This window comes from Amycolatopsis sp. cmx-11-51, assembly GCF_047608665.1.
Lineage (GTDB): Bacteria > Actinomycetota > Actinomycetes > Mycobacteriales > Pseudonocardiaceae > Amycolatopsis.
Window position 1 is genome coordinate 115,343 of record NZ_JADNQO010000012.1, and the last position, 55,156, is coordinate 170,498.

Here is a 55,156-nt window from a genome sequence, read left to right on the forward strand (position 1 = left end):
CAGGGCGACCCCGGACGAGTCCACGGCGCGCCTGAGTTCCGGCGTCGAGGTGACGGGAGACCGGACGACGAGCGCCGCCGCGCCGCTCGCACCCACGTCGTGCAAGAGGCGGACGATCTCGTCGGGCTCCCGTACCCCGACGCCGAGCACGACGGCGGAGGCGGGAAATTCCGACTCGTCGTGCCGATCGTGGATGACCACCCCGCCGAGCTGCTTGCGGGTGGTCCGGCCGACCGCGACCGGCTCCAGGAGCACGCCCCCGAGGTCCTCGAGGACGCGCCCCAAACTCATCTGTGGCTTGCTGGGCACCGGTGTCAGCACCCCCCGAAGTTAAACCCGGCCTCACCGAACCGAATGGTCCGATCCGACCAAATCTAACCCCGGAATTCGTAGCGCGCTACGAAGCGATCCACGCTTTCGCCGTAGTGACCTCGTCCAGCAGATGCGGGATCGGCGTGACGCCCAGACCGGGCCCGGTCGGCACCGGGAGATGTCCGGACTCCAGCACGAACGGTTCGGTGATGTCCGTGCGGTAGAACCGGCCGGACGCCGACGTGTCACCCGGGAGCGTGAACCCGGGCAGCGACGCGAGCGCGACGTTCGCCGCCCGGCCGAGACCGGTCTCGATCATCCCGCCGCACCACACCGCGACCCCGTGCGCCGCGCAGACGTCGTGCACGCGGCGGGCTTCGAGGTAGCCGCCCACCCTGCCCGGTTTGATGTTGACGATCTGGCAGGCACCGAGCTTGATCGCGTCGGCGGCGGCCCTGGCGGACACGATCGACTCGTCGAGGCAGATCGGCGTCCGGATCCGCTTGGCCAGTTCGGCGTGGCCGAGGACGTCCTCCTCTTCGAGCGGCTGCTCGATCAGCAGGAGTTCGAACGGGTCGAGCCTGGCCAGCAGCGGCGCGTCACCGAGGGTGTACGCGGTGTTCGCGTCGACCTGCAGCAGCACGTCGCCACCGAAGCGTTCCCGCACCCGACGCACGGGTTCGACGTCCCAGCCTGGTTCGATCTTCAGCTTGATGCGGACGTAGCCCTCGTCGAGGTAGCCACCGACGACGTCGAGCAACTGCGGGATCGAGTCCATGATCCCGACCGAGACCCCGCAGGCGACGGAGTCACGAGTGGACCCGAGTTCCGCCGCGAAGGACCGTTCGTGCGCGCGGAGTTCGGCGTCGAGGACCGCCATCTCCAGCGCGGCCTTCGCCATCCGGTGGCCCTTGAACTTCGCCAGCAGCGGCGTCACCTTGTACGCGGTCACGTCGCCGGCGGCCAGCAGCGCCGGGATCAGATGGTTCCGCAATACGTGCTCGGCTGCGTCGTTGTACTCCGACGAGTAGAGCGGCGCCTCCATCGCGACGCATTCGCCCCAGCCCTCGCCCGCCGGGGTCACCGCGCGGACGAGCAGCAGCTCCCGTTCCGCCTGCGTCCCGAACGACGTCCGGAACGGGGCCACGAGCGGCATCCGGACCCGGCGCAGTTCCACACCGCTGAGTTTCACGACTGCTCCTTCGAGATCACGTACCAGCCGGCACGATCGAAACCGGCGACCTTGGCGTTGTCCGCCATCAGTCCGCCGAGGACTTCGCGCAGGGCGACACGCCACGCGTTGCCGCGACCGGGATCGGTGCGGCGTAACCGTTCGACGTCCGGAGGGACGGCGACGAGCACGGTAGGTGTGTCGGCGGACCCGATGACCGGACCGCCGTCGGAGTCGACCGAAAGTGCCTTCGCCGCGTTCAGCGCTCCCGCGTCGATCAGGACCGGTTCACCAGCGGCGGCGGCGCGGACGTCCGGGCTCGTCAGGTCCCAGCCGATCATCAGCCGGTCGGTGTCGCCAGAGCCGTTGATGCCGTCCTCCATCGGACCGTAGAAGTCGGGCAGGTAACCGATGGGCCGCGCGCCGAGCTTCCCCAGGTTGAAGTAGGCGTTGCGCCGCACCAGCGGGTCGAAGGTCCAGGTGATCAGCGAGACGTCCTGGAGCAGCGCCCAGCCGCGCTGGTGCAGTTTGAGCGCGGCACCGATCCCCCGGCCCGCGCCGGCGTCGGCGACCCCGGCGATGTGGCTGTGCAGGCTCGCCTTTCCCGGGTTGCCGAAGAAACCGAAGCAGGCACCCAGGAGTTCGCCGTGATCGAACGCCCCCGCGACGTAGTTCCCGGCCGTGGACATCGCCCGGAGCAGTTCCGTGCTCACCGGCCGGGCGCCGGGCGCGAACTTCCAGATCGACTCGAACAGGCCGACCACCGCTGCCAGATCGGCGATTTCGGTGAGTTCGCGGATTTCGACGCCCGAAGCCACGGCCGCGGCCCGCGCGGCGGCGACGGCTTCGTCACGCACCTCCTGGGAAGCCAGGCTCTCCGTGTTCGTCGCGAGATTCGTCACGGGACAATCCTTTCCCGGCTCGGCGGCCGAGTCACTGTCGTGCCGTACCAGATTCGCCGGCGGGATTCGTCGCGCCGGACGGACCCCGCTTCGCGAGGACGTTTTCCACGAGCGCGGCCAGCAACGCGGTGCGACGCGGCAATTCCGCGACGACGACGTGTTCGTGATCCGCGTGTGCCCCGCCGCCGACGGCACCGAGGCCGTCGAGGGTGGGAATACCCATTCCCGCGGTGTAGTTGCCGTCCGAGGCACCGCCGACCGACGCGGAGATCAGTTCACCGAGGCCGAGTTCGCCCGCCAATTCCCGAGCCAGCGCGAACAAGTCCGCCGAGGAGCCTTCTTCCAGTGGCGGCCGGTTGATCCCACCGGTGACGCGGACCTCCGCACCGTCCAGTACCGGCCGGAGATCCCGCATGGCCCGGTCGACCCGCAGTTGCTCGGCCTCGTTCCACACGCGGACGTCGACAGCCACGCTCGCGGCCGCCGGGACGGTGTTCACCGTCGTTCCCGCCGAGACGACCGTCGGTGTCACGCTCGTACCGGCTTCCGGATCGGCGATCGCGGCGGCCGCGATGACCTGGTGCGCGATCTCGATCCCCGCGTTGATCCCCTTCTCCGGTTCGAGCCCGGCGTGCGAGGCGCGGCCGATGACCTCGATCCGATACTGGGAGACACCTTTGCGGCGGCATTTCAGCGCGCCGCCGTCTGCCGAGGCCTCCAGCACGAACGCCGCGTCGCAGCCCGCCGCCGTCTCTTCGATCAGGGCGCGGGAAGACGGCGAGCCGATCTCTTCGTCGCCAGTGACCAAAATGGACAGTCCGGCACGGTCGGGAACCGTTGCGGCGGCGTGAAGCGCCATCACGACCCCTGCCTTCATGTCGAAGCAGCCAGGGCCGCGCAACACACCTTCCCGCACGGTGAACGGGTGAGTCTCCAGTGAACCGTGGGGCCACACCGTGTCGTGGTGACCCAGGAGCAGCACACGAGAGGGTCCGTCGCCGAACCGCCAGCGCAGATGGGTGACGCCGGCTACGACGATCCGCTCCGGTTCCACGCCGAGCAGTCTCCGGCCGACGCTCGCGACCACCTCGGCGCTGCGAGCGACGGCGTCGTGATCCGAAGACGGGGACTCACACCGGATCAGGGTCTCGATGTCTTCGAGCAGTTCGCTCATCGCGGCTCACCCCGCAGCGGCTCGCCGGGGAAGGCGTCGGTGCGCAGGTTTCCGTCGGTGACCACCGCAACGCCCGAAACGAACAGGTGCCGGACGCCGACGGATGGCCTGATCGGGTCGAAGTAGGTCGCCGCGTCGGTGATGACGTTGGGGTCGATCACGACGATGTCGGCGTCGGCTCCGACCTCGAGCCTGCCCTTGGCCCGCGCGGCAGGGGCGACCTCGTCGAGGACGCGCGCGGGCAAGTAGGAGCAGCGCCGGAACGCCTCCAGCCAGGTCCACGCCTTGCTTTCCCGCACCATGAGGCGCAATGTCTTGGCGTACGTCCCGGCCGTACGCGGATGCGTCGCACCACCGGGCGGCAGCGGCCATTCGGTGCTCTCGCTGGTGCCGCCCTTCCAGTACACGGGCAGGGCGTCGCTGGCGACGATGGCGTCGGGGAACACGAGCGCCTGACGCAGCAGTTCGAGATCGCGGGGGTTGCCCTCGTCGAGGAACTCCAGAATGCACGGCGCACCCGGTTCCTCGGCACGCACCTGTAGCAGGCGTCCCTCGTCGGCGATCCGCTCACCCGACTCCAGCATGATCACGCTGGACGGCGAGAGTCCCTTCATCTTCAGTCGCTCGGGCGACAGGAAGGCAGCGCCGATTCCCGTGCTGCCCGCGCCGTACGGATAGGCCTCCACGGTCACCCTCGACCCGGCCGAACGGCTCGTCTCCAGCGCGGCGAGCACCCGATCGATCTGGTGCCCGGACGTGCTGTTCACATGGCAGTGGTGCATCGCGGCGCCGGTCTCGGCCGCGACGATCGCGATCTCCTCAGAGCCGTCGACGGGCGTCGCGGGGTCCACTTCGACCAGTTCCCGGACGTGCGTGTAGGTCGGTGCCCCGGCTTCCTTGGCGAGCCGGGCGAGAGCCACGAACTCACCGGGGTCCGTCAGAGGCGCGTAACCGAGCAGCACACCGACGCCGAGCGCGCCCGCGGCCAGCTCACCCTCCACAAGGGACAGCCACGCCTTCAGTTCGACGGGCGACGAAGACCTTTGCCAGGCAGGGTTCCCGAGCACCGCGAGACCGCTGTCGATGTTGGCGTCGGGCTCGATCCCGGCGAGCACCTGTGCCCTGGCGGAACCCCACGATGCGGAAAATCCGTAGTGCAGCGGACGTCCGGCCGCGGCGGCCTCGGCGTACGCACGCTCGATCGGCATCAGCCCGGCTTCGAGATCGAGCGCGGTGGTGACGCCGTCCATCGCCTGCAGCCGCTGGCCCGCGATGGTGTGCACGTGACTGTGCAGATCGATGAAACCCGGTCCGACGACGAGCCCGGAGACGTCGATCTCCGTGTCGCCGGGCCGCGCGGGCAGCCCCTCCCCCACCGCGGTCACCTTCCCACCGGATACCAGCACGTCGGCCGTGCCGTCGAACCCTGTCGCCGGATCGATGACACGGCCGCCACGCAAGAGTGTCCGCATGCTTCGCCTCCTAGATCGCCTCGTTCATGGCGACCCTAGGAGGTTTCACGGGACGTCCGTTCGTAGCGGGCGACGAATCCGCGCCGTCGGATCCATCCGCCCGCACGAACGGCTTTGGGGCGGTCAGGACCAAGAGTGCCTGCTGTGTCGCGAAAGCCACTTTCGGGACATCAGACGTCGCGAAAGTGGCTTTCGCGACACCTGGCCCGCCCCGACGTATCTGAGCGTGGCTCGAAGCCGGCGGGCAGGCAGACGCCCGTCCTTACCACTCACGAGCCCCTGCGGCCGTGGTGCTCCGCGATGATCTCGGCGTACCGGTGGCCACTCGCCTTGACCGTGCGGAGCTAGGTGTCGTAGTCGACCCGGACGAGCCCGAACCGCTTGCTCAGCCCGCTGTCCCACTCGAAGTTGTCGAGCAGCGACCAGGCGAAGTATCCCTTCACCGGAGCGCCGGCTTCGGCGGCCCCGGCCACCGCGCTCAGGTGTTCTTCCAGGTAGGCGATGCGGTCGGTGTCATCGATCGAGCCGTCCTGCGCGACCTTGTCGTCGAAGGCGGCGCCGCTTTCGGTGACGTAGATGGCCCGGGCGCCGTACTCGTTGGCGAGCCGGTGGATCAGGTCCGCCAGCCCCTCCCCGTGGATCTCCAGCCCATCGCGGTGGTGGCGGCCCCCTCGACCGGCACCTGCCGGGCGCGCGGCACGGGACCGTTCGGGGCGTCCTCGACGACGGGCGGAAGTAGTAGTTCAGCCCGTGGTAGCCGACCGGAGCCGAGATCACCCCGAGGTCGTCCCCGACCACGGGCGGCTCGACGCCGTAGACCCCCGATCATGTCCGCCGGATAGCCGCGGCCGTTCGACGGGTCGAGCCACCAGCAGTTGACGTGCCCGTCCATCCGGGCCGCCGCCTCGACGTCCTCGATGGAGTCCGACGCGGGCTCGATGCCGCTGAGGTTGACCACCAGGCCGATGTCGGCGGGCTCGGCGGCGTTCGCGCTGATCGCCTGCACGCCGAGGCCGTGTGCCAGCAGGAGGTGGTGGGAGGCGTGGACTCTTATTTCAGAGCTTGAGTTAAGCCTTGGTCCACCTTGCCGTCAAGCCCCGAGCGGCCAAATCGTGCCGAGTGATCTCACGTGAGCGAGTACCGGGTCAGCCCGCTTCTCGCGGGCGATCATCGCAGACGCGGGCCACCCCGCGCCATGACTTCATTTCCCGGTGAGCACGTCCAGTGCCTGCCCGCGATGCGCGGCGAACAGTTCCAGGGCCTTTTCCCCGTCTCGGGCACGAAGAGCCGACGCCAGCCGCCGGTGCTCCGCCGGGACGCTCGCGAGGTAGCCCTCGGAGTTCACGCCGATCCGGGTCAACAGGAACAAGTGCACCTGCGACCGGATGGCCTGCCAAGCCTCGACGAGCCGCCGGTGCCCGGAAGCCGCGTAGACCGCGTCGTGGAAGTCGATGTCACAGCGCACCATCTCGTGCTCGTCGCGCGCCCGGTCCATCCTCTCGACGACCGCGTCGATCGAGGCCAGGTCCGCGTCCGAAGCGGAAGCGACCACCAAGCGGACGGCGAGTTGTTCCAGCGCCGAACGGAGACTGTCCAGCTCGGCGACGTCCACATCGGACAGCGTCGTGACGATCGCGCCGCGGTGCCATTCGCTGCGGACCAGGCCCTCGCGCTCCAGCTTGAGCAACGCTTCGCGCACCGGGCCGCGGCTGACGCCCAGCGCCTCCGAAAGCTCCACCTCACGCAGCTGGGCGCCCGGCCGGTACGCGCCACCGAAAATGGCGTCCCTGACCCGGTCGGCGACCTCGTCGGCCAGTCCTCGACGACGGGCGGGCACCACCCGGCCGGGTTCGCTCATCGTCATCCTCCCTCGGAAAGGCTCGATCGTAGCGACCCACCACTTTGTCTTAATTTTAACATTCGGACATGACTGTCCTCGACTCCCCCATCCCGCGTTTCCACCTGGCCATGCCCGTCGACGATCTGGCCGCCGCGCGCACCTTCTACGGCGAAGTCCTCGGCCTCGAACAGGGCCGCAGCTCCAGCTCCTGGATCGACTGGAACCTCCACGGCCACCAGTTCGTCACGCATCTCGCCCCGGAACGGCCGCAGCGGAGCCACAACCCCGTCGACGGCCATGACGTGCCCGTCCCCCACTTCGGCCTGATCCTCACCGTGCCGGAGTTCCGGAAGCTGGCGGACCAGCTGCGCGCCGCGGGCACCCAGTTCGTCATCGAACCCTATGTCCGGTTCGAGGGCCGGACCGGCGAACAGTGGACGATGTTCCTGCTGGATCCGGCGGGCAACGCGCTGGAGTTCAAGGCCTTCGCCGACGACTCACAGGTCTTCGCCGCTTAGGTGTGCCGCACCGGCCCCGCGAACAACTCCGCCAGATCGTCGAACCGCACGACCGCCACCGCGCCCACCGCACCCACGGCGGCGGCGAGGCCAACGGCCGCCGGATCCGCGCCGTCCGCCCCGGACACCGCGACGGCACCGGCCAGCGCGACCAGCAGCAGGAGCGCGTTGCGCACCACGTGCCGGTGTGCGAGCACCGTGCGCGCCGGACCGAAACAGCGGCACACCGCACCGGTCCGGCGCGCCACCGCCCGCCACACCGCCACGGTCAGCACCCCGAACAGCCCGGCCGCGAGCACCAGCCCCGCCAGTGCGAGCCAGCGGCCCGCGCCGGTCGCCGGCAGAGCGGCGGCAGGCAGCAGCGAAGCCGCGATCACGAACTCCGCCGCCAGGGTCATCCCGGCGAACGGCCGCGTCCAGCGCGCCGGGATCCCGAACGCGGGCACCGACGCCACGAACTCCGCGTAGGCGGCTCTACCCCGCACCTTGCTGACCGCGGACACCAGCAGAACGAGTCCACAAAGGACCATCGCGGACACGGCGACGTACGTCATGACTCACCTCTGACCGATCGGGCGGAGCACGACGCCGATCAGCGCGTCCTCCGGGATGTAGCCGAGCCGCCGGGAATCGTTGCTGCGCGCGGGGTTGTCCCCGAGCACCAGCAGACTTCCCGCCGGGACGACCGTGCCGGGAACCGGGATCCGCGACGGCACCGGGTCGCCCGGCACCGCGACCGCGCGTTTCACCAGTCGTCCGGCGGTGGGATCACCGGGTTTGCCGGGCCCGCCCTGCACGACGACGACCTGCCCGGTCCGCACCCGCTCCAGCCGGGACCGCCGCACCAGCAGCCGGTCACCGGAAAAATAGGTGGGCTCCATGCTCACCCCGCGTACGGTCACCACGATCAGCCGTCGGCGCAGCGTCACCAGCCATCCGACGACGGCGACGACCACCACAGCCGCCGCGAGCACCACATACGTCACTGGGACACCACCTCGTCGTAGCCCGAAGCCTGCAGGCGGAACAACCGCGCGTATTCCCCGCCCGAAGCGATCAGTTCGTCGTGCGAGCCGAGTTCCGCGACCCGGCCCTCGGCGAGGACCGCGATCACGGCCGCGTCCCGGACCGCGCCGAGGCGGTGCGAGATCAGCACACTGGTCGCGCCTTCGCGATGCCGCCGAAGACTGCTGTGCACTTCGTGCTCGGCCTCCGCGTCGAGACCCGAACTCGGTTCGTCCAGGATCATGAGATCCCGCCGGTCCCGCAGGAACGCCCGCGCCAGCGCGAGCCGCTGCCACTGTCCGCCCGAGAGCAGGACTCCGGTCTCCGGGTCCTCGCGATCCGCTTCGTCGAAGAACATCCTGGACAGCAAGGTGTCGTAACCGCGCGGCAACCCGGCGACGATGTCGTGGGCTCCCGCGCGTTCCGCCGCCGCGGCGACGCGCTCGCGATCCTCCAGATAGGACACGTCACCGAGACCGATGTTCTCCGCGGCGGTGAGGTCGTAACACATGTAGTCCTGGAAGACCGCGCCGATCCGCGCGCGCAGGTCCTCGACCGGGACGTCCCGCAGATCCACGCCGTCCCAGAGGATCGCGCCGCGCTCCGGGTCGTAGAACCGGCACAGCAGCTTGACCATCGTCGACTTCCCGGCGCCGTTCAGCCCGACCAGCGCCAGCGACCGCCCGTGCGGGATGGTCAGGTTCACCCCGCGCAGCACCCACGGCTGGTCTTCGGCGTAGCGGAACCAGACGTCGCGCAACTCGATACCCGCACGCAGCCCCGGTAGCCGCCGGGGTTCGGCCGGGACCGCGAGGTCCGGGCCCTGCGACTCGATCTCCTCGTAGTGGTCGAACAGCAGTGTCGAGTGATGCGCCGAAGCCAGCCGGGAAACCAGGCTCTGCAACGCGGACTGCACCCCGCCGACCGACGCCACGAAGATGGCGATGTCACCGAGCGAGAGCTTGCCGGTGGCGGCCAGCCACACCGCCCAGATCAGGCCACCGGCCGAGACCGCCGCGGTCAGCCCGGCCAGCAGGCCCTGCATCCGCGCGTCGCGGCGGTCCTGCCCTTCGACGACGGCGTGCGCGGCGGTGAGCTCGACGAGCATCCGCCGCCGGAAGAGGTCGCCGAGTCCCAGCAGTCGCAGTTCCTTCGCGGCGTCCAGGCTCGCCAGCAGGTCGGCGTAGAACACTTCACGTCGTTCGGTGGGCGCGATCGACCACATCACCCGCGCCCGCGCCCGGCTCAGCCGCAGATGCGCGAGCAGCGCGGGCACGGCCGCGGCCAGTACGATCACCGCCATCCCCGGATTGATCACGAGCAGGGTCCCGAGGAATCCGGCCAGCGTGATCACCGACTGGAGCGAGCCGAGACCGTCGTCGACGAGCTGACCGGGCCCGCTGCGGCCGGTCTGCTGGGCTAGACGGAGTTTGTCGCGGAAGCGCGGGTCCTCCATCCTCGCGATCCCGGCGAGCCTCCCCATGGCGCGGTAGAGCCGGTCCATCGTCACGACGGCGACCAAGCGGTCCAGCCGCTGCTTCAGGTACTCGGTCGCGACCGGGAGGAGTCCCGCCAGCAACCCGGCGACCGCCAGCGCGACCGCCCACGGGAGCAGCGCCTGCCAGACCTCGCCCGCCGCCAGCCCGTCGAGCAGGACCTTGGTGCTCCACGCGGTCGCGATCGGCACGACACCGCCGAGCAGCGACAGCCCCACATACAGCGGTGTGCCCACCGGGGCGGCCCGCCGGGTGAGACGGATCGCCGCCGTCAGCAGGCTCAGGACCCGGCGGGCGCCGAGGGAGGTGTTCACCGTTCGGCCGGCACCGGCAGTGCCGACATCTCCCACCCGCTGGCCAATACGGTCCGGTCGCCGTCGACCAGGCACAGCGCGGGATACCCGGAGGCACCGAAGGCCTGGTGCACGACACCGCCGTCGGCCTCGCGGATCACCTCGGCGACCTCGCCGAGACGGACGACCATGTCCGCCGTCTCCGCTTCGCTCCCGGAGGCGATCGCCAGCACCTTGCCTTCGAAACGGGTGGCGTACTCGATGAACTGGGGCATCCGCTCCTTGCAGGGCTCACACGCCGGTGCGAAGAAGCCGACGAGGGCGCGGGTGCCGTCGATGTCCGCATTGGACAGATCGGCCCCGCTCACCGTGGCGGCGGTGAAGGTGCCGATGGTGGCACCCGCGGGCAGCGCGATTTCCGGGTCGAGGGGGGCCCGCTGCTGTTGCACGTTCTTCAAGGTCTCGTTCTGCTCGCGCAGCCTCCTGATGATGCCGAAGCTGAGTAGCAGGTCCAGCACACAAAGGAGTCCGACGAGCACGACGGCGGCGGTCAGGATGGCCATGGTGTTCTCCAGTGGAGGAAGAGGGACGGACAGGGCGCCGTGGACGGCGGCCGGCGTTCGCACGCCCGCCGCCGCCACGGGTGTCGATCAGCCTCCGCAGATCCGGAAGGCGTAACAGGGCCCGCAGTATTCCTTGCAGGCACCGTTCGTCGAGCAATTGCGACGGAAGTCGCTGCGCTCGCGGCAGTAGCAGTGCTTGTAGTACGGGTCCGGCGGGCAGCCCGCGCCCACGTCGGCCTTGGCCACGAACACGCTCAGCAGCTTGTCGCTGAAGGTTCCCAATGTTTTGCGCATGTTCCGCGCTCCTCACTTCCTCCGAGCCGGACGGCGTCGGCAGCGCCCAACGTAGGAAAGGCCGGTACACGAACGTGGATAGCGCCGATACACGCCCGCGTGTATCGGTTGTGCACCCGACGCGAAGTGAACGTCCGGCAAAGTCGAGGGTGATAGAACTGCCTTGAGGGGTCTCACGTTTCTGTCTCCAACTCTCGGGAGAGGTGTGAGTGTCATCGATCGAGTTCAGGGTTCTGGGGAGGCTCGAGGTACACACCGAAGGCGGGACGATCGCGCTGGGTTCGGCCAAACAGCGCAATCTTCTGGCCGTATTGCTGCTGCATCCGGGCCGAACAGTCCCGATTCGCAGGCTGATCCGGACGTTGTGGGGAGACGAGCCGCCGCTTTCGGCGGTCGCCAACCTGCGCACCTACGCGAACCGGCTCCGAGGGGTCTTACCGGGGGAACGCATCTCCGGTCGCGCGTCGGGTTACGAAATCCTGTTGCGCCAAGGAGAATTGGATCTTCACGTGTTCGCCGAACGGGCCGGGGCCGGCCGGGCGGCGCTCGCGCGTGGTGACCACGCCGCCGCCGTCCGTCATCTCGGTGAAGCACTTTCCGCCTGCCGTGGCGCGGTGTTGGAAGATCTCTCGGACAACGACGCGCTCGCCGGTTCGATCGCACCGGTTGAGGAACTGCGGCTATCGGTCGCGGAGGACCATCTCGACGCCCGGCTGCGTCTCGGCGAACACCGGGAGGTGATCGCGCCGCTGCGCGAGTTCGTCGCCGAACATCCATTGCGAGAGCGGCCTTGGGCGCATCTGATGACCGCCCTGTATCGATCCGGTGATCCCGCCGGGGCGCTCGCCGTCTACACGGACTGCCGTCGCGTGCTCGCCGACCGGCTCGGCCTGGAGCCATCACCGGAGCTGGCGAAACTGCACCGGGCGATGCTGGACCGGGATCCGGGGCTGGCCACGGTCTCCCCCGCACCGGTCACCGCTGTCGGCGATCCGGCACCGAAATTTCTTGTGCCACAGGAGCTTCCGGTGCGATGTCAAACTTTCGGCGGCCGGGCGGGCGACGCCGCAAACCTGGCCTCATTGCTCATCGGGCCGGAGCGGTCCTGGCCGAAGGTCGCCGTGGTCCACGGTCCCTGCGGGATCGGCAAGAGCGCGCTGGTGCTGGAGGTGGCACACCGGGTCGGTGCCCGGTTCCCGGGTGGACAGTTGTACGTCGACCTCAGCGTCGACGGTCCGGCTTCCCGGGTACCTCCCCGGTTGCTGCGGCATCTCGGCGTCCCGGCGTCCGACATCCCGTGGACACCGGACGAGGCCGCCGCCGTGCTGCGTTCGCGTCTCTCCCATCGGGCGGTGCTCCTGGTGCTCGACGGTGCGACCGAGTCCGCGGCGCTGCGCGCGCTCATCCCGGCGACGGGGTCGTGCGCGGTACTGATCACCAGCCGCTCACCGCTGATGCTGGACGGCGCGGAGCACGTCGCACTCGGCCGTCTGTCCGATGAGGATGGCCTCGACATCCTCGCCAGGGTCGCGGGCAGGTCCAGAGTGGACGCGGACCCCCGCGCGGCAGCCGAGATCGTCCGGCACTGCCACGGGATCCCGGCCGCGTTGAGGATCGCGGGCACGATACTGGCCAACCGGCCGACACGGCCGTTGTCCTGGTTGGGGCACCGGCTCGCACCGGAGGAGAGCCGGCTGGACAAACTGGGGTTCGGCGGGGAATCGTTGCGTGCGCTGTACCTGTCGGCGTTCCAGCCGATCGCGGCGGGCAAGGATCCGCTGGCGGCGTCCGCGTTCCGGCTGCTGGGCAGGCCGGGTTTCGAAGTGTGCCGCACGGACCGGGCCGCCGCAGCCCTCGGCGTCTGCCCCTTGAAAGCCGAAGCCGCGCTGGATCGCCTGGTCGACCTGGGCCTCGCCGAATGGGGCGAAGAGGACACCTACCGGTTGCCACCGTTGATGCGGTTGTTCTCGGCCGACCTGGCGGCGGCCGTCCCGGCACACCAGTCGGCGCTGGCCTGGTGAGTTCCGCACCGATCGATAATCCACAGGTTATCGATCGGTGCGGTTTCCCGTGTTGATCAAGGCGGGTTCCCCGGGAGAAGCTGGGTCCTGTCAGCGAGCCCGCTGAACACGGAAAACCAAGGAGACGCCACCATGTTCGACCCCATCCTCCTCCGGGCCGCCGACGCCGAGATCGTCAGCGACGCGCCGGGCAGCGACATCACCCTGCTGGCCGACTCGGACACCACCGACGGGGGCTTCACCGCGAACCGCGCGACCCTGAAGGACGGTGTCTTCGGTACCCCGGCCCACTTCCACACCCGCGCGACCGAGTTCTTCTTCGTGCTCGAGGGGAAGCTCCAGGTGCTCGTCGACGAAACCCTGCACACGCTGGAGAAGGGCGACTTCCTCGCCGTGCCGCCCCAGGTGCCGCACGCCTTCGGGCCCGCCGCCGGCTCGGACGCCGACGTCCTGGTGACCTTCACGCCCGGCATGGCCCGCTTCGACTACTACCGGCTCCTCGACCGGGTCGCCCGCGGCGAAGCCGACCCCTCGGAGATCGCCGCGTCCTCGAAGCAGTACGACAACCACTACGTCGACAGCCCCCTCTGGCGCGCCGCCCGCGGTCAGTGAGCTTCAGTCGATGACCGCGGGCGCTTCGACCTCGACCAGGTGCTCGGGCACGTCGAGCGCCGCGACGCCGATCAGCGTGCCCGGCGGGACCGGGGTGCCGCCCAGCCTGGTGGCGGCCCGGTCCACGCCTTCGAGGAACGGCGCTAGTTTGTCCGGGGTCCAGTCGACGACGTAGACGGTCAGCTTCGCGACGTCGTCGAAAGTGGCACCGGCCTCGGCGAGCGCGGTGCCGCTGTTCAGGTAGCACTGTTCGACCTGAACAGCGAGGTCGCCTTCGCCGACAGTGGCACCTGTGGCGCCCCAGGCGACCTGTCCCGCGATGAAGACCAGCTTCGACCCGGTCGCGATCGAAACCTGCCGGTAGGCGGGGATCTCCGGCAGCCCCGCGGGATTCACCAGGGTGATGGCCATGCTGTCGTACTCCTTGCATCGGTCACTTGTGGTTACCCAGAAACTGTCGGAGAGTGTGCGGCGACCTGGAAGAACGCACTTTCTCGTGACTGGGGAACCTGATGGTGACCAAGCAGCTCGACGGTACGGCGGACGACGCGGATCTGACGCGGGCGGACTCGCTGGCGCGGGAGATCTTCTCCGACGTCGCCAACAAGTGGGCGCTCCTGATCATCGAGATGATCGGCGATCGCACACGGCGGTTCACCGAACTGCGGAACGACATCGAGGGCATCAGCCACAAGATGCTCACCCAGAACCTGCGCATGCTGGAGCGCAACGGCCTGCTCGAACGGACCGTGCATCCGACCGTGCCGCCGCGTGTGGACTACACCCTCACCGAGGCGGGGCACGGCTTGCGGGCGACGGTCGACGGGATGTGCGACTGGACCCACCGTTTCCTCGGCCACATCGAAAGCTCACGTCGCCGGTTCGACGCGCCTGTCAACGGTTAACGACCTGGCCAGGCGGTTGTTCGTCGCTGCGTGAGGCTGACGATGGTGGAATGGGGACGTTGAGTGTCCCCACTCCTCCATCATCGTGGGGTCACACCGGCTCAACGTCCCGAATCCTCCCTACTCGACCCTGGCAGGCACCAGAAACGTCAAGCCCGGACTACCATCAGCCGCGCCGACCAGCAGCCCTGCGACTTTGCCGAACCCTGCGCCCAGGCACAGGAAGGGCCTTTGCGTACTGGGCGCTGTGGACCACTTCCTCAAGGTAACCGGACAACGCGCAGGAACGCGGGCAGCACCCAAGGCCTGCGCCCACTCACCACGATCTTGCGTGTCAGCGCGGAACGCGCCCTGCCGACCCGGTGGAAGAGCATCAGGTTCAGCGACGGCGGATCGAACGAGATCCGCGCGTCGACCGGGCCGCCGGGCTCCTCGACCGTGACCCGTCCCCGGTGCAGCACCAGCACGACCGGAGTCGTGTACGCCGACCGGAAGGCCACGGCGATACGCCTTTCCCTCGGCGGTTCGTCGGTGTCGAGCAGGTGTCCGATGTCGTGGGTCAGCACGCCCACCAGGAAGAGATCGAAGAACAGCGCCGCGTCACCCGGCGGGATCGTCCACGGCAGTTTCACCGCCTTGGCGATGTCCCAGCCGTGAATCTGCAGTTCGTTGACCAGGTGCGCGAGGACGCCGGCCAGCGGCACCTTCGAGTCGCCGAGCCAGTCCAGCGGGGTCGCCGGATCCGCGTCCTCGGTCACTCGCAGTACCTCGTCGATGGCAGCGAGCAATTCCGCCGTCAGCACGCCGAGGTCGCGTTCGGGAAAGTCCTTCAACACCAAGGTGTTCAGCACGGAAACCGTATCCACAGTGGTCTTTTGGACCTGACCCTGCGCGCGGGCGTCCAACAGCGGGGCCGCGTCCGGCCGCACCATCGAGCTGTACATCTTCGCGATCAAGACGACGTGCGCGACGGTGTCGGCCACCGTCCAGTCCGCGGTGACCATCGCGTCCGCATCCGGAACGCGGGACACCATTTCGGCGAATCGCGCACCCGTCACTCGAAAGGCTCGCCTCGCCGATCGCCATTGATCCGCCGTGATCTCTCTGGCCACAGCGCGATTTTACCGTGCTACGGCCGAAAATCCGTTCGCTTCCGTGCTGTTCCGATATCCGCTCACAGCGAAGTGACCGTACTCACTACGGAAATCGACGTGACACGCACCGACCGACCCAGGCAGACTGAACGACAGATCAGCTCGCCTTCGCTGTCACCGTTGCCGGCGCCGGAGGCGGCCCACGCGGACAGCGCCCTTCCAGGAGCCCCACACAGATGACCGAGACCATGCCCGAAACCACCCATGACCAGGAAAGAGCACCGGCGCGCGCCGGGCTCCTGATCGGGGTCCTGGTTCTTTCCGCGTTCGTGATGATCCTCAACGAGACGATCCTGAGCGTCGCGCTGCGTGACCTGACCGTCGACCTCCAGGTCCCGACCACCACCGTGCAGTGGCTGACCAGTGGCTTCCTGCTCACCATGGCGGTCGTCATCCCGATCACCGGGTTCCTGCTCGAACGGTTCACCCCGCGTCAGGTCTTCATCGCTTCGCTGACCTTGTTCAGCCTCGGCACCCTGGTGAGCGCGGTCGCGCCCGGCTTCGCCCTCCTGCTGACCGGCCGGGTCATCCAGGCGTGCGGTACCGCGGTCATGCTGCCGCTGCTGATGACGACGGTGATGCGCCTCGTCCCGGTGGAGAAGCGCGGCGCCACGATGGGCACGATCACCATCGTCATCGCGGTCGCCCCCGCCATCGGCCCGACCATCGGCGGCGCGGTGCTCGCCTCGCTGGGCTGGCGCTGGATGTTCTGGATCGTGCTGCCGCTCTCGCTCGCCGCGCTGGTGGTCGGCATGCTGCGGCTGCGGCTGGACAGCGAAACCCGCAAGGTGCCGCTGGACGTGCCGTCGGTGATCCTGTCCGCCGTCGGTTTCGGCGGCGTGCTGTACGGCCTGTCGACGTCCGGTGAATCGGCGGGCGGACACCAGCCGGTGCCGCCGTGGGTGCCGATCGTCGTCGGGGTCGTGGCGCTCGTGGTGTTCACCTGGCGCCAATTGCGCCTGCAGAAGGAAGACCGCGCGCTGCTGGACCTGCGCCCGTTCACCCACCGCAGTTTCGTCGTCTCGCTGGTGCTGACGGCGCTGCTGTTCATGTGCCTGCTCGGCGCCGCGGCGATCCTGCTTCCGCTGTACCTGCAGACCGTCCTGCACACCAGCACGTTCGTCAGCGGGCTCGCGGTGCTTCCCGGCGGCCTGGTCCTCGGACTGCTCGGCCGCCCGGTCGGCGCGCTTTACGACCGCTTCGGCCCCCGGCCCCTCGTCATCCCCGGCGCGGCCGCGATGGCGGTCTCGCTGTGGCTGTTCGCCCTGCTCGGTGCGGAATCACCACTGGTCGCGGTCATCGCCATCCACGTCCTCCTGATGGGTGGCCTCGGCCTGATGATGACACCGCTGATGACCGAGTCCCTCGGTTCACTGCCCGAAAATCTCTATTCCCACGGCAGCGCGATCCTCGCCACCCTGCAGCAGCTCGCCGGTGCGCTCGGCACCGCCTTGTTCATCGCGGTGGCGACGGCGAGCACGGTGACGGCCGGGGCCGCCAGCCCCGACTCGACGGGTATCCGCACCACCTTCATGGTCGCCGGCTGTGTCGGACTGGCCGCGTTCGTCGGTTCCCTGTTCGTCAAGAAGAGCAGCGGTGCCGGAGCGGTGACCGCGCACCACTGACAACGGACACGCTCACCGCGCGCCCGCCGTGGCCTCCGCCGGAGGCTCGGCGGGCGCGCGGCGTTCGATGACCTTCCGGCCGTAGGCGATGGCGGGCTGCTCGACCCACCGGCGCAGCGCGCAGGCGAACAGCAGGGCGACACCCGTGGTCGCGGCGGCCTTGGCGAGCCCGCTGGGCAGCAGCCAGCCCGTCACCCCGGCCGCGCCGGTCTGGGCGAGGTAGAGCGCGTAGGACCGATCGCCGACGAAGGCCATCGGCCTGCTCGAGAGCAGTTTCCGGACCGGCCCCGGCGAAACGACCGCCACGAGCAGCAACGCCGAGCCTGCCGCGTACACCGGGACCACGAACTGCCAGTGCCCGCCGAGCGCCTTCGCCAGCGGTCCGACGGAGAACTGCAACACGACGAACCCGCAGCCGATCACCGTGGCGACGATGGGACTGGTCAGCGGCCGGACCAGGGCGAACCCGCGCGGATGGTGCAGCGTCATCGCCAGCAGGCAGCCGATGACCAGCGAGCAGTAGTGCACCGAGAGGCTCGCCCAGGTGTGCGACGGCGCCAGCGGCAAGGCGAACAGCACCACCCCGAGGACGGCCGAAACCCCGAACAGCAGGCGTAGCGCCGTCTTCCCGCTTCGCGCGAACGAGGTGAGCACCAGCAGCGCGGGCCAGACCAGGTAGAACTTCTCCTCCACCCCGAGCGACCACGACGTCGGATAGGGCGTGTTGAAGTCGACGAGTTCGTTGCCGAAGACGAGGTAGTACGGCATGGCGTCGGCGAGCCTGCTGCTCTGGTAAGTCCCGCCGAGTAGCACCGCGAGCGTGGTCAGCGCCAGGAGCAGGAAGTACACCGGCATGATCCGGAAGACCCGGCGAACGTAGAACGCCCGAAGCGAGATCCGGCCGGTGCGGCCCTCTTCGCGAAGGGCCAGCGTGGTGATCAGGAATCCGGACAGCACGAAGAACAACTGCACGGCGATCCAGCCCTGTAGGCGGCCCGTGACGGGACCGCCGTAGTGGAAGAACACGACGGCCACGGCGGCGAGCGCGCGCACCCCGGTGAGACCGGGAAACCAGGACGAGGCCAGGTAGTCGGTGTGGCTGAGCGGCTGCCACCAGGAGCGGCGCGAAAGGTCGGACATGGCCCGTAGGTTCGGGCCCGGACGCTGAACCGAAGCTTAAGGAAGCTGAAGACGTCTTCAGCTTCGCGTTTCCGCCGACGGCAGCCGGACGACGAGGCGGGCGCCACCGTCGTGGTCGGCGACCGCCGCGGTGCCGCCGTGGGCGTGCGCGATGTCGGCGACGATCGCCAGGCCGAGACCGGCGCCACCCTCGTCACGAGCGCGCCCGTCGTCCAGCCGCACGAACCGGTCGAACACCCGCTCACGATCCTCGGCGGGGATCCCCGGCCCGTCGTCGGTGACGGTCAGCACGCACATTTCGTCTACTGTGGACAGCGAGATGACGACGCCGGTACCGGTGTGTCGTTGCGCGTTGTCCACGAGGTTGCGGAGCAGCCGTTCCAGCCGTCCCCGGTTCCCGAGGACCATCGGCTTCCCCTCGATGTCCGCCCGCACGCCCTGTCGTCCGGAGAGGCACGATTCGACCACTTCGGACAGTCGTACCGGCGTGAGCCGTTCCGGGCCGGAGTTGTCCAGTTTGCCGAGCAGGACCAGGTCGGCGACGAGATCCTGCAGCCGGGTGATGTCGAGCAGCGCGTTCCCGCAGGCGTCGCGCCAGTCCATTCGGTCCGGATGCGCGAGCAGTACTTCGAGTTGCGTCCGCAGAGACGCCAGCGGTGTCCGCAGTTCGTGCGACGCGTCGGAGGTGAACCGGCTCTGGCGCGTGACGGCGGTGTCGAGACGGGTGAGCATCGTGTTCATGGTCTCCGCGAGCTTCGCGATCTCGTCACCGCTGTCCGGCGCGGGGACCCGGCGGGAGAGGTCGTGCGCGCCGATTTCCGCGACCTCGGACCGGATCGCCTCGACCGGACGCAGCGACCGGCGGACCGCGAGCCACGCGATCACGCCGATCAGCAGCGCGATCACCGGAACGCCTGCCAGCAACGTCATGCGGACCGAGTCGAGCGCCGCCTGGCCGGATTCGTCGACCATGGCGGCGGCGTAGATCGAATACTTGCTGTCCCCGCTCGTCTCCGCCGCGACGTGCAGCCGGGTCTCGGTGATTTCGACGTCGCGTCCGAGAAGCCACTGACAGCCGACAGACTCCTTCATCGCCAGGTCGACATCGCCGGGCCGGAGGACCGACACGGAGTCACCTTGGTGGAATCCGTCCACCGGGGCGATCGAGCCGTGCCGCAGGCCGGGGCAGGTGACCATCCGCTTGCCGTCGCGGCTGATCACCTCGTAGGCCGAGTCCCGGACGAGCGTCAGCAGCTCGGCAGGCTTGGCGCCGGTGTTGAGCAACTGGACGATCGCGGCCGCACGCTCCCGCGCCACCTGCGCGGCGCCGTTCTCCAGCCGGTTCTGGGCGTCGACGACGAGCCACGCCGAAACAACCCCGAGCGCCAGGATCGACGTCACGAACGACGTCAGCGCGACCCGGAAGCGGGTCGACCGCAGCACCTCAGGCACTGGTGGCCACCACGTGATACCCGGCGCCGCGTACCGTCCGGATCGTCTCCACCCCGAACGGCAGGTCGATCTTGCGGCGCAGCGCGCTCATGTGGACCTCCACCAGGTTCGCGGTCGCCGACGCCGCGAAATCCCACAGGTTCTCCAGCAGTTCCGCCTTGGTGACGACCTCGCCCGGCCGCCGCATCAGATACGCGAGCAAGGCGAACTCCTTGGTGGTCAAAGAAATCTTGGCGGCACCGCGGCGGCAGAGGTGGCTCGCCTGGTCGAGTTCGAGGTCGCCGAGCCGCAGCGTGCCCGGCCGGGTCGCTCCCCCGCGCCGGATCAGCGCCCGGAGCCGGGAAAGCAGCACGCCGTAGGAAAACGGCTTCGGCAGGAAATCGTCGGCACCGGTGTCCAGCGCTTCGATTTCGTCGTCCTCGCCGTCTTTCGCGGTCAGCATGAGGATCGGGGTGGCGTCGCCGCGCTCGCGCAGCCTCCGGCAGACGCGGTAGCCGTTGAGCCCGGGCAGCATGATGTCGAGGATCATCGCGGAGTACGGATTCTCTTCAGCGTACCAGAGCGCGTCGCGGCCGTTGTGCGCGACGTCCACGGCGTAGCCCTCGGCACTCAGCCCCGCCCGCAGTGATTCGGCCAGCCGCCGCTCGTCCTCCACGAGCAAGATCCTCATCCGCTCACGATCCCATACGGCCGGGCAGGAATACCCTCCTGGCACGGTGAACCCGCTGCCACCGTCCGATCATGCCCGCCGACCGCCGCCGCGGATCGCTTCTCATGGCGTTCGCCGCCGCCTACCGCCTCAACGGGGGCAGGACGGATCAAAGGTGGCGTCGGGTGAGAGGTGTACGGAATAGAGACGTCGAGTGTCCCTACTTCCACACAGTGCGGGACGCGGTCCGGCAGCGGGACCGGTCACCGGCACCGCGCTCGAACACGACACCTCTGCCTTACTTCTCACGAGCCGCCGGCTTCTCCTTGCGCCGCGCCGGTGATGTTGCGGACCATACCGCCGAAGACGACGCCGTGGAACGGCGCGATCCCCTTCCAATACGCGTGCCCGGCGAGTCCGCGCGGCTCGAACACCGCCCGCTGCCGGTAGATCGTCCCACCGTCCCCATCGGACTCGACGCTGAGTTCGAGCCAGGCGCGCCCCGGCAGTTTCATCTCCGCCCGCAACCGCAACATATGCGGCCGGTCCAGGTACTCGACGCGCCACCAGTCCAGGGCCTCGCCGAGATGCAGTCGCCGCGGATCCCGGCGTCCGCGCCTCAACCCGACACCGCCGGCAAGCCGATCGGCCCAGCCGCGGATCGACCACGCCAGCGGGAACGAATACCAGCCGTGTTCCCCGCCGATGGATTCGATGACGTCCCACAGTGCCTCCGGCGTGGCGTCCGTCCTTTGCTCGCGCTTGTCCTCGTAAACGGTCCCGCCCGCCCAGTCCGGATCGCTCGGCAGCGGATCCGACGGCGCGGATCCGGTCGAGGCGTCGGACCAGCGGGTCGGCACGTCGGCGTTACGGGTCCTGGTCAGCGCCAGTTCGACGGCCTGTTCGTAGTGGGTCAGGCCCGCTTCCGGATCGGGGATGTGCTCGGCGATCGCCTGGTCATGGCAGACCACCTCGTGCACCAGCGACTCGATCAACGGTACCGCGATCGACTTCGGCACGGGCGTGACCAGGTTGACCCACTGAGCGGACACCCACGGCGTCAGCACCGGCACGGGGACGACGGCTCGCCTCGGCAAACCGGCGACCACGGCGTAGCGGCGCATCATGTCCAAATAGGTCAGTACGTCGGGGCCGCCGATGTCGAAGGCGCCGTTCACTTCCGGCGGCAGTTCGGCGGCGTGCACGAGGTAGTGCAGCACGTCCCGGATCGCGATCGGCTGGATGCGGTTGTGCACCCACCGCGGGGTGATCATCGCCGGGAGCCGCTCGGTCAGGTAGCGCAGCATCTCGAAGCTCGCCGAGCCCGAGCCGATGATCACCGCGGCCTGCAGGACGATGGCGGGAACCCCGGAATCCAGCAGGACCCGGCCCACTTCGGCCCGAGACGCCAGATGCGGCGACAGCTCCTCGTCGTCCGGCACGATGCCGCCCAGGTAGACCAGCCGCCGCACGCCCGCCGTCTTCGCGGCCTCGGCGACCGTCCGCGCCGCCTCCCGGTCGATCTCCACGAAATCCTTGCGCGTCAAGGAATGCACGAGGTAGTAGACCACCTCGCCATCGGTCAGCGCGGCTTCGATCGAGGCCGGATCGGTGACGTCGCCGCGTTCGACCCCGACGCGGTCACGCCAGGGCTCTTCGGCGACCTTCTCCGGGGAACGCGCCACCACGCGGACCTCGTGGCCCGCCTCCAGCAGATGCGGCACCAGCCGTCCACCGACATAACCCGTCGCACCGAGCACCACACATCGCATTCGCCCGAGTGTTCACCGCGAAGAGGAGGCGCGCAGTCCGAGTGAGCCTTTCAGGGGACCAGGCGCCCGCGAACCTCCACGGTCGCGGCGATGCTGCTCCGAAGGAAGCGTGCGACCGTCCGCCGTTCGTCCTCCCCCAGGTCCCGCCATGCGGCGGAGAAGCTCGCGCCGAGCGGCAGGAAGAACTCGGCGCCGATCCGGCGGGCCTGGTCGTGCATCCGCAACTCGACTTTGCGGCGGTCGGTCGCGCTCCGGTCCCGGTAGAGGTGCCCGGCTCGCTCCAGCCGGTCCAGCACCGACGTCGTGGCCGACGCGCTCAGGTGCAGGGCGCTCGCGAGCCTGCTCGGGCTCATCGGGGCCCCCATCCTGGCCGCGTCCATGATCACCGCGAGCGCGTTGAGGTCGGTCCGGTGCAGGCCGTGCGCCTCACCGAACATTTCGGCGAACCGGTCCGATTCGACGGTCAGCTGCCGCAGCAGGAGGACGAGCAAGTCGTCCGTGACCTGTTCGACGTCCTCAGGCATGGCCGAAACCTCCCCTCAAGTTGCCCCGTCCGGGTGACCATTCTACTATTTCGATGATCGAACTATCCACTCGTCGAAGTAGCGCTGTCACGGGAGCCATCCGTCCATGATCTCGGAAGTCGAACGCCCAGCCCGCACGCGGTCACGTCTACGGTGGCTGCTCCCCGCCCTCGTCGTGGTGGCCTGGCTGATCTTCGGCGGGTTCAGCGGCCCGTACGCCGGGAAATTGAGCCAGGTCACGGAGAACGACAGCAGCAGTTTCCTGCCCGCCTCGGCCGAAGCGACCGAAGTCGGCGAACTCCAGAAGCAGTTCTCCAGCGCCGCCGTCATCCCGGCGATCGTCGTCGCCGAGCGGCCCTCAGGGCTGACCGAAGACGACAAGCGATTCCTCGCCGACAGGACGTCGAACGCGCGACTCGTCCCCGCACCGGGCAGTGCCGCCGGCGCGCAGGCCGTCGTCCTGCTCGACGCCACGAGCGACCCAGGTGACGGCGTCGAGGCCCTGCGAGACGCGCTCGCCCGCGACACCCCCGACGGGTTGAAGGTGCTTGTGACCGGCCCCGCCGCGCAGGTCGCCGACCTCAAGGAGGCGTTCGGCGGGATCGACGGACTGCTGCTCCTGGTCGCGGGCGCGGTGGTGGCGCTCATCCTGATCATCGTCTACCGGAGCCCGCTGCTCCCCCTGCTGGTCCTGTTGTCGGCCGTGTTCGCGCTGGGAACGGCGAGTCTCGCGGTGTACCTGCTCGCGGACAACGACGTGCTGGCATTGAACGGGCAGAGTCAGGGGATCCTGTTCATCCTCGTCTTCGGTGCCGCCACCGACTACGCGCTCCTGATGATCTCGCGCTATCGCGAAGAACTTCAAACGACCGACGACGCCCGCACCGCGCTCCGCACCGCCTGGCGTTCGACCATCGAACCGATCGCGGCCTCCGCCGGGACCGTGGTCCTCGGTGTCCTCTGCCTGCTGTTCAGTGACCTGAACTCCAACAAGGGACTCGGTCCGGTCGCCGCCATCGGCATCGGCGCCGCCTTCCTGACGACCATCACGTTCCTGCCCGCCGTCCTGGCCTTGTGCGGCCGCAACGCCTTCTGGCCGTTCCGGCCGGCGGTGGCCCCGCGGAAGGAAGAGACCGGCGGACTCTGGGGCCGCGTCGCGGGCTGGATCGCACGGGCACCTCGCACGATCTGGATCGTCACGACCGTCGTCCTGCTCGCGGGCGGCGCGTTCCTCCCCCAGCTCAAGGCTTCCGGCACCGCACAGTCCGACGTCTTCCTCACCCCGGTCGATTCCGTGGCGGGTCAGGAAGTTCTCTCCCGTTACTTCCCCGGCGGCTCCGGCTCGCCCACCGTGATCATCGCGCCCGCCGGTCAGGCTCAGGCCGTGACCGCGCTGGCGCGCGTGCCCGGCGTATCCGACGTGCGCCAGAGCCCGGGCCCGGACGCCGGTGGGCTCGTGAAGATCGACGCGGTGCTGGCCGATCCCCCGGACTCCGACGCGGCCGTCACCACGGTCGAGCGGATCCGCGAAGCCGTGCACACCGTCGACGGCACCAAGGTCGGCGGTCCGACGGCGACGCTGCTCGACACCAGGAAGACGTCGGAGCACGACCGCCTGCTGATCATCCCGATCGTCCTGGTCGTGATCTTCCTCGTCCTCGCCCTGCTGCTGCGGTCACTGCTCGCGCCGCTGCTGCTCATCGGCACGGTGGTGCTGTCCTTCGCCGCGACCATGGGCGTCTCGGCGCTGGTGTTCAACCACGTCTTCGACTTCCCCGGCGCCGACCCGGTCGTCCCGCTGTTCGGCTTCGTCTTCCTTGTCGCGCTGGGGATCGACTACAACATCTTCCTGATGACGCGGGTCCGCGAAGAGGCGGGCAGGATCGGCACCAGAGACGGAACCCTGCGCGGCCTGCGCGTCACCGGCGGTGTGATCACGTCGGCGGGTGTCGTACTGGCCGCGACCTTCGCCGCCTTGGCCGTCCTGCCCATCCTCTTCCTGGCTCAGCTGGCGTTCATCGTCGCGTTCGGCGTGCTGCTGGACACGCTTCTGGTGCGGTCCCTGCTGGTACCGGCTCTAGCAGTGGACGTCGGCCGGAAGATCTGGTGGCCGTCGAAACTGGCGAAAGCCGGCCGGGCATGACCACGGCCCGTAGCCTGGCGACCATGAGCGAGCTGGACGACTTGCGAGAACGTGCCGCGGCCGGGGATCGGGACGCCGTCGACGAACTGATCGAGCTCGCCGGTGAGCGCGGCGACCTGGACGAACTCCGGCGGCTGGCCGACGGCGGCAGCGGTGACGCGGCGGACCAGCTGATCGAAACGGCGACCGAACTGGGTGCGCTGGACGAGCTGCGACGGCTGGCCGAGCAAGGGAACAGGACGGCGGCGGAGCAGTTGGCCGAGCTCACCGAGGAGTAGCACCTCGTATCGCCGGGATCAGCACAGGTAGCGCGGCCAGTAGCGCGATGTCGCGCATACAGTTTCGGGGTGGTCGTGAGTGAAGATTCGGTTTAGGGCCATCCGTGCCTCAGTGTCGCGTGATCCTGCTTGCTTGACGTTGGGTTTCGTTCCTCGGACGGCGATCTCCGGAGATCGCCGGCTGATCACGGGTAAGACCTGCAGGATCACACGGCATTAGGTACCTACTGTCCGGCGGTTTCGCGTGACTGGCGGGACAGCACGTGTGATTGGACGGACGGCACACGTGTCCAGACGGACGACTCGCGACGGGGCCCGGCCACACGCGTGTCCTCCGTCCAATCACGCGTGTCCTCCGTCGGATCACCTGTGGATCGACAACACCCGCTTGGCCGCGGCCGAGACGGCGGCCCTAATCCAGCGATGGATGCCGCAGTGAGCGGGTCGTGGTCGTGCCGAGCACGCGCGAGGCCATCCACGCCAGCGCGTCGGCCGTGCGGGCCGGGGTGTCCGACGGCTGCATGATGTGGCTGAGCACCGTCCGGACCACGACATCGATGGCGACACCGAGCTGCGCGGGGTCCAGCGGCGGGTCGTAGGCACGCACACGGCCGCGCAGCATGATCGTCGCTTCGCTCAGCAGGCTGCCGGCGCGAACCGTCAGCAGTGGCAGCAGCTCGGTGTCCGCGCCGTGCGTGGCCGAGACGATGGCGCGCAGCAGCAGGTTGTCGTCGGCGAGTTCGAGGACGCCACGGACGGCGTCGTGGATCGCTTCGACGAGGTCGTCGGGGTGTCGCCCGAAGGCGTCCCGGACGACCGAGAGGAACCGGGCGAGTTCGTGCGAGATCATCGCCTCGGCCAGCTGACTCTTCGAGCCGAGTTCGTTGTAGACGGTCTGACGGCTGACGCCGACGATGTCCGCGAGTTTGCTCATCGTCACCGAGGACCAGCCGGAACCCACGGTCAGCTCGATCGCCGACGCGACGATCGGTTCATGGTACGGGCCACCCGTGACCGCGGCTGACGGTACCTCGCTCATGATCGTCATTCTAGGCTGTGCCTCTCAAAGCGCGCTTTCGGGATTTCCGCAGCCGGGCCGCGGCGCCGACTGGGCACTCGCTCGGAGATCCGTTCCGTTCGCGCTTCGGCGCGGTCACGAAAGGGCTGGATCGTGGACATCTACGACCTGCGCGTCGCAAGCGGTAAAGACGTCAGAACTTGTCCTTGCCACTCACGAGGCTCTGGGTGGAGTGTGGAAATAGGGGCGTTGAGTGTCCCTGTTTCCACACCCCCTCCGGGTCGGACCGGTCACGCCAGGACCGTGTGGATTTTGGGACGTCGGATGTCCCAAATCCACACGCGCGCGCGGGGTACCGACGAACTGGATGCGGTGGTCGTACCAGTCCGACCAGAAGTACGGCAGTCGGGCGCCATCGCCTCGCACATGCCCAGTCCGTCGCATTTCGCACGGTCAACCTCGATCTTCATCATGCTCCGACCCTTCCCGGTGCCACGAAATCGACCTTTTCCCGCACCCCGCAGTCCGGACAGCACCACGAATCCGGGATCGCCGACCACGACGTTCCGGCGGGGAAACCCTCACGCGGGTCCCCGAGTTCCTCGTCGTAGACGTACCCGCAGCCCGGGCACATCCCGCCCTCGGTCGCGTCCCCGTGCGTGTCGGCCACGACTCGCGACGGCGCGGTCACTCGGGTTCCGTAACGCGCCAGGATCTTGCCGCGTTTCGACGGCCGGATGTTGGCGCGGGAGATGTCGCCGTCGAAATGCGCGAGCACCCGCGGGTCCATCACCCGGCGCCAGACCGGCGGGACCAGTGCCGCCACGATCATCCCGGCGTAGCCCGTCGGCAGGACCGGTGATTCCGTGAAATCGCGCAGGGTCTGGTAGCGACGGGTCGGGTTGGCGTGGTGGTCGCTGTGCCGCTGCAGGTGATACAGCAGAACGTTCGTGGCGATGTTGTTGGAGTTCCAGCTGTGGCTGGGATTCACGCGTTCGTAGCGCCGCCGGTTCGGCGGGCCGATCTTCTGCCGCCGCATACCGTAGTGCTCCATGTAGTTCACGACTTCCAGCAGCGAGAACCCGATCACCGCCTGGATCACCAGGTACGGCAGGATCCCGACACCCAGCCAGGCGATCATCGCGACCCACAGCACCGCCGACATCAGCCAGGCGTTGAGCACGTCGTTGCTGATCCGGAACGGATGCCGGTCTCGCCGGGCGTACCGCTTGCGTTCCAGCCCCCACGCGGATTTCAGCGAGCCGAACACCGTGCGCGGCCAGAACCGGTAGAAGCTCTCCCCCACCCGGCTGCTCGCCGGATCCTCGGGGGTCGCCACCCGGACGTGGTGGCCGCGGTTGTGTTCGATGTAGAAGTGGCCGTAGAAGCTCTGCGCCAGCGCGATCTTCGACAGCCAGCGCTCGTGACTCTCCTTCTTGTGCCCCAGTTCGTGCGCGGTGTTGATGCCGATACCACCGACGCAGCCGATCGAGATGGCGAGGCCGAACTTGTCCACAACGGACAGCTCACCTCGGGAGATCAGCCAGAACGCGGCCACGAAACCCGCGTACTGGATGGGCAGGAACGCGAAGGTGATCCACCGGTAGTAGCGGTCCTGCTCCAGCCGTTCGATGACGTCGTCCGGCGGATTGTCGCGGTCCAGCCCGGCGATCAGGTCGATCAGCGGCACGACCACCAGGATCACGATCGGCCCGATCCAGAACCACACACCCCAGCCGGTGGCCGCGTGCAGCCCGATGGCGAGGAACGCGAGTGAGGGGACCACCAGTCCGATCAGCCACAGATATCGCTTGCGGTCGGTCCACTGGTCGGTCGAGCCTGCCGGGATCGTGCCCGTCATCTCGCTCATCGCACCCTCCTCCGTTGGCTGGGTTTACAAAACCTTAAGCGATGTACACCTAGTTTGACAAGACGTCACATTTTGTAAATCCAACGTTGCTTCCCTTGATGGAAAGCCAGCGATATCTTGTCTTTGTTAGGAAACTTACTTAACTTGTGATGACACGCCGCGATTCACTTCGTCCGCCCGAAGGAGCGCGAATGCCCCGATCATCCCGCCGGATCCGACCCGTCGCCGCGGCCACCGTCGCCGCGGCCCTGCTTGTCCTGCCCGCCACGACGGCCACCGCGAGCACCATGGCGAACAGCTCGTGGCCAGGCGGCTCCTCCGTCACGAACGCCGACGGCTCGAACGTCTTCGGCGGCAACCTGAGCGGCCTGTCGTTCGAAAGCCAGAACGTCCTGTGGGCGGTGAAGAACGGACCCGGCACGCTGTACCGCCTCGTGCGCAACGGCTCGAAGTGGCAGCCGGACACCGCCAACGGCTGGTCGTCCGGCAAGCAGCTGCGCTACCGCGGCGGCAAGGGAGACCCCGACGCCGAAGCCGTCGTCGCCACCCCGGACGGCGTGGTCACGGCCACCGAACGCGACGGTGACAAGGACAAGACGAGCGCGCTCAAGGTGCTCCGGTACGACGTGTCCGGCTCGGCCAAGAGCCTCACCGCCAAGGCCGAATGGGATCTGACGGCGGACCTGCCGAAGGCTTCGGCCAACGACGGCCTCGAAGCCGTCTCGTGGATCCCGGACAGCGCCCTCACCACGAAGGGCTTCGTGGACGAACGCACGAAGGCCCCGTACAACCCTGGCGGCTACCCCGGCCACGGCACCGGCCTCTACTTCGTCGGCCTCGAGAGCAACGGGATGATCTACGCCTACGCGCTCGACCAGGCAGGCGGGAAGTACACCCGCGTGGCCAGTTTCGCGAGCGGGCTCGACTCGATCATGGAACTCGAGTTCGAAGCTTCGACCGGGCGACTGTGGGCGGTCTGCGACGACAACTGCGGCGGTGACTCGACGACGCTCGCCGTCTCCGCACAGGGCAAGTTCGCCGTGACGGCCACCTACGACCGGCCGAGCGGGATGCCGGACTACAACAACGAAGGTTTCGCCATCGCGGGCACCTGCGCCTCCGGGAAGAAGCAGGTGGTCTGGGCCGACGACGGGGCCGAAGGCGGCCACGCGCTCCGGGCGGGCACCCTGACCTGCGGCTGAACCGGCAGCCGGATTCGGCTGGGACACGACCCCGAACGGGGCCGACACCTTTCAGCAGACGGCGATCCTCCGCAACGCCTCCGAAGGCCCTCGGGACTTCAAGACGATCTGGCAGCGGCGGCTCGACCGCGTCCGCGCGTACCCGGCCGTCGCCTCACCTGGGTTCTGGAACGGCCGGTGCGCGGGCTGGCCGTTGCCGGTCCAGCCGTAGAACTTCGCGAAGGGCACCAGTCCGCTGCAACTGGCCGGGCACGTCTACGAACCCGTGACACCGATCGGCTGGGCACTGGCCATGCGACAGCGGATCGGCGGCGCCCTGCTCACCATCGAGGACGATCACCACGGCTCGCTGTCCTCGCTCCCCTGCGCGAGCAAGGCTGTCGCGTTCTTCTCGACCGGAGAGGCCGGTGACGGGTCCTGCGCCGGAGCGCCGATCCCATCACCGTCCAGTCGTTGATCAGGGAGTCACTTGACTTCAGCCAGTGGTGGGACGACGCAGCAAGCTCCGGTGAAGCACCTGAAGGCGTCCACCCGTGCCTTGTTGGTCCAGTTGTCGAAGCGGTCGATCACCAGGTCGATCTCACTGCCCGCTTTCGCGGTGTCGATTCCGAGACCGGTGAAGAGCAGACGTACGTTTTCGGGGGTTTCGTGCTTCATGCGACTCGCTCCCAGGCGTTCGGTGTTTCGTCGGCAGCGAAATCCTCCGTCACCAGGGCCTTCGCATCCAGTGCTATCCATCATTTCGACTTCATGCTTTTCGACTACGCCGAATGCGTGAGGTGATACCCCCGAAAGCAGGCCGGACCGGCCGCAAGTAGTCCTCTAGTTGCGGTAGATGCGCGTGCAACTACCGCAACCAGTCCTCTACTCGTCGCGCGCCAGCAGCTCCCGCACCCGCTCCTGCAGCGCCTCCCTCGGGTAGGCGTTCACCTGGGCGCCCGCCATCCGCACCGGGTCGCCGAAGAAGAAGTACTCGTACAGCGACTCCCGTCCGGCGAAGCTCGAGACCGACGCGTCGAAAGCGAGCTTGAACAACCGCGCGCGGTCCTTGGCGGGCAGGGTGGCCGACTGAAGGTAGGTGTCGATGTCGGGACGGCCCTCCGCCTCGAAGTCCGATTCACCCGGTAGCGCCATGAGACCGGACGCCGAGAATTTGCGGATGATCTCGGTCAGCCGCGGCGAGACCTTGGTGGGGTACCAGTTCCTGGCGGCGTTGAGAACCTCCCACTTGGGCAGGAAGACGCCGTCCTCGCTCACCGCGCCGTCGGCCTCCGCCGCGCGAAGCACGGCCTTCTCGATCTCGACGTAGGAGATCAGCTCCGACAGGTCCTGCTGGATGTGCTGGAACCCGCCGATACCGATCGCGGCGGCGATCTCACTGGCGAGCCCGAGATAGAACTCGGTCTTGGCCAGTGTGCGCGTGACGACCTGGTGGGTCATGAGCGCGCCGGCGCCGGTCTCGGAGTACCAGGCGTTGCACAGTTCCGGATGCCCCAGCAGGAAGACCCGCTCGTTCGGGACGAACACGTCGTCGAACACCACGACCGCGTCCATCTCCTCGAAACGCGAGGCGAGCGGCTCGTCGAAACGCGAGCGGCCGTGGTCGAGTCCGGCGCGGCAGAAGTACTTGAGCCCTGGCGCGTCGTTCGGGACGGCGAAGGCGTAGGAGTACGGGGCGTCCTCGGGAGTGCCGCGCAGAACGGTCGACGGGAACACCAGGAGTTCGTCGGCGATCGGCGCGATCGTGGCGAGCATCCGGGCACCTCGGACGACGATGCCGTCCTCCCGTTCCTCGATCACCTTCGCCGACAGGTTCCCGCCGCCCTGCTGGCTGCCGGACACCGAACGGTTGACCTGCGGCGGGATCAGCGTGTGCGTCGCGAGAAGGTCGTTCTCCCGCGCCATTTCGTAGTACTTTTCGATGCGCTCACCGAAGACCGGATCGGCCTTGGCGAAGAACTTCTTCGCGGTCGAAAGCGCGGTGAGCGACGAGTTCATGTAGTCGCCGGTGCGACCGAGGAAACCGTTGGAGTACTGCGCCCACACGGAAAACGCGGCGCGACGGCGTTTGAGGTCGTCCTCGGTGCGTGGCACCAGGAACGAGGTCCCGACCCGCTCCCCCGTGGTCGGCGACTCGTAGGTGAGGACGTCGCGGTGCGCCGGGTCGTGCTGGAGGTCGAACAATTTCGCGTAGGTCAGCGCGTTGTTCCGGAAGGCCGCGTGCTCGGCGACCTTCGAGGTCACCTTCTCGCCGTCGACGTACAGCTCCGGCGTCATCGCGTTGAGCTTGTCGAGGAACTGCTGTCCGGTGCGGGCTCCCATGTCGTGCTCCTTCTCGGGGGAACGTCGTTGTCAGAAGAGGGATTCGTGGCCTTGCGCTGATTCGTGGATGGTCGAGAACTGCCCGTTGACGAAGCCGAGCGCGTCGCCGGAGCGGTAGTCGAACTCCTTCACCTCGCCGAGGAACAGGGTGTGGTCGCCGCCGTCGTAGGCGGCCCACGGCGTGCAGTCGAACCAGCTGAGGACGCCGCCGAGCCGCGGCGCGTGCCCGCCCTCGACCCACACCGGCGCACCTTCGGGAGACGGACGGCCGGCGAAGTTCATCGCGAGCGCCTCTTGTTCCGCGCCGAGGACGTTGACCGCGAACGGGCGGCCTTCGAGCAGGTCGTGACTCTTCACGGTGCGCTGGATCGAAACGAGTACGAGCGGCGGATCCATCGAGACCGCGGTGAAGGAGTTCACCGTCAGGCCATGCCGTTTCGTCGCGGCATCGAAGGTCACCACCGCGACACCCGTCGCGAAACGGCTGAGACAGCCCCGGAAGAACTGCGCGGACGGGCGATACAACTTCGAACCAGGCGAAAAACCACTTTCGCGTGACGTCATCGTCAGATCCTGTTCTATAATCGAACAGCCAGTTCAACTATCGAAATGGATCGTATATGATGACTTCGGGCTCCCGCAAGGTTTCCAGCGCGTCCCAGACGCTCAGCCGGGGTATCCGCGTGCTCGAAGTCCTTGCTGACGCACAGGAAGCGCTCACCGTCGACCAGATCGCCGAACGGCTCGGCGTGCACCGGTCGATCGCGTACCGGCTCATCCGCACGCTCGAAGACCACGGGCTTCTCACCAGAGAGTCCGGCGGAAAGTTCGAACTCGGCACGCGACTGGCCGCGCTCGCGGCGGGGATCAAGCACGACCTGCAGGCCGCCGCGCTGCCCGAACTGACCGCGGTCGCGAACGAACTCGGCATGACGTGTTTCGTGGCGGTGATGGACCGCGAAGAGTGCGTGACCTTGGTCAGCGTGGAACCCCGGCACGCCGTCGCGTCCGTCGCGCAGCGCCCGGGGTCCAGGCATCCGTTCACCGCGGGCGCGCCCGGCCGCGCGATCCTTTCGCAGCTGCCGCCGGAGGACTGGCCGGAGGAAGTACGGGAAGTGGCCGCCCGCGGCTACGCGGACAGCCATGGCGAGGTGATCGAGAACCTCAGCGCGGTCGCGGTGCCGCTCCCCCTGCGCGGCCACAACCCCGCGGCGCTCGCGGTCGTCTACCTGTCCAGCACGCGAACCGCCGCCGAACTCGCGGAGCGGCTCAAGACGGCGGCGAAGGCCGTCCGTGACGCCCTCGGCGGATAAGCGTCACGGACGGGGTCACTTCGAGAATCGGAGCGGGCTCACCGCCTGCTCGGCTTCGTGGTCCGGGCCGAGTGGAATCCCCGACCTGTCACGCAGGAGCAAGGTGGCGATGAGGCCGATGACCGTCATCCCCGCCAGGTAGACGGCCACGGACAACGACGTGCCGGTCGCGCCGACCAGCGCGGTGGCGATCGTCGGCGCGAACGCGCCACCGAGGATCGCGCCGAGCGCGTAGGAGATCGAGACGCCGGAGAACCGGATCGACGCGGGGAACAGTTCCGCGTAGAACGCCGCCTGCTGGCCGTAGGTGAAGCCGAGCCCCACGCTGAGAATGATCAAACCCAGCGCCAGCAACATGACGTTCCCGGTGTCCACCAAGGGGAAGAGGACCGCGACGCCGGCGAGCTGGGCGATCCAGCCCACCACGTAGGTGCGCCGCCTGCCGATCCGGTCGGACACCGCGCCCGCTGCCCACGTCGAGATCAGCCAGGTCGCCGCCGACGCGGTGACCGCCCACAGCACCGGGCCGCGGTCGAGCCCGATCGGGCCCTTCGGGTTGGTCGCGTAGTTCTGGATGTAGCCGCCGGTGGTCATGTAGCCGACGGCGTTGTTGCCCGCGAACACCAGCGCGGCCACCAGGACGAGCACGGCGTGCTTGCGGAACAGCTGGACGATCGGGGTCCGGGTCCGCTCACGCCGCTGGGCGATCTCGCGGAAGACCGGGCTCTCCTCGACGCGGCGCCGGACGTAGTGGCCGACCAGGATCAGCCCGACGCTGAGCAGGAACGGGATCCGCCAGCCCCAGTCGAGGAACGCCTGGCCGGGCACGAGCAGGCTGGTCAGCGCCAAGACGCCGGACGCCAGCAGCAGACCGAGCGGGACGCCGATCTGCGGTGCGGCGCCGAAAAGTCCTCGGCGCCGGGCCGGCGCGTGCTCGACGGCCATCAGGACGGCGCCGCCCCATTCGCCACCCGCCGAGACACCCTGCAGGACCCGCAACAGGATCAGCAGCACCGGCGCGAGGACGCCGATCTGGTCGAACGTCGGGAGCACGCCGATCAGCGTGGTCGCGGCGCCCATCAGGATCAGCGTGAGCACCAGGACCACGCGACGGCCGTACTTGTCGCCGAAGTGCCCGGCGAGGAAGGCGCCGAGCGGACGGAACAGGAAACTCACGCCAACGGTGGCGAACGAGACGAGTGTGCTGTTCGCCCCGAGGCCGGAGAAGAACAACTTGCCGAACACCAGACCGGCGGCGGACGCGTAAACGAAGAAGTCGTACCACTCGACGGTGGTGCCGACGACGGTCGCGAACGCGACCCGGCGCCGGTCCGCGGACGGTCGCGCGGTTCGGCTGGGCATGCGCTCGTCCTGCGCTGGGTTCGACACGTGGACTCCTTTGTCGTCGGCCGCCTTGCCACTGTGGCACAGAATCATATACGTTATTAGATACGAAGCAAGGGTCGAGGAGTTCAGGAAACATGGACACTTACGAGGCAACGGCGCCATCAGGACGCGGTTCCGGTCCGCTGGGCACCCGGCCGGGCAAGATCATCGCCGTCCATCTCAGCTACGCGTCACGGGCCGAGCAGCGCGGGCGGCGCCCGGCGAACCCGTCGTACTTCTTCAAGCCGTCGAGCTCGGTCGGCACGTCCGGGGGCACGGTCGAACGCCCGGCCGGGACCGAACTGCTGGCCTTCGAGGGCGAGATCGCGCTGGTCATCGGCACCACGGCCCGGTGGGTCAAACCGGACAAGGCGTGGGAGCACGTCGCCGCGGTCACCGCCGCGAACGACTTCGGCCTCTACGACCTGCGCACCGCGGACAAGGGCTCCAACGTCCGGTCCAAGGGCGGTGACGGCTACACCCCACTCGGCCCCGGCCTCATCGACGCACGCGACGTCGACCCGTCAGCCCTGCGCGTGCGCACCTGGGTGAACGGCGACCTGGTACAGGAGGACACCACGGCCGGACTGCTGTTTCCGTTGCGGCAGTTCGTTTCCGACCTCTCCCAGCACTTCACGCTCGAACCCGGCGACGTCATCCTCACCGGCACCCCCGCCGGGTCCACGGTGGTCTCCCCCGGCGACGTCGTGGTGGTCGAAGTGGACGTTCCCGCCACGTCCGCCAGCAGCGGACGCCTCCACACCACCGTCACCCAGGGAATCCGGTCGTTCTCCGACATCGGCAGTCTCCCCGAGGTCGACGACAAGCAGCGCGCCGAAGCCTGGGGCACTCCCTCGGATGAGCCGCTGGAAGAAAGCCCCCTCGCTCTCAGCGACGAACTTCGCGCCAAACTGCTGCGCGCCCCGGTGGCGGGCCTCTCCGCCCAGCTGCGTAAACGCGGATTGAACAACGTCGCGATCGACGGTGTGCGCCCCAACCTGCCCGGCTCGAGGATCGTCGGCACGGCGAGGACTTTGCGCTTCGTCCCCAACCGCGAGGACCTCTTCAAGTCCCACGGCGGCGGCTTTAACGCGCAGAAGCGCCTGTTCGACTCGGTCGGCGCCGGTGAGGTGATCGTCATCGAGGCCAGGGGGGACAAGGGTTCCGGAACGCTCGGGGACATCCTGGCGTTGCGGGCACGGTATCTCGGCGCGGCCGGAGTGGTCACCGACGGCGGGGTCCGCGACTTCGACGCCGTCGCGGCGACCGGCCTCCCGGTGTTCTCGCAAGGCGCGCATCCGGCGGTCCTCGGCCGCAAACACGTGCCGTGGGACATCGATGTCGCGGTCGCGTGCGGCGGCGCGACCGTGCTGCCCGGCGACATCATCGTCGGCGACGACGACGGCGTGGTCGTCATCCCGCCGCACCTCGCCGAAGAGATCGCCGACGCGACGCTCGTCCAGGAGGACGAGGACGCCTGGATCGCCGAGCAGGTCGGCCAGGGCCGCGCGATCGAGGGGCTCTTCCCGCTGAACCCGTTGTGGCGGGAAAGGTATGAGGCATGGCAGAAGAAGCAGTGAAGACGAGCAGCAAATCCGAACTCGCCTACGAGTGGCTGCGTGAGCGGATCGCCCGGCACGAGTACGGACCCGGCTACCGGCTCGTCCTGGCCGAGATCGCCGGCGCGCTCGACATGAGCGTCGTCCCGGTGCGCGAGGCGATCCGGCGACTGGAGGCCGAACGGCTGGTGACCTTCGAGCGCAACGTCGGCGCCCGTGTGGCGATGGTGGACCAGAACGAATACGTCCACGCCATGCAGACCCTCGGCGTCGTCGAAGGCGTCGCCACCGCGCTGTCCGCGCCGCGACTGTCCGAACAGGACATCGCGAAGGCACGCCGGGTGAACGAGCGGATGATCGCCCTGCTAGACCACTTCGACGCGCACGAGTTCACCGCGCTGAACCAGCGGTTCCACTCGCTGCTGTTCGCCTGCTGCCCCAACCCGCAGATCCTCGACCTGGTGCATCAGGGCTGGACGCGGCTGTCCGGGCTGCGCGACTCCACGTTCGCGTTCGTCCCCGACCGGGCGCACCGGTCGGTCGAAGAGCACGAACAGATCCTCCGGCTGATCTCCGAGAAGGCCGCCCCGCTCGACATCGAATTCGCCGCGCGCAATCACCGCTGGGCCACCATGCAGGCCTTTTTGGACGCTCGAGAGCGCGCGAACCGCTGACTGAGGAGGAATCTTGACCACCACGACTCCCCGGCCCATCCCGGACGGTGTCCCGGAGCGGATCCGGCACTACATCGGCGGCGAGCACGTCGATTCGGCCGACGGCGCCGTCTTCGACGTGATCGACCCGGTGACCAACGAGGTCTACGTGCGGGCGGCCGCCGGCAAGAAGGCCGACATCGACCGCGCCGTCGCCGCCGCGCGGAAGGCGTTCACCGAGGGACCGTGGCCGACGCTGCTGCCGCGCGAGCGGTCCCGGGTGCTGAACCGCGTCGCCGATCTCGTCGAGTCGCGGGACAAGCGCCTGGCGGCGCTGGAGAGTTTCGACTCTGGCCTGCCGATCTCGCAGGCGCTGGGCCAGGCCCGCCGGGCCGCGGAGAACTTCCGGTTCTTCGCCGATCTGATCGTCGCGCAGGCCGACGACACCTACAAGGTGCCCGGCCGCCAGGTCAACTACGTCAACCGCAAGCCGATCGGCGTCGCCGGGCTGATCACGCCGTGGAACACGCCGTTCATGCTGGAGTCGTGGAAACTCGCCCCGGCACTGGCGACCGGAAACACCGTCGTGCTCAAGCCCGCCGAGTTCACCCCGCTTTCGGCGTCGCTGTGGGCGGAGATCTTCGAAGAGGCCGGGCTGCCGCCGGGTGTGTTCAACCTCGTCAACGGCTTCGGTGAGGACGCGGGTGACGCGCTGGTGAAGCACCCCGACGTCCCGCTGATCTCGTTCACCGGCGAGAGCGGCACCGGCAGCCTGATCTTCGGGAACGCGGCGCCGTTCCTCAAAGGGCTGTCGATGGAACTGGGCGGCAAATCACCCGCCATCGTCTTCGCCGACGCCGACCTGGAAACCGCGATCGACGCGACGATCTTCGGCGTGTTCTCGCTCAACGGCGAACGCTGCACCGCGGGCAGCCGGATCCTGGTCGAACGCGCGATCTACGACGAGTTCGTCGAGCGCTACGCCGCGCAGGCCAAGCGCGTGGTCGTGGGCGACCCGAGCGACCCGGCGACCGAGGTCGGCGCGCTCGTGCACCCCGAGCACTACGAAAAGGTCATGAAGTACATCGAGATCGGCAAGACCGAAGGCAGGCTCGTCGCCGGCGGCGGCCGCCCGGACGGCTTCCCGACCGGGAACTACGTGGCGCCGACGGTGTTCGCCGACGTCAAACCGGACGCCCGGATCTTCCAGGAGGAGATCTTCGGCCCGGTCGTCGCGATCACGCCGTTCGACAGTGAACAAGAAGCGCTCGCGCTGGCGAACAACACGAAGTACGGGCTCGCCGCGTACGTCTGGACCAACGACCTCAAGCGGGCGCACAACTTCGCACAGGCCGTCGAGGCCGGGATGGTGTGGCTCAACTCGAACAACGTCCGGGATCTGCGCACGCCCTTCGGCGGGGTGAAGGCGTCCGGGCTGGGGCACGAGGGTGGCTACCGCTCGATCGACTTCTACACCGACCAGCAGGCGGTGCACATCAATCTCGGCGAGGTGCACAACCCCGCCTTCGGCAAGCGCTGACCCGTTCCCCCGTCCACGAAGGATGCCGCAATGACCTCCATCCCCACGCCAACCGCGCCACCGCCGGACGTCCTGCGCTGTGCGTACATGGAACTCGTCGTCACCGATCTGGCACGGTCGCGCGCGTTCTACGCCGACGTCCTCGGCCTGACGGTGACCGAAGAGGACGAGACCACGGTCAGCCTCCGCACGATCGACGAGTTCATCCACCACAACCTCGTGCTGCGCCAGGGCCCGGTCGCCGCGGTCGCGGCGTTCTCCTACCGGGTCCGGTCACCGGAGGATCTGGACAAGGCCGTCGCGTTCTACACGGAGCTGGGCTGCCGGGTCGAACGCCGCGAGGACGGCTACACCAAGGGCATCGGCGACTCGGTGCGCGTACAGGATCCACTCGGCTTCCCGATCGAGTTCTTCCACGACGTCCAGCACGTCGAGCGCCTCGGCTGGCGCTACGACCTGCACATCCCGGGCGCGCTGGTCCGCCTCGACCACTTCAACCAGGTCACCCCGGACGTGCCGCGTGCGGTGAAGCACATGGAAGACCTCAACTTCCGTGTCACCGAGGACATCCAGGACGACCAGGGCATCACCTACGCGGCGTGGATGCGCCGCAAGCCGACCGTGCACGACACCGCGATGACCGGCGGCGACGGGCCGCGCATGCACCACGTCGCGTTCGCCACACACGAGAAGCACAACATCCTGTCCATCTGCGACAAACTCGGCTCGCTGCGGATGTCGGACCACATCGAACGCGGCCCCGGCAGGCATGGCGTCTCGAACGCGTTCTACCTCTACCTGCGTGACCCGGACGGGCACCGTGTCGAGATCTACACGCAGGACTACTACACCGGTGACCCGGACAACCCGGTCGTCACCTGGGACGTGCACGACAACCAGCGCCGCGACTGGTGGGGCACGCCGGTGGTCCCGTCCTGGTACACCGACGCGTCGCTGGTGCTCGACCTCGACGGCAAGCCGCAGCCGGTGGTCGCGAGGACCGACGAAAGCGAACTGGAAGTCACGATCGGCGCCGACGGCTTCTCCTACACCCGCAAGGGCGAGGACGAAGGCGAACTGCCGGCGTGGAAACAGGGCGAGTACAAACTCGGCAACCAGCTCTGAGGCGGGAACATGCTCGAACAGGAAACAATCAGCGCGATCGCCGACGAACTGGCGGCCGCGGAGGAAGCCCGTGAGACGATCCCGTTGCTGACGGCGCGCTACCCGGGCATGACCGTCGAGGACTCCTACGCCGTACAGAACGAATGGCGGCGCCGGGGCATCGCGGCGGGGCGTCGTCCGGTCGGCCGTAAGATCGGGCTCACCTCGAAGGTCATGCAAGCCGCCACCGGGATCACCGAACCCGACTACGGCGCCATCTTCGCGGACATGGTGTTCGAGAACGGCTCCGTGATCGAGCACAGCCAATTCTCGAACGTGCGCATCGAGGTCGAGCTGGCCTTCGTGCTCCGCGACTCGCTCACCGGCCCGGACGCCACTGTGTTCGACGTGCTGCGGGCGACCGAGTACGTCGTGCCCGCGCTGGAGATCCTGTCCTCGCGCATCGAGATGGCGGGTCGGACCATCGTGGACACGATCAGCGACAACGCGGCCATGGGTGGGATGGTCTACGGCGGCAACCCGGTCGCCGTGGACGCCGTCGACCTCCGCTGGGTCTCGGCGCTGTTGTACCGCAACGAGACCATCGAGGAATCCGGCGTCGCCGCCGCGGTGTTGAACCATCCCGCGAACGGTGTCGCCTGGCTCGCGAACAAACTCGCGCAGCACGGCGACAGACTCGATCCGGGCGACATCGTGCTGGCCGGATCGTTCACCCGGCCGATGTGGGTGCACCCCGGCGACACCGTGACCGCCGACTACCGGGACCTGGGGGCGATCACATGCCGCTTCGTCTAGAGCCCACGTTCCGGGAGCGGCTGGCCGAAGCCACGCGGCCGCAGATCGGCATGTGGGTCACGTCGGGAAGCCCTGTCGTCACGGAGATCTGCGCGGGCTCCGGGCTCGACTGGCTACTCGTCGACACCGAGCACTCCCCCGCCGGGCTGGAGACGGTGCAATCGTTGCTGCAGACGATCGCCGCGTATCCGATCACGCCGGTGGTCCGTGCCCCGTCCGGCGATGCGGTCGCGCTGAAGCGTCTGCTCGACCTCGGGGCGCAGAACCTGCTGGTGCCGATGGTCGACAGCGCTGAGGAGGCAGCGGATGTCGTGCGCGCCGTCCGCTATCCGCCGCGAGGCGTGCGCGGTGTCGGCAGCGCCCTCTCCCGGTCCGCGCGCTGGAACCGGGTCGAGGGCTACCTCACGAAGGCCGACGAGTACACATCGCTGTTCGTCCAGATCGAGTCGACAGCGGGTGTCGCGGCCGCCGGCGAGATCGCCGCTGTCGACGGCGTCGACGGTGTGTTCGTCGGGCCATCCGATCTGGCCGCCTCGATGGGCCTGCTCGGACAGCAAACGCACGCCGACGTCACCGCGGCCGTCCTCGGCACGTTCGAGGCCGTCCGGGCACAGGGGAAACCGGTGGGGGTCAACGCTTTCGACCCCGCGCAGGCGCAGCGTTATCTCGACGCAGGTGCTTCGTTCGTGCTGGTCGGCGCGGATGTCACCTTGCTGGCCCAGGGTTCGGAGGCGCTGGCGCGGCGGCATTCGGTTTGAGGTCGGCGGAATCCACCGGCTCAACCACCCTCGAACTCCCCGGAAGCCGAAAAGCGGCGACGACACCACCGACGGCGACAAGACCGATGAACCCGAAAACCACGCCGAAAGCCAACGTAGGACTGAAGCCGAAACCCGCCAGAACCGCGCCGGTCACCGCCACGCCCGCCACCGCGCCCACCTGCCTCACCGTGGTGAACAAGCCCGAGGCACCACCCGCTGCGCCCGGGTCCACGGACGCCATCGCGATGGCGGACAGCGGTGACCAGGCCATCGCGTTGGCTGCCCCCAGAAGCACCGCCCCTGCCGTGATCCACCAAGGATTCAGTTCCAGCACGACCACGAGACCTATCTGCAGCAAGCTCACCGCGAGCAGGCTCATGCCGAGGATCGCCGGCCGGCGCCCTCCCACCCTGTCGACCCACCGGCCGCACGGCGGCGACAACAGGATCGCCACGACGGCGTCCGGTGCCAGGACCATCGCCGCTTCGATCGGTCCGAAGCCGCGCACTTCTTGGATGTAGAGCATGGTGGGCAGTGCCATCGCGAGGACCGTCGCGCCGAGGGACGCCATCGCGAGGCTCGCCGACAAGTATCCGGATGAGCGATAGAGATGCAGTGGCGCGAGCGCGTCCGGTCCTTCGCCGCGTTCTCGTAAATAGAAACAAACGAGCAGTGCGACGGCGATGGCGGTCGCCGGCAGCGAAAGAGTGTTCCAGGACAGCAAGGCCCACACCAGAAGGCTCAGCCCCACCGTGCTCAACGCGGCACCGAGGAGGTCGAACCGCGCGACGCCTCCCTTACTGCCCGGGATCAGGCGGATCCCCATCACGGCGGCGACCAGGCAGAGCGGCACGTTGACCCAGAAGATCCAGCGCCAATCCAGGCTCGCGGTCAGCAGGCCGCCCAGGATGGGCCCGAGCAACGTGGCGGCGGCCGCGACCGAACCCCAGATGCCGAAGGCACGGCCACGTTCGTCGTCGGCGAACAGCCGTCGGATCAACGTGAGCGGTTGTGGGGACATCGCGGCGGCCACCAAGCCTTGCAGGACTCTGAAGGCGATGAGCCATCCGATCGAAGGCGCGAGCCCGCACAGCGCGGAGGTGACGGCGAAGCCTCCCATGCCGAAGAGGTAGACGCGCTTCGGATCGAAAAGGTCGCCGAGCCGGCCCGCGACTAGCAAGGGAACCGAGAACGCCAGCAGATAGCCCGCTGTCACCCAGAACAGACCGGCGACGTCCCCGCCCAGATCGGCTTGGATGCTGGGGCTCGCGACGGCGACGATGGTCGTATCCAGCAGGAGTACGAAAAATCCCGCGAGCAGGGCCGCCAGCCCGCCCCACCGCGACGGAAGAAGCACACCGATCACGATAGGGCCACGGAACCCGGTCGTCGTAAAGGGGTCGGCGCGATATACGTTCACCGGGCGAAATAGCGATCGCGATCGGAACGGACGCGGTTTAGGGTCCAGCTCATGACCGCTCTTCCACGCGGTGGCCGCCCCGCCGAGGCCCTGGCGGCCATCGAAGTGAGCATCGAGGATCGCTGGCGGCAGTTCCTCGCGGAATACGGTGCCACCTCCGGTACGAAGGAGGAGATCGACCTCGCCGAAATGGTCGTCGCCGACACGTCCGCGTTCGCCTGGCGGGTGGTCGACGCCGCACTGAGCCGGTTGCGGTGCGCCGTATGCGGCGACGAACTCGGTGCGGGTCCCACCGGCTGCGGGAAATGCGACCACGCGAACGGTTTCCGGTTCGCGGCCAGCGAGATCGACAGGCACGCGACACCGCCGGGCACCGAGCACGGGCTTCGGGTCGCCACCGCTGTCGCCCGCACCCGGCACCGCTACGGAACGCGGGCCCGCTGCGGCTTCGAACTCGGACTTCCCGACCTGCTCGAAGGCAAGCTGCCCAGCACTGCACAGGCGCAGGCATACCGGGCGGCGATCGACAAGCTCACCGAAGAGGATTGCGAACGCGTGACCTCCTTCGAGGAGGTCCTCGCTAGACGCTCCTGAACACGATAGCCGCGCCAAGTGCCTCGGCCGACGGAACGAACGGTGCGCCGTCAGCGGTCCTGCCAAGTGAGAACCCCTTCCCTCGTAAGAACTCCTCAGTGGCGAAGACGTCACGGACGCCGACGGCGCAGGCGACCATGGCCGGCAGCAACTCTTCCAACCGGGAGGCCGGAACCAGGGTCAGCCGCCCGGCCTCGAGGTCGAAGGCCCACGCGGGCCCATCCGAACGGACCAGCAGGCCGAAATAGCGCTCGTAGCGCGCCACGACCGTCGTGAGTTCGTCGTCGGCAACGCACAGCACAGCCTCTACCAGGGCGATCGCCCCGTTGGGATGCTCCGAAGACCGGGCACCCTGTATCTCGCCGTCGAGGTCCGCGACCACGCCGACCCGGCCTTCCTCCACCGAACCATGGCGCATCCCGACGCCATCGATCTCCAGGTACCGGACCGTTTCGGCCACGGTGCCCGCCTCGGTCTCGACCGGGCGCCGTACCGTGTTCACACCTCCGTGCCCGACTTCGGACGCGGTCAGCCGCGTCGCGACGGCGTCGATGTCGGGGGACGAGAACATCAGGATGTGGAGGCCCTCGAAGCGATCCAGGCAGGCCGCCAGGTTCGCGCTCGTCGTGGCGATCCGCTCGACGAGGAGTGGCAGCCCTTCGGGCGGAGCCGTCAGCGCGAAGACGTTCGCGTCAGGCGGCAGGGCATCGCCCTCGCGTACCGGCGTCGCGAGTTCGAGAAACCCGTCCGCGAAGTCGGCGTGCGTGTTCGCCGCGCCGAACGGTTCCGGTTCGCCGTCTTCCCCGCGGGCCATGGCCGGATAACTGGGTGGCGCCACCACGAATCCCAGTCGCCGGTAGCGCTCCAGCGCGGACGGCAGGTCGCCGACGACGTGGCCGACATGGTGCAGACGTGCGATGTCGCTTCCCATGCCGGCCAGCCTAAAGGCGTCGAGGCTCAGTAGTCGTCGCGTCCGGTGAACTGCTGCTCCAGAAGCTCCGCCGAGCCCGCGACGAGTTCGAGCGGATCGGTGAACTCGTTGATGTCGAGGTTCACCAGCGGCAGGGAATGGCGCAGCACCAGGTGTTCGCCCATCACCACCAGTCCTCCGACGACGATCGTGCTGCCGATCTCGGTCAGCACGGTCGCCAGGTCGACCTCGTCGATGCGCGCGAACGGCGTCGCGATCTGCACCCAGTCCTCGCGGCGGTCGAAGATCTCCCGCGCGATGACCACGGTCTGGGCCCGCTCTTCGTAATCATCGTCGCCATAGGACAACCGAATGCGAATTTCGTCCGGTTCGTCCTTTATTACCCGATATCCTTGTCGTACGAACGCGACCAGATCGGCCCATTCCGCCATGAATTCAGTCTCCCTCGCAGTCGAAGATCAAGACTAGCGACTACGAAAGCGAAGAGACCGGGCTCAGCCCGACATCACCCGGACAGCGGCCGAGTACCGGATCGAATTCAGCTCGAAGCGCGCCGGGTGAGGGAGACCGGCAAGATCCGTTGGCGTGGCTTGAGTTCTTGATCGTCCATCAAGGCGAGCAGGGTCTCCACCATCGCGTGGACCTGCTCCCGCGGGTCCTGATGCACCGAGGTCAGCGGCGGATCCATCTCCGGCGCGAGGGTCGCGTTGTCGTCGAAGCTGACGACCGCGACGTCGGCGGGGATCCGGCGTCCGGCGGCGTGCAGGGTCCGGAGTGCGCCAAGGGCCATCATGTCGCTGGCCACGAAGACGGCGTCGAGGTCGGGGCGCCGCGCGAGCAGGTTCGACATCGCCTTCGCCCCGCCGGTGAGCGTGAAGTCACCTTCCTCAACCAGGTCCGCCGGGTCGAGTCCGGCGTCGAGCAGGGTCTTGCGCCACCCGGAAAGCCGGTCGATGGCCGCGCTCTGATCCTGCGGTCCGGCGATCGTGGCGATCCGGCGGTGCCCCGCCTCGATCAGATGCGCGACAGCCAGCTTCGCGCCGCCCTCGTTGTCGAAGTCGACGACATGGACGCCGCGTTTGAGCCCGGCAGCCTGCCCGCCGTACACCACCGGCATCCGGAGTTGCCGCAACGCCTTCGGTAGCGGGTCGGTCCGGTGCGGGGCGAACACCAGCACGCCGTCGACGTGCCCGCCGTCCAGGAACCGCACCGTGCGGTCGAGGTCCTCGCGGGTGTCGCTGAAGATCAAGACCATCTGGCAGCCGATGTCGGCCAGTTCGCGATAGCCCGCTCGCATGACGGCGGTGCGGTACGGGTCGTCGAGCAGTCGAGCCTCCGGCTCCGACAGGACGACCGCGACCGCGCCGGTCCGCCTGGTCACCAGCGACCGGGCCGCCTGATTCGGGGAGTAACCTAGCTCGCGAGCCGCGGCCTGTACCTTCTCGCGGGAACGCGCGCTGACGTAGCCATCGTCGTTCAGCGCCCTGGACGCCGTCGACCGGCTCACCCCGGCGGAAGCAGCGACGTCTTCCAGTGTCGGCCGGCCGTCATCCCCTGGTCGAGGCCCCACCCGCGTCACCTTCACCCTTCAGCACCGTCCGGACGCCACCAGCTTAGTGTCCGGCTGCCGGGCACACTGAGAGCGCTCCCCTGATGGAAACGCTCTCAGTACGAGCCCTTGACACAGCCGTACCTTGGCGACAAACTCGGCGCATCCTGGGAGCGCTCCCATTTTCTTCCCATCGGCAAGGGACTAGACACGTGAAAAGCATCCGGAACGGCCTGGTGCTGGCACTGGGTATCACGATGACGGCGTTCGGCGTGGCAGCGTGCGGAGGTGACGGCGGCGGGACGCCTGCGGCGCCGGACCCGAACGCGAAGGTCGACCTGACACTCGCGACGTTCACCGAGTTCGGCTACGAGGAGCTGATTCCCGAGTACGAGCGGCTGCACCCGAACATCAAGATCACCCACCGCAAGACCGGCCAGGGCGGGCCTTACCACCAGGACCTGATCACGAAGCTGGCGGCTGGGTCGGGCCTCGCCGACGTCACCGCGGTCGAAGAGGGGCACCTGTCGAACGTCCTCGACAAGGGCTCGAAGTTCAACGACCTGCCCAAGATCGGCCCCGCGGACGCCTCCCCCGGCCGGTGGCTCGGCTGGAAGTACGACGCGGCGAAGACCAAGGACGGCAAGGTCATCGGCTACGGAACGGACATCGGACCGCTGGCCATGTGCTACCGCAAGGACCTGCTGGAGGCGGCGGGCCTGCCGACGGATCCCGAAGGGGTCAAACCGCTGTTCGCGACCTGGGACAGCTACTTCGCGGCGGGCGACCAGTACGTCTCCAAGAGCGGCGGCAAGGCCTGGTTCGACTCCGCGGCGCAGAACTTCAACGCCATGGTCAACCAGCTCCCCGCCGGCTACATCGGCGGTGACGACAAGCTGGCCCTGGAATCCAACCAGGGCATCAAGGACGCCTGGACCAAGGTCACCGGCGCTGTCGCGAAAGGACAGTCGGCCAAACTCACCGCGTTCAGCAACGAGTGGAACTCCGGGTTCAAGCAGGGCGCGTTCGCCACGAAGGTGTGCCCCGCGTGGATGCTCGGCGTGATCGAGGAGCACTCCGGCCGGGAGAACGCAGGCAAGTGGGCGGTCACCGCCGCGTTCCCCGGCGGTGGCGGCAACTGGGGTGGTTCGTACCTGACCGTGCCCACGCAGTCGAAGCACCCGAAGGAGGCCGCCGAACTGGCCGCCTGGCTGACCGCGCCCGAACAGCAGATCAAGGCGTTCCAGGCGAAGGGCACCTTCCCCAGCCAGGTCAAGGCGCTGGAGGACCCGGCGCTGCTGGGCGAGACCGACGCCTACTTCGGCGGCGCCGAAATCGGCCGGTTGTTCGCCGAACAGGCGAAGAAGGTCGCCAAACCGCAGTACAAGGGCCCGGGTGACGGCCAGATCCAGGAGAACGCGTCGAGCCCGGCGCTGCAGGCCGTCGAGCAGGGCAAGTCGGCGGACGAGGGCTGGACGCAACTGCTGGACACCGCGAAGAAGATCACGCGCTGACCCATGACCGTCGTCGACAAGATCGCGCCGGAAGGGAGCGAGGCCGGGGTGCGCACGTCGCCCCGGCCCACCCTCCGGCATCGGCTGAGCCGGTGGGACGTCAAGGTCTCGCCGTACCTCTACATCGCCCCGTTCTTCCTCGTGTTCGGGATCGTCGGGTTGTTCCCGCTGCTCTACACGGCGTACGTGTCGCTGTTCAGCTGGGAGGCCGGCGACGACGCTCCGGACTTCATCGGGCTCGACAACTTCGAGGAGCTGTTCGCCGACACGCAGTTCTGGAACGCGCTCGAGAACACCGTCAGCATCTTCCTGCTCTCCAGCGTTCCCCAGCTGATCATCGCGGTACTCCTGGCGGCGCTGCTCAGCGCCCGGCTGCGCGAGGCTACCGGATGGCGCGTCGGCGTGCTGCTCCCCTACGCCGCCAGCCTGGTGGCGCTGGGGATCATCTTCGCGAACCTGTTCGGACCGAAGTACGGCCTGGTCAACGGCCTGTTGCAGACCATCGGGCTGGATCCGGTCGACTGGCAGGCGAGCCGGTTCAGCAGCCATGTCGCGATCGCGATCATGGTGAACTGGCGCTGGACCGGGTACAACGCGCTGATCGTGCTGGCGGCCATGCAGGCCATCCCGAAGGAACTGCACGAGGCAGCCCTCATCGACGGCGCGGGCGCGGCACGCCGGTTCTTCAGCATCACGCTGCCGCTGCTGAAGCCGACGCTGATCTTCGTCACGATCACCTCGACGATCGGCGGGCTGCAGATCTTCACCGAACCCAAGCTGTTCGACGCCATGCCCGGGTCGAACAACGGCGGCTCGTCCAACCAGTTCCAGACCGTGACGCTGTACCTGTACCAAACGGCCTTCGAGAACTACGAACTCGGCTACGCGTCGGCCATCGCGTGGGTGCTGTTCCTGATCATCGTGCTGATCGCGCTGGTGAACTTCTTCCTCACCGGCAGGCTCGCGCGGACCCCGGCGGTGAAGAAATGACCAAGCCACGCCGGTCCACCTACCTCGTGCTCACGATCTTCGTACTGGGCTCGCTCTTCCCGTTTTATTGGTCGTTCCTGGTGGCGAGCCGGGACAGCGGGATGCTCACCGAGCGGGTTCCGCCCTTCCTGCCCGGCGGGAACTTCTTCGCCAACGCGGCCAGGGTGTTCGACACGGTGCCGTTCTGGAAGGCGCTCGCGAACAGCCTGATCGTGTCGGGCACGGTCACCCTCACCACCGTGCTGTTCTCGGCGCTGGCCGGGTTCGCGTTCGCCAAACTGCGGTTCCGCGGCCGGAACGGGCTGTTCGTGTTCATCGTCATCACCCTCGCCGTTCCGACCCAGCTCGGCATCATCCCGTTGTTCATGGCGATGTCGGAGTTCGGCTGGGCGGGCGGGCTGCAGTCGGTGATCGTGCCCAACCTGGTGACCGCGTTCGGCGTGTTCTGGATGCGTCAGTACACGGTGGACGCGGTGCCGTACGAACTGATCGAGGCGGCGAGGGTCGACGGCTGCAGCATGATCCGGATCTTCTGGAACGTCTGCCTGCCCGCGGTCCGCCCGGCGGCGGCGATCCTCGCGATGTTCACGTTCATGACGTCGTGGAACGACTTCCTCTGGCCGCTCGTCGTGCTGGATGCCGGTAATCCCACCGTCCAGCTGGCACTGGAGAAGCTGCAAAGCGGCTACTACGTCGACTACTCGCTGGTGCTGGCCGGAACGACACTGGCCACCATCCCGATCCTCATCGTCTTCCTCCTCCTCGGCCGCCAGATCGTGGCCGGGATCATGCAAGGTGCCGTGAAAGGGTGACCATGTCCGCTCAACCCGACAGTGTCCGGGCGAAGACCGCGCTGCTGTTCCCGCCCGGATTCGTGTGGGGCGCCGCCACCGCGGCCTTCCAGGTCGAAGGGGCCACCGCGGCCGACGGCCGGACCGACTCGATCTGGGACGTCTTCGCCCGCCGTCCCGGCGCCGTCGTCGGCGGCGACACCGGCGAACCGGGCGCCGATCACTACCGGCGCTATGCCGAAGACGTCGACCTGATGCGACGGCTGGGGCTCGGCGCGTACCGGTTCTCCCTGTCGTGGCCGCGGATCCGGCCCGGCGGCGGCGCGCCGAATCCGCGAGGACTCGCGTTCTACGACCGGCTCGTCGACAAGCTCCTCGAAGCCGGAATCCAGCCCTGGGCGACGCTGTATCACTGGGATCTCCCCCAGTCGCTGGAAGACGAAGGCGGCTGGGCTTCGCGCGACACGGCGTTCCGGTTCGCCGAATACGCCGAAACTATCGTGGCGCGACTCGGCGACCGGGTGATGAACTGGTCGACCCTGAACGAGCCGTGGTGTGCCGCGATGCTGGGATACGCGGGCGGGATCCACGCTCCCGGCCGCCGGGAACCCCGCGCCGCCACCGCGGCCGCGCACCATCTCCTGCTGGGGCACGGGCTCGCGATGGACGTCCTGCGGCGGCACGCCCCGGCGGCGTCCTCCGGCGTGACCCTGAACCTGTACCCGGTCACCGCCGCCGATCCTTCGTCCACTGTGGACGCCGAGGCGACGCGCCGGATCGACGGGCTGCAGAACCGGCTCTTCCTCGACCCGGTACTGCGCGGCTCCTACCCCGCCGATCTCGTGGCCGACCTGGCTCCGCTCGGTTTCGAAGAACTCGTCCGGGACGGCGACCTCGCCACGATCGCCGCCCCGGTCGACTGGCTTGGCATCAACTACTACCGCGGTTACCAGGTCGCCGGTACCCCGCGGCCCGGCAGCGAACCGGCGGGGCCCGACTGGCTCGGCGTCCCCGACGTCCACTTCGTACCCGACGAGACGGCCCCGCGCACCGACTCCGGCTGGGAGGTGCAGCCGTCGCGGCTCACCGAGTGCCTGGTGCGAGTCCATCGCGAGTATCGGCCGATCCCGCTGTACATCACGGAAAACGGCGCGTCCTATCCGGACGCCATGATCGGCGGGGATATCGCGGACACCGACCGGATCGCCTTCCTCGACTCGCATCTACGTGCCGCGTACGAGGCGATCGAGGCGGGTGTCGACCTGCGCGGGTACTTCTACTGGTCACTCTTCGACAACTTCGAGTGGGCCGAGGGGTACGCCAAGCGGTTCGGTCTCGTGCACGTCGACTACGCGACCCAGCGACGGACGCCGAAGCGGAGCGCGCTCTGGTACGCCCGGGCGATCAGCCTGAACGGGCTGAGCTGACGACGATCTTACGGCGTGGAAGTCGTTGACGCAGCCGGATACGTCGGCGACGGAAGATCAGTTGTCGGGGCGTTACCACTCACCACGGACCCGTTCGCCAGCGTGACGTGTCACTGAGCGTGTAGATGTCGCGGCCACCGGCGCAGGTGGCGTTGCCACCGGCGCAGGTGGCGTTGCCGGTGATCGAGCTGCCGGCGATCATCAGCCCCACCCGCCCGGAACTGGAGGAGGCGAGACCACCGCCACCGCCGCGACCGGCACCGGTGGTGGCGGTCGCGGCGCTACCAGGAACCGTCGAGCCGGTGGTGTTGCCGACGATGACGCTGTCGATGATGCCCAACGGGCCCCAGTTCCTCTCGCCATCGGCGTTGGTACCGGCACCGTCACGAGTGTGACCGCCGGTGATCGTGACTTCGTCGAGTGTCAAATTGCCCCAAGTGGAGATGATCCGGAACCGGGGCGCACCCTCCGCGCGGGTGATGGTGGCGAGATTTCCTCTGACAGTGAGCTTTCCCTCGGTGGAGGGCAGCGCGGCCGGATCACAAGAAGACGGTGATTTCAGCGGCGCGCGCCGGTGGTGCGACCACGGTGAATGTCCCCAGTGCGGCTACCACGGTCACGACTCGTCTTCGGGATCCAGCGCCCGGCACCATGAAGAAACATCAGAAGTCACCCCCGCGCCCTCAAATGATATGCGCTCATCGGAAACCATTGCGGTTCAACGAAGAGGAGTTAAACCGTTCGCAGTACGTTCCGATGCGAACTCGGGCGACTCGCACCTGAGTACGGCAAACTTCGGCGGGTCTTGTTATGGTGGAAGGCAGCTGATCAACGAGCATGGAGACCAGACGTGGCAGGTGACGACGACATCTCCGGGTGAGCCGGAGTTGCCAGGCCACCGGCGCTGACGCCGATGTGGCCGTTTCGTCGTTCCCTCACAGCCACGTCCACCGCGGTGCTGCTGCAACGCGCCCGCTGTCTTTCACGAGGTCATTTCCATGTCAGACGCCTTCGTCGTCGTGTCCGCCCTGTCCTTCACCTGGCCGGACGACACCCCGGTTTTCGACGCCCTGTCCTTCACCTTGCCCGGTGGCCGCACTGGCCTCGTCGCGCCCAACGGGGCGGGCAAAAGCACGCTGCTCAAACTGATCGCCGGTGAGCTGAAGCCGCTCTCCGGGACCGTCTCCACTCAGGGAGTCCTCGGTTACCTGCCGCAGTCGCTGCCGCTCACCGCCGATCTGGACGTGGCCGAGGTGCTGGGCATCGCGCCACAGCTCGCGGCTCTGAGGGCCATCGAGTCCGGCGACGCGAGCGACGAGCACTTCACCACCATCGGCACCGACTGGGACATCGAAGAACGCACCCGCGCCCAGCTCGACAGGCTCGGCCTGGACGGCATATCGCTGGACCGAAGCCTGCGCACGTTGAGTGGCGGGCAGATCGTCTCCCTCGGCCTGGCCGCGCAATTGCTGAAGCGGCCCGACATCCTGCTGCTGGACGAACCGACCAACAACCTCGACCTCGACGCCCGCCGCAAGCTCTACGGCGTGTTGGCAGACTGGCCCGGTTGCCTGTTGCTGGTAAGTCACGACCGGGAACTGCTCGACCGGATGGACCGGATCGCCGAACTCGACCGCGGCGATCTCCGGCATCACGGTGGGAACTTCACCCAGTACGAAGCGGCCGTCAAGGCCGGGCAAGAAGTCGCCGAGCGCAACGTCCGCAGTGCCGAGCAGGAGGTCAAACGCGAGAAGCGGGAGATGCAGCAGGCGCGCGAGCGGGCCGCGCGGCGGGCGGGCAACGCTGCCCGCACCCTCGGCAACGCCGGCCTGCCCAAGATCTTCGCCGGAACCATGAAACGCAACGCCCAGGAATCCGCGGGCAAGGCGAACGAGACGCACGCCGCGCGCGTCAACGATGCGAAGAACCGCCTCGACGAAGCCGAACGCACCCTTCGCGACGACCAGAAGATCGCGCTGATCCTGCCGGGCACCACCGTCCCGGCCGGACGCACGGTGTTCCACGGCGAGCACATCCAAGTTCGCTACGGCGAGCGGAACGTCTTCGCTGGCGACGGGGTCGACTTGACGATCCGAGGCCCCGAGCGGATCGCGCTGACCGGCGGCAACGGCACCGGCAAGTCGACGCTCCTGCGCGTGCTCAACGGAGATCTGTCACCTTCCAGCGGCGTGCTCAACCGGGTCGAGGGCCGGATCGCGTACCTCTCGCAACGGCTCGATCTGCTGGACCTGGACCGGACCATCGCCGAGAACTTCGCGGCGTTCGCCCCAAGCCTTCCCGAGTCACAACGGATGACCCTGCTCGCCCGATTCCTGTTCCGCGGCGTGCGCAGCCAGCTTCCCGTCGGCGTTCTCTCCGGAGGCGAACGGCTGCGGGCCACCCTGGCCTGCGTCCTGTTCGCCGAGCCCGCACCTCAGTTGCTCCTGCTGGACGAGCCGACCAACAATCTCGACCTGGTCAGCGTCGGACAGTTGGAGAGTGCGCTCGGGGCGTATCGGGGGGCTTTCGTGGTCGTGAGCCACGAGGAGCGGTTCCTGACGGAGATCAAGGTGGACCGGCGAGTGCGGCTGGCCGATGGGGTGCTCGTGGAGTCTTGACCCGGCGGCCTCCGCCGGCCCGCGCTCAGTGCGGGGTGGCGATTCGTGTTTCCGTTCCTCCTGTGCAAACTCGCGACGATGAAGGAATCGGGACGTTCAGTGTCTCGATTCCTTCATCGTCACCGCCGAATCGCCACTTACGACCACGCCGATAACCGGTTCAGTGGTATTGCCGACACATGGCCGATGATTGTCGGTACGTGTCCGACGCCCCCTCCCATCCGTAGTCACCACCCTCGCACACGTCGCCCTTCAGTGGTGAATGTTCCGTTTCGCGGTAACGCAAAACTACGAACATCTGTTCGATAGAATTGCGGTATCATGGAGGAGTGTCCGAGACAATCCTTCCCGAGTTGCCGCAGGAGTTGTGGCGCGCCGGCAAGCTGGAGCTTGCCCACGGCGTGCGGCAGTTCCTGCAGGTCATGAGGGTGGTGTCCGCCGAGTTGGGGCAGTATCTGGCGGAGATCGAGTCTCGTGGCGCGAAAGACTTGTACGGGTATGGAACCACTGTTTCGTGGTTCGCCGATATCGCCGGGTTATCTGCCGGCGAGGCACGGCCGTATGTGCATCGCGCGATCGACGGCTACCACTCCGCTGATCTAAGGTTTTTACGCTGGTTGGCAGTAAAGCGCGCTTTCTTCTGACGATTCCCGCACGTGTTCATGTCACACCATTTGCGGGTGCGACTTTGGCTGGTGTCGAAGAAGGCGGCTTGGCAGGTCGACGATGCGCACAAGGCCAATTTTCCGTCTCGTTCGCCCGCGATGATGCTGATCGCGTCGGCGGCGATCACGCTGAGGGCATCTTCCACACAGGAAGCCGAGCTGAGCCGCCATCGCCGCTTGCCGTCGGGCATCAGGATAGCCGCGGCCCGACCCTGAGAGCTGCGGGCATTGATGACTCGAACAGCGGACGCGGGGAGAGCGTCTTGGATCGCGGCCGCTGTCGCGGCGGTGTGAATCGACTCCCTCAGTTCCCGAGCGAGGTCGAGCTGGGCACTGGTACAGGAGTCCACGGCGAGGCCGTTCACCACCAGCCAGTCGACGAGTCGGTGCGGCACGGGAATGCGCTCCACAGCATCGCCCTGACGCTCCGTCAAAGTCGCCGTGAAGCTGGTCGCCAGCACGTTGCCGAGGCGGAAGTCAGGGAACTCAGCGGGCATGGAACCACCTTAGCCGGTTGCCCGTTGACAGGGGAACCTGATAGAACCGTCTTAGCCGGTTCCGCGATGACCTGGAGGTCTCATGCCCCGCCCAGCCAGCGACGTACAAGCATTCGAAGCCCACGCGACTGACGCTGACCTCGACGATCTGCGCGCGCGACTGGCCGCGGCGCGGCTACCGGAGGCCGAGACGGTCTATCGCGCCGCGCCCGACCCTCGCCGGTGGGAACAAGGCGTTCCTCTCGCCGACCTCGTCGACGTCGTGAACTACTGGCGCACCGGGTACGACTGGCGGTCGTTCGAAACCCGCCTTGACCGGATCGGCCAGTTCCGTACGACCATCGACGGTCTGGGAATCCACTTCCTGCACCGCCGATCCGCGCGCGCGGACGCCACTCCTCTGGTCTTGACGCACGGGTGGCCGGGCAGCATCGCCGAGTTCATCGACGTAGTGGACCAGCTGGCGGATCCGAAAGACGCGGGCGCGCCGGCGTTCCACGTCGTGGTCCCGTCGTTACCGGGCTTCGGTTACAGCGACAAGCCGACCACCACCGGGTGGGGAACCGAAAAGATCGCGGCCGCATGGGTGGAACTGATGGGAAGGCTCGGCTACGGCAAGTTCGCAGCCCACGGCGGCGACTGGGGAGGCAACATCACCACGGTTCTCGGCGGTAGGTTCCCGGAGCACGTCCTCGGCATCCACACCACGTTCGCGGAGGCACCACCCGGATTGACGACGGACGGGCTGACAACGGCCGAGCGCGAGTGGACCGAGGAAACCCGCGACTTCTGGCGCCACCGCGCGGCGTACGCGAAGCAGCAGGCGACCCGGCCGCAGACCATCGGCTACTCGCTCGTCGACTCACCGGTCGGGCTGCTCGCCTGGATCCTCGACAAATTCGCCGAGTGGTCGGACACCGCAGACAGCCCGTTCGAGACGATTTCCAGAGACCGCGTTCTCGACGACGTCACCCTGTATTGGCTGACGCGGACCGGCGCGTCGTCGGCCCGCATTTACCACGAAAGCCACAACTCGCTCGATCCCGAACTTCGGGTCGACGTCCCGTCGGCGATCACTATGTATCCTCGCGACATCGAGAAATGTCCGCGCGCCTTGGCAAAGGAGCGGTACCGACAGATCGTCCGATGGAGGTCGCCCGAAAAAGGGGGACATTTCCCGTCGCTCGAGGTTCCCGAGTATTTCGTCAAAGATCTGCAAGAGGGCCTCGCGGCAGTACTGGCCACTAATCGGTGAATGCGCTGTCGACCCGAGTAAGGTCCCGCTTCCGCTCAGCGAAGGC

Annotated in this window: 56 protein-coding genes and 1 pseudogene (1 of these 57 only partly in view); 24 read left to right on the plus strand and 33 right to left on the minus strand. The window is 68.0% G+C overall.

Features of this window, described 5'->3' with window-relative positions; all coding sequences use genetic code 11:
• From ACM6LU_RS30565 to ACM6LU_RS30600, 8 genes are all read right to left on the minus strand, one after another.
• Positions 1 to 291, minus strand: partial view of a PucR family transcriptional regulator gene (locus ACM6LU_RS30565; RefSeq protein WP_414941269.1) — the start only. Its footprint begins 1,350 nt before the window's first position; 291 of the gene's 1,641 nt are visible here — the first part of the coding sequence; the start codon lies at positions 289 to 291; its stop codon lies beyond the left edge, outside the window.
• Positions 292 to 397: 106 nt separating this feature from the next.
• Positions 398 to 1,504, minus strand: coding sequence for an o-succinylbenzoate synthase (gene menC / locus ACM6LU_RS30570; RefSeq protein ID WP_414941270.1), 1,107 nt, complete (start codon positions 1,502 to 1,504; stop codon positions 398 to 400).
• Positions 1,501 to 2,385 carry a GNAT family N-acetyltransferase gene (locus tag ACM6LU_RS30575; protein WP_414941271.1) on the minus strand — a complete coding sequence of 295 codons (885 nt, stop codon included), beginning with the start codon at positions 2,383 to 2,385 and terminating at the stop codon, positions 1,501 to 1,503. Before ACM6LU_RS30575 ends, menC begins: the two co-directional genes overlap by 4 nt.
• Before the next feature lie 31 nt (positions 2,386 to 2,416).
• Positions 2,417 to 3,559 (minus strand): M20 family metallopeptidase, encoded by a 1,143-nt coding sequence (locus tag ACM6LU_RS30580; RefSeq protein ID WP_414941272.1) that lies wholly within the window; start codon positions 3,557 to 3,559, stop codon positions 2,417 to 2,419.
• Positions 3,556 to 5,031, minus strand: coding sequence for an amidohydrolase family protein (locus ACM6LU_RS30585; RefSeq protein ID WP_414941273.1), 1,476 nt, complete (start codon positions 5,029 to 5,031; stop codon positions 3,556 to 3,558). The genes ACM6LU_RS30580 and ACM6LU_RS30585 overlap by 4 nt, the downstream gene beginning before the upstream one ends.
• 344 nt (positions 5,032 to 5,375) lie before the next feature.
• Positions 5,376 to 5,678 carry a family 1 glycosylhydrolase gene (locus ACM6LU_RS30590; RefSeq protein ID WP_414941353.1) on the minus strand — a complete coding sequence of 101 codons (303 nt, stop codon included), beginning with the start codon at positions 5,676 to 5,678 and terminating at the stop codon, positions 5,376 to 5,378.
• Positions 5,645 to 6,037, minus strand: a complete 393-nt coding sequence (locus ACM6LU_RS30595; protein WP_414941274.1) for a family 1 glycosylhydrolase — start codon at positions 6,035 to 6,037, stop codon at positions 5,645 to 5,647. Before ACM6LU_RS30595 ends, ACM6LU_RS30590 begins: the two co-directional genes overlap by 34 nt.
• Before the next feature lie 195 nt (positions 6,038 to 6,232).
• The gene (locus ACM6LU_RS30600) at positions 6,233 to 6,889 is read right to left on the minus strand and encodes a GntR family transcriptional regulator (protein WP_414941275.1); all 657 of its coding nucleotides are present in this window, start codon (positions 6,887 to 6,889) and stop codon (positions 6,233 to 6,235) included.
• 68 nt (positions 6,890 to 6,957) lie between these two features.
• On the opposite strand from ACM6LU_RS30600, the gene ACM6LU_RS30605 reads away from it, so the two are divergent.
• Positions 6,958 to 7,389 (plus strand): VOC family protein, encoded by a 432-nt coding sequence (locus tag ACM6LU_RS30605; protein WP_414941276.1) that lies wholly within the window; start codon positions 6,958 to 6,960, stop codon positions 7,387 to 7,389.
• Here ACM6LU_RS30605 and ACM6LU_RS30610 read toward each other — a convergent pair.
• From ACM6LU_RS30610 to ACM6LU_RS30630, 5 genes are all read right to left on the minus strand, one after another.
• On the minus strand, positions 7,386 to 7,943 hold the full coding sequence (locus ACM6LU_RS30610) for a MauE/DoxX family redox-associated membrane protein (RefSeq protein WP_414941277.1): 558 nt from the start codon (positions 7,941 to 7,943) through the stop codon (positions 7,386 to 7,388). The two genes, ACM6LU_RS30605 and ACM6LU_RS30610, sit on opposite strands and share 4 nt — an antisense overlap.
• 3 nt (positions 7,944 to 7,946) lie before the next feature.
• Positions 7,947 to 8,375, minus strand: coding sequence for a S26 family signal peptidase (locus ACM6LU_RS30615; RefSeq protein ID WP_414941278.1), 429 nt, complete (start codon positions 8,373 to 8,375; stop codon positions 7,947 to 7,949).
• Positions 8,372 to 10,204: an ABC transporter ATP-binding protein gene (locus ACM6LU_RS30620; RefSeq protein WP_414941279.1), complete on the minus strand. Its 1,833-nt coding sequence runs from the start codon at positions 10,202 to 10,204 to the stop codon at positions 8,372 to 8,374. The genes ACM6LU_RS30615 and ACM6LU_RS30620 overlap by 4 nt, the downstream gene beginning before the upstream one ends.
• A complete protein-coding gene (locus ACM6LU_RS30625; protein WP_414941280.1) occupies positions 10,201 to 10,746 on the minus strand; it encodes a TlpA family protein disulfide reductase in 546 nt (181 codons plus the stop codon). The genes ACM6LU_RS30620 and ACM6LU_RS30625 overlap by 4 nt, the downstream gene beginning before the upstream one ends.
• Positions 10,747 to 10,833: 87 nt before the next feature.
• Entirely contained in the window at positions 10,834 to 11,040 is a 207-nt protein-coding gene (locus ACM6LU_RS30630) for a hypothetical protein (protein ID WP_414941281.1), read from the minus strand.
• Between the two features lie 209 nt (positions 11,041 to 11,249).
• Here ACM6LU_RS30630 and ACM6LU_RS30635 point away from each other — a divergent pair, with 209 nt between their 5' ends.
• The gene (locus ACM6LU_RS30635) at positions 11,250 to 13,061 is read left to right on the plus strand and encodes a BTAD domain-containing putative transcriptional regulator (RefSeq protein WP_414941283.1); all 1,812 of its coding nucleotides are present in this window, start codon (positions 11,250 to 11,252) and stop codon (positions 13,059 to 13,061) included.
• A gap of 132 nt (positions 13,062 to 13,193) precedes the next feature.
• The gene (locus ACM6LU_RS30640; protein ID WP_409491944.1) at positions 13,194 to 13,673 is read left to right on the plus strand and encodes a cupin domain-containing protein; all 480 of its coding nucleotides are present in this window, start codon (positions 13,194 to 13,196) and stop codon (positions 13,671 to 13,673) included.
• Positions 13,674 to 13,676: 3 nt separating this feature from the next.
• On the opposite strand, the gene ACM6LU_RS30645 is transcribed toward ACM6LU_RS30640, so the two are convergent.
• Positions 13,677 to 14,084, minus strand: a complete 408-nt coding sequence (locus ACM6LU_RS30645) for a RidA family protein (RefSeq protein ID WP_414941285.1) — start codon at positions 14,082 to 14,084, stop codon at positions 13,677 to 13,679.
• A gap of 101 nt (positions 14,085 to 14,185) precedes the next feature.
• Here ACM6LU_RS30645 and ACM6LU_RS30650 point away from each other — a divergent pair, with 101 nt between their 5' ends.
• Complete coding sequence (locus ACM6LU_RS30650; protein WP_414941286.1) at positions 14,186 to 14,578, plus strand: winged helix-turn-helix transcriptional regulator; 393 nt, start codon at positions 14,186 to 14,188, stop codon at positions 14,576 to 14,578.
• A gap of 260 nt (positions 14,579 to 14,838) precedes the next feature.
• Here the strand turns inward: ACM6LU_RS30650 and ACM6LU_RS30655 are convergent, their stop codons facing one another.
• Positions 14,839 to 15,690 (minus strand): maleylpyruvate isomerase N-terminal domain-containing protein, encoded by an 852-nt coding sequence (locus tag ACM6LU_RS30655; RefSeq protein ID WP_414941287.1) that lies wholly within the window; start codon positions 15,688 to 15,690, stop codon positions 14,839 to 14,841.
• A 218-nt stretch (positions 15,691 to 15,908) separates the two neighbouring features.
• Here ACM6LU_RS30655 and ACM6LU_RS30660 point away from each other — a divergent pair, with 218 nt between their 5' ends.
• Positions 15,909 to 17,357, plus strand: coding sequence for a DHA2 family efflux MFS transporter permease subunit (locus ACM6LU_RS30660; protein WP_414941288.1), 1,449 nt, complete (start codon positions 15,909 to 15,911; stop codon positions 17,355 to 17,357).
• A 12-nt stretch (positions 17,358 to 17,369) separates the two neighbouring features.
• Here ACM6LU_RS30660 and ACM6LU_RS30665 read toward each other — a convergent pair whose 3' ends face one another.
• The 5 genes from ACM6LU_RS30665 to ACM6LU_RS30685 form a co-directional block, all read right to left on the minus strand.
• A complete protein-coding gene (locus tag ACM6LU_RS30665; protein WP_414941289.1) occupies positions 17,370 to 18,497 on the minus strand; it encodes an acyltransferase family protein in 1,128 nt (375 codons plus the stop codon).
• Between the two features lie 57 nt (positions 18,498 to 18,554).
• Positions 18,555 to 19,949 (minus strand): ATP-binding protein, encoded by a 1,395-nt coding sequence (locus ACM6LU_RS30670; protein WP_414941290.1) that lies wholly within the window; start codon positions 19,947 to 19,949, stop codon positions 18,555 to 18,557.
• Positions 19,942 to 20,619, minus strand: a complete 678-nt coding sequence (locus ACM6LU_RS30675; RefSeq protein ID WP_414941291.1) for a response regulator transcription factor — start codon at positions 20,617 to 20,619, stop codon at positions 19,942 to 19,944. Before ACM6LU_RS30675 ends, ACM6LU_RS30670 begins: the two co-directional genes overlap by 8 nt.
• Before the next feature lie 284 nt (positions 20,620 to 20,903).
• Positions 20,904 to 22,370, minus strand: a complete 1,467-nt coding sequence (locus ACM6LU_RS30680) for an SDR family oxidoreductase (protein ID WP_414941293.1) — start codon at positions 22,368 to 22,370, stop codon at positions 20,904 to 20,906.
• A gap of 50 nt (positions 22,371 to 22,420) precedes the next feature.
• A complete protein-coding gene (locus ACM6LU_RS30685) occupies positions 22,421 to 22,894 on the minus strand; it encodes a MarR family winged helix-turn-helix transcriptional regulator (RefSeq protein ID WP_414941295.1) in 474 nt (157 codons plus the stop codon).
• A gap of 106 nt (positions 22,895 to 23,000) precedes the next feature.
• Between ACM6LU_RS30685 and ACM6LU_RS30690 the strand changes: the two genes are divergently transcribed.
• Both ACM6LU_RS30690 and ACM6LU_RS30695 read left to right on the plus strand, forming a co-directional pair.
• On the plus strand, positions 23,001 to 25,037 hold the full coding sequence (locus ACM6LU_RS30690) for an MMPL family transporter (RefSeq protein WP_414941296.1): 2,037 nt from the start codon (positions 23,001 to 23,003) through the stop codon (positions 25,035 to 25,037).
• A gap of 23 nt (positions 25,038 to 25,060) precedes the next feature.
• Positions 25,061 to 25,315, plus strand: a complete 255-nt coding sequence (locus tag ACM6LU_RS30695; protein ID WP_414941297.1) for a hypothetical protein — start codon at positions 25,061 to 25,063, stop codon at positions 25,313 to 25,315.
• Between the two features lie 412 nt (positions 25,316 to 25,727).
• Here the strand turns inward: ACM6LU_RS30695 and ACM6LU_RS30700 are convergent, their stop codons facing one another.
• Both ACM6LU_RS30700 and ACM6LU_RS30705 read right to left on the minus strand, forming a co-directional pair.
• Positions 25,728 to 26,363 (minus strand): TetR family transcriptional regulator, encoded by a 636-nt coding sequence (locus ACM6LU_RS30700; RefSeq protein WP_414941298.1) that lies wholly within the window; start codon positions 26,361 to 26,363, stop codon positions 25,728 to 25,730.
• 439 nt (positions 26,364 to 26,802) lie between these two features.
• Positions 26,803 to 28,203, minus strand: coding sequence for a fatty acid desaturase (locus ACM6LU_RS30705; protein WP_414941299.1), 1,401 nt, complete (start codon positions 28,201 to 28,203; stop codon positions 26,803 to 26,805).
• A gap of 191 nt (positions 28,204 to 28,394) precedes the next feature.
• Here ACM6LU_RS30705 and ACM6LU_RS30710 point away from each other — a divergent pair, with 191 nt between their 5' ends.
• A complete protein-coding gene (locus tag ACM6LU_RS30710) occupies positions 28,395 to 29,405 on the plus strand; it encodes a hypothetical protein (RefSeq protein WP_414941300.1) in 1,011 nt (336 codons plus the stop codon).
• A gap of 51 nt (positions 29,406 to 29,456) precedes the next feature.
• Here ACM6LU_RS30710 and ACM6LU_RS30715 read toward each other — a convergent pair whose 3' ends face one another.
• A complete protein-coding gene (locus ACM6LU_RS30715; protein ID WP_414941301.1) occupies positions 29,457 to 29,633 on the minus strand; it encodes a hypothetical protein in 177 nt (58 codons plus the stop codon).
• Between the two features lie 37 nt (positions 29,634 to 29,670).
• Between ACM6LU_RS30715 and ACM6LU_RS30720 the strand changes: the two genes are divergently transcribed.
• The gene (locus ACM6LU_RS30720) at positions 29,671 to 29,862 is read left to right on the plus strand and encodes an alpha/beta hydrolase (RefSeq protein WP_414941302.1); all 192 of its coding nucleotides are present in this window, start codon (positions 29,671 to 29,673) and stop codon (positions 29,860 to 29,862) included.
• Positions 29,863 to 29,870: 8 nt separating this feature from the next.
• On the opposite strand, the gene ACM6LU_RS30725 is transcribed toward ACM6LU_RS30720, so the two are convergent.
• The 3 genes from ACM6LU_RS30725 to ACM6LU_RS30735 form a co-directional block, all read right to left on the minus strand.
• Complete coding sequence (locus ACM6LU_RS30725; protein WP_414941303.1) at positions 29,871 to 30,062, minus strand: hypothetical protein; 192 nt, start codon at positions 30,060 to 30,062, stop codon at positions 29,871 to 29,873.
• 207 nt (positions 30,063 to 30,269) lie between these two features.
• Positions 30,270 to 31,727: a 4-hydroxyphenylacetate 3-monooxygenase, oxygenase component gene (gene hpaB, locus ACM6LU_RS30730; RefSeq protein WP_414941304.1), complete on the minus strand. Its 1,458-nt coding sequence runs from the start codon at positions 31,725 to 31,727 to the stop codon at positions 30,270 to 30,272.
• Positions 31,728 to 31,757: 30 nt separating this feature from the next.
• Positions 31,758 to 32,291 carry a flavin reductase family protein gene (locus ACM6LU_RS30735; protein ID WP_414941305.1) on the minus strand — a complete coding sequence of 178 codons (534 nt, stop codon included), beginning with the start codon at positions 32,289 to 32,291 and terminating at the stop codon, positions 31,758 to 31,760.
• 59 nt (positions 32,292 to 32,350) lie between these two features.
• On the opposite strand from ACM6LU_RS30735, the gene ACM6LU_RS30740 reads away from it, so the two are divergent.
• Complete coding sequence (locus ACM6LU_RS30740; RefSeq protein ID WP_414941306.1) at positions 32,351 to 33,040, plus strand: IclR family transcriptional regulator; 690 nt, start codon at positions 32,351 to 32,353, stop codon at positions 33,038 to 33,040.
• Positions 33,041 to 33,055: 15 nt separating this feature from the next.
• Here the strand turns inward: ACM6LU_RS30740 and ACM6LU_RS30745 are convergent, their stop codons facing one another.
• On the minus strand, positions 33,056 to 34,429 hold the full coding sequence (locus ACM6LU_RS30745; RefSeq protein ID WP_414941307.1) for an MFS transporter: 1,374 nt from the start codon (positions 34,427 to 34,429) through the stop codon (positions 33,056 to 33,058).
• A 92-nt stretch (positions 34,430 to 34,521) separates the two neighbouring features.
• Here ACM6LU_RS30745 and ACM6LU_RS30750 point away from each other — a divergent pair, with 92 nt between their 5' ends.
• The 6 genes from ACM6LU_RS30750 to ACM6LU_RS30775 are packed head-to-tail and all read left to right on the plus strand — an operon-like array spanning position 34,522 to position 40,856.
• Positions 34,522 to 36,006 (plus strand): fumarylacetoacetate hydrolase family protein, encoded by a 1,485-nt coding sequence (locus tag ACM6LU_RS30750; protein WP_414941308.1) that lies wholly within the window; start codon positions 34,522 to 34,524, stop codon positions 36,004 to 36,006.
• The gene (locus ACM6LU_RS30755) at positions 35,988 to 36,659 is read left to right on the plus strand and encodes a GntR family transcriptional regulator (RefSeq protein ID WP_414941309.1); all 672 of its coding nucleotides are present in this window, start codon (positions 35,988 to 35,990) and stop codon (positions 36,657 to 36,659) included. Before ACM6LU_RS30750 ends, ACM6LU_RS30755 begins: the two co-directional genes overlap by 19 nt.
• A gap of 13 nt (positions 36,660 to 36,672) precedes the next feature.
• Complete coding sequence (gene hpaE / locus ACM6LU_RS30760; protein WP_414941310.1) at positions 36,673 to 38,178, plus strand: 5-carboxymethyl-2-hydroxymuconate semialdehyde dehydrogenase; 1,506 nt, start codon at positions 36,673 to 36,675, stop codon at positions 38,176 to 38,178.
• Positions 38,179 to 38,208: 30 nt separating this feature from the next.
• Positions 38,209 to 39,303, plus strand: coding sequence for a 3,4-dihydroxyphenylacetate 2,3-dioxygenase (gene hpaD, locus ACM6LU_RS30765; protein WP_414941311.1), 1,095 nt, complete (start codon positions 38,209 to 38,211; stop codon positions 39,301 to 39,303).
• Positions 39,304 to 39,312: 9 nt separating this feature from the next.
• Positions 39,313 to 40,098 carry a 2-oxo-hept-4-ene-1,7-dioate hydratase gene (gene hpaH, locus ACM6LU_RS30770; RefSeq protein ID WP_414941312.1) on the plus strand — a complete coding sequence of 262 codons (786 nt, stop codon included), beginning with the start codon at positions 39,313 to 39,315 and terminating at the stop codon, positions 40,096 to 40,098.
• Entirely contained in the window at positions 40,083 to 40,856 is a 774-nt protein-coding gene (locus tag ACM6LU_RS30775; protein WP_414941313.1) for an HpcH/HpaI aldolase family protein, read from the plus strand. The genes hpaH and ACM6LU_RS30775 overlap by 16 nt, the downstream gene beginning before the upstream one ends.
• Here ACM6LU_RS30775 and ACM6LU_RS30780 read toward each other — a convergent pair.
• Entirely contained in the window at positions 40,804 to 42,216 is a 1,413-nt protein-coding gene (locus tag ACM6LU_RS30780; RefSeq protein ID WP_414941314.1) for an MFS transporter, read from the minus strand. The genes ACM6LU_RS30775 and ACM6LU_RS30780 overlap by 53 nt on opposite strands.
• A 114-nt stretch (positions 42,217 to 42,330) precedes the next feature.
• Here ACM6LU_RS30780 and ACM6LU_RS30785 point away from each other — a divergent pair, with 114 nt between their 5' ends.
• A complete protein-coding gene (locus ACM6LU_RS30785) occupies positions 42,331 to 42,873 on the plus strand; it encodes a hypothetical protein (RefSeq protein ID WP_414941315.1) in 543 nt (180 codons plus the stop codon).
• On the opposite strand, the gene ACM6LU_RS30790 is transcribed toward ACM6LU_RS30785, so the two are convergent.
• The 3 genes from ACM6LU_RS30790 to ACM6LU_RS30800 all read right to left on the minus strand — a co-directional run bounded on the left by ACM6LU_RS30790 (position 42,860) and on the right by ACM6LU_RS30800 (position 45,389).
• Complete coding sequence (locus ACM6LU_RS30790) at positions 42,860 to 43,804, minus strand: VOC family protein (RefSeq protein ID WP_414941316.1); 945 nt, start codon at positions 43,802 to 43,804, stop codon at positions 42,860 to 42,862. The two genes, ACM6LU_RS30785 and ACM6LU_RS30790, sit on opposite strands and share 14 nt — an antisense overlap.
• Positions 43,805 to 43,830: 26 nt before the next feature.
• Positions 43,831 to 44,235 (minus strand): hypothetical protein, encoded by a 405-nt coding sequence (locus ACM6LU_RS30795; RefSeq protein WP_414941317.1) that lies wholly within the window; start codon positions 44,233 to 44,235, stop codon positions 43,831 to 43,833.
• Positions 44,236 to 44,342: 107 nt separating this feature from the next.
• Complete coding sequence (locus ACM6LU_RS30800; protein WP_414941318.1) at positions 44,343 to 45,389, minus strand: LacI family DNA-binding transcriptional regulator; 1,047 nt, start codon at positions 45,387 to 45,389, stop codon at positions 44,343 to 44,345.
• Positions 45,390 to 45,565: 176 nt separating this feature from the next.
• Between ACM6LU_RS30800 and ACM6LU_RS30805 the strand changes: the two genes are divergently transcribed.
• The 4 genes from ACM6LU_RS30805 to ACM6LU_RS30820 are packed head-to-tail and all read left to right on the plus strand — an operon-like array spanning position 45,566 to position 50,075.
• Positions 45,566 to 46,867: an ABC transporter substrate-binding protein gene (locus ACM6LU_RS30805; protein WP_414941319.1), complete on the plus strand. Its 1,302-nt coding sequence runs from the start codon at positions 45,566 to 45,568 to the stop codon at positions 46,865 to 46,867.
• A gap of 3 nt (positions 46,868 to 46,870) precedes the next feature.
• Positions 46,871 to 47,857 carry a carbohydrate ABC transporter permease gene (locus ACM6LU_RS30810; protein ID WP_414941320.1) on the plus strand — a complete coding sequence of 329 codons (987 nt, stop codon included), beginning with the start codon at positions 46,871 to 46,873 and terminating at the stop codon, positions 47,855 to 47,857.
• A complete protein-coding gene (locus ACM6LU_RS30815; protein ID WP_414941321.1) occupies positions 47,854 to 48,669 on the plus strand; it encodes a carbohydrate ABC transporter permease in 816 nt (271 codons plus the stop codon). The genes ACM6LU_RS30810 and ACM6LU_RS30815 overlap by 4 nt, the downstream gene beginning before the upstream one ends.
• Before the next feature lie 2 nt (positions 48,670 to 48,671).
• Complete coding sequence (locus ACM6LU_RS30820) at positions 48,672 to 50,075, plus strand: GH1 family beta-glucosidase (protein ID WP_414941322.1); 1,404 nt, start codon at positions 48,672 to 48,674, stop codon at positions 50,073 to 50,075.
• A 79-nt stretch (positions 50,076 to 50,154) separates the two neighbouring features.
• Here the strand turns inward: ACM6LU_RS30820 and ACM6LU_RS30825 are convergent, their stop codons facing one another.
• Positions 50,155 to 50,502, minus strand: coding sequence for a hypothetical protein (locus tag ACM6LU_RS30825; protein WP_414941323.1), 348 nt, complete (start codon positions 50,500 to 50,502; stop codon positions 50,155 to 50,157).
• 571 nt (positions 50,503 to 51,073) lie between these two features.
• Here ACM6LU_RS30825 and ACM6LU_RS30830 point away from each other — a divergent pair.
• Positions 51,074 to 52,693: an ABC-F family ATP-binding cassette domain-containing protein gene (locus tag ACM6LU_RS30830; protein ID WP_414941324.1), complete on the plus strand. Its 1,620-nt coding sequence runs from the start codon at positions 51,074 to 51,076 to the stop codon at positions 52,691 to 52,693.
• Positions 52,694 to 53,022: 329 nt separating this feature from the next.
• Positions 53,023 to 53,271, plus strand: a pseudogene (locus ACM6LU_RS30835) (HNH endonuclease); the annotation flags it as partial.
• A 5-nt stretch (positions 53,272 to 53,276) separates the two neighbouring features.
• Here ACM6LU_RS30835 and ACM6LU_RS30840 read toward each other — a convergent pair.
• A complete protein-coding gene (locus ACM6LU_RS30840) occupies positions 53,277 to 53,855 on the minus strand; it encodes a CGNR zinc finger domain-containing protein (RefSeq protein ID WP_414941325.1) in 579 nt (192 codons plus the stop codon).
• Positions 53,856 to 53,937: 82 nt separating this feature from the next.
• Here ACM6LU_RS30840 and ACM6LU_RS30845 point away from each other — a divergent pair, with 82 nt between their 5' ends.
• On the plus strand, positions 53,938 to 55,110 hold the full coding sequence (locus ACM6LU_RS30845; protein ID WP_414941326.1) for an epoxide hydrolase family protein: 1,173 nt from the start codon (positions 53,938 to 53,940) through the stop codon (positions 55,108 to 55,110).
• The last annotated feature ends 46 nt before the right edge of the window (positions 55,111 to 55,156 follow it).

Excerpts from the sequence above, each read along its gene's own strand:
- ACM6LU_RS30660 (WP_414941288.1), top strand. The coding sequence starts at position 15,909 with ATGACCGAGACCATGCCCGAAACCACCCATGACCAGGAAAGAGCACCG.
- hpaD (WP_414941311.1), top strand. The coding sequence starts at position 38,209 with ATGACCTCCATCCCCACGCCAACCGCGCCACCGCCGGACGTCCTGCGC.
- ACM6LU_RS30695 (WP_414941297.1), top strand. The coding sequence starts at position 25,061 with ATGAGCGAGCTGGACGACTTGCGAGAACGTGCCGCGGCCGGGGATCGG.
- ACM6LU_RS30830 (WP_414941324.1), top strand. The coding sequence starts at position 51,074 with ATGTCAGACGCCTTCGTCGTCGTGTCCGCCCTGTCCTTCACCTGGCCG.
- ACM6LU_RS30810 (WP_414941320.1), top strand. The coding sequence starts at position 46,871 with ATGACCGTCGTCGACAAGATCGCGCCGGAAGGGAGCGAGGCCGGGGTG.
- ACM6LU_RS30610 (WP_414941277.1), bottom strand. The coding sequence starts at position 7,943 with ATGACGTACGTCGCCGTGTCCGCGATGGTCCTTTGTGGACTCGTTCTG.
- ACM6LU_RS30755 (WP_414941309.1), top strand. The coding sequence starts at position 35,988 with ATGGCAGAAGAAGCAGTGAAGACGAGCAGCAAATCCGAACTCGCCTAC.
- ACM6LU_RS30600 (WP_414941275.1), bottom strand. The coding sequence starts at position 6,889 with ATGAGCGAACCCGGCCGGGTGGTGCCCGCCCGTCGTCGAGGACTGGCC.
- ACM6LU_RS30650 (WP_414941286.1), top strand. The coding sequence starts at position 14,186 with ATGGTGACCAAGCAGCTCGACGGTACGGCGGACGACGCGGATCTGACG.
- ACM6LU_RS30630 (WP_414941281.1), bottom strand. The coding sequence starts at position 11,040 with ATGCGCAAAACATTGGGAACCTTCAGCGACAAGCTGCTGAGCGTGTTC.
- ACM6LU_RS30785 (WP_414941315.1), top strand. The coding sequence starts at position 42,331 with ATGACCGCTCTTCCACGCGGTGGCCGCCCCGCCGAGGCCCTGGCGGCC.
- ACM6LU_RS30675 (WP_414941291.1), bottom strand. The coding sequence starts at position 20,619 with ATGAGGATCTTGCTCGTGGAGGACGAGCGGCGGCTGGCCGAATCACTG.
- ACM6LU_RS30680 (WP_414941293.1), bottom strand. The coding sequence starts at position 22,370 with ATGCGATGTGTGGTGCTCGGTGCGACGGGTTATGTCGGTGGACGGCTG.
- ACM6LU_RS30735 (WP_414941305.1), bottom strand. The coding sequence starts at position 32,291 with ATGACGTCACGCGAAAGTGGTTTTTCGCCTGGTTCGAAGTTGTATCGC.
- ACM6LU_RS30795 (WP_414941317.1), bottom strand. The coding sequence starts at position 44,235 with ATGGCGGAATGGGCCGATCTGGTCGCGTTCGTACGACAAGGATATCGG.
- ACM6LU_RS30840 (WP_414941325.1), bottom strand. The coding sequence starts at position 53,855 with ATGCCCGCTGAGTTCCCTGACTTCCGCCTCGGCAACGTGCTGGCGACC.
- ACM6LU_RS30625 (WP_414941280.1), bottom strand. The coding sequence starts at position 10,746 with ATGGCCATCCTGACCGCCGCCGTCGTGCTCGTCGGACTCCTTTGTGTG.
- ACM6LU_RS30685 (WP_414941295.1), bottom strand. The coding sequence starts at position 22,894 with ATGCCTGAGGACGTCGAACAGGTCACGGACGACTTGCTCGTCCTCCTG.
- ACM6LU_RS30690 (WP_414941296.1), top strand. The coding sequence starts at position 23,001 with ATGATCTCGGAAGTCGAACGCCCAGCCCGCACGCGGTCACGTCTACGG.
- ACM6LU_RS30820 (WP_414941322.1), top strand. The coding sequence starts at position 48,672 with ATGTCCGCTCAACCCGACAGTGTCCGGGCGAAGACCGCGCTGCTGTTC.
- ACM6LU_RS30665 (WP_414941289.1), bottom strand. The coding sequence starts at position 18,497 with ATGTCCGACCTTTCGCGCCGCTCCTGGTGGCAGCCGCTCAGCCACACC.
- ACM6LU_RS30790 (WP_414941316.1), bottom strand. The coding sequence starts at position 43,804 with ATGGGAAGCGACATCGCACGTCTGCACCATGTCGGCCACGTCGTCGGC.
- ACM6LU_RS30640 (WP_409491944.1), top strand. The coding sequence starts at position 13,194 with ATGTTCGACCCCATCCTCCTCCGGGCCGCCGACGCCGAGATCGTCAGC.
- ACM6LU_RS30740 (WP_414941306.1), top strand. The coding sequence starts at position 32,351 with ATGACTTCGGGCTCCCGCAAGGTTTCCAGCGCGTCCCAGACGCTCAGC.
- ACM6LU_RS30580 (WP_414941272.1), bottom strand. The coding sequence starts at position 3,559 with ATGAGCGAACTGCTCGAAGACATCGAGACCCTGATCCGGTGTGAGTCC.
- ACM6LU_RS30815 (WP_414941321.1), top strand. The coding sequence starts at position 47,854 with ATGACCAAGCCACGCCGGTCCACCTACCTCGTGCTCACGATCTTCGTA.
- hpaB (WP_414941304.1), bottom strand. The coding sequence starts at position 31,727 with ATGGGAGCCCGCACCGGACAGCAGTTCCTCGACAAGCTCAACGCGATG.
- ACM6LU_RS30700 (WP_414941298.1), bottom strand. The coding sequence starts at position 26,363 with ATGACGATCATGAGCGAGGTACCGTCAGCCGCGGTCACGGGTGGCCCG.
- hpaH (WP_414941312.1), top strand. The coding sequence starts at position 39,313 with ATGCTCGAACAGGAAACAATCAGCGCGATCGCCGACGAACTGGCGGCC.
- ACM6LU_RS30775 (WP_414941313.1), top strand. The coding sequence starts at position 40,083 with ATGCCGCTTCGTCTAGAGCCCACGTTCCGGGAGCGGCTGGCCGAAGCC.
- ACM6LU_RS30725 (WP_414941303.1), bottom strand. The coding sequence starts at position 30,062 with ATGAAGCACGAAACCCCCGAAAACGTACGTCTGCTCTTCACCGGTCTC.
- ACM6LU_RS30605 (WP_414941276.1), top strand. The coding sequence starts at position 6,958 with ATGACTGTCCTCGACTCCCCCATCCCGCGTTTCCACCTGGCCATGCCC.
- ACM6LU_RS30585 (WP_414941273.1), bottom strand. The coding sequence starts at position 5,031 with ATGCGGACACTCTTGCGTGGCGGCCGTGTCATCGATCCGGCGACAGGG.
- ACM6LU_RS30845 (WP_414941326.1), top strand. The coding sequence starts at position 53,938 with ATGCCCCGCCCAGCCAGCGACGTACAAGCATTCGAAGCCCACGCGACT.
- ACM6LU_RS30750 (WP_414941308.1), top strand. The coding sequence starts at position 34,522 with ATGGACACTTACGAGGCAACGGCGCCATCAGGACGCGGTTCCGGTCCG.
- ACM6LU_RS30645 (WP_414941285.1), bottom strand. The coding sequence starts at position 14,084 with ATGGCCATCACCCTGGTGAATCCCGCGGGGCTGCCGGAGATCCCCGCC.
- ACM6LU_RS30710 (WP_414941300.1), top strand. The coding sequence starts at position 28,395 with ATGCCCCGATCATCCCGCCGGATCCGACCCGTCGCCGCGGCCACCGTC.
- ACM6LU_RS30705 (WP_414941299.1), bottom strand. The coding sequence starts at position 28,203 with ATGAGCGAGATGACGGGCACGATCCCGGCAGGCTCGACCGACCAGTGG.